Origin of the sequence: Burkholderia sp. Bp8963, from assembly GCF_003854275.1 — a bacterium.
GTDB lineage: Bacteria > Pseudomonadota > Gammaproteobacteria > Burkholderiales > Burkholderiaceae > Burkholderia.
Window position 1 is genome coordinate 1 of record NZ_QTQP01000056.1, and the last position, 47,373, is coordinate 47,373.

Here is a 47,373-nt window from a genome sequence, read left to right on the forward strand (position 1 = left end):
GCCATGCCAGCCACACCAGCACCGCGCACCTGCGCGAGCGCACCGAGCAGTTCGTCGGCGAGCACAATCAGGTCGCCCGCCCCTTCAAATGGAGTTTCCGGGGCTATCCGCTGCAAGGCGATGCTTCATAATCGAGAGACGCAGATGCCAGCTTTACCCGCCAAACACCACGCCGCTGAACTGCAGCGTCAACTGCGCAGCCTGCTCGGCCATGAGCAGATCGTCACGCAAGCCTACGGGCGCCACTTGCTGATCAAACGTCTGGACGACGATGAGTCAACTGTCGTGGCGCGGCTAACCGAACTCGGCCGCAATCGATATGGCGCCGCCTTTCGCAGCCACAGTGGGCGTTGGGAGCCGCTGCCGGGCATGGGTTCACTCGACGAAATGGCCGATGTGATCGTCACGCTCCTGCAGCCATATTTACAGCCCGATAATTATTAAACTTATTTGAGGGATGTTGTACTAGCTCGCGAACGGCATGACGCTCAATAGCGGACAGATCATCGATGCAACGGCATCGATCGGCAACGGTTTCAACAACTCTCCGTCGTCATCGCGCAGCCAGTTTGGTGCGGGCATCGGCCTGATCCATAACTTTTGATCATTGAGGCCGCGCCTTCGTGAGCCGTTCGACGTGAACGTCGCATCGCGCACAAAGGCGGATCAGTGCTCATCTGCCCGGTTCAAGAAAATCCGGATGTCGACCGTCTTCCAGATGCGTTCCGTGTTGAACGGGTCTTCCTGCACGAGTCGACGCACTGTCTCAATATCGTCAGCTTCATAGAGAAACAGGCTCCCGCCCACCGCCCCGTCTGGCTCGATGAGCGGCCCGGCAATCCGCGCCTTCAACGGCGAAGCCAACAACCGTGCCTTATGCGCCGCAAAGTGGGTTTGGCGACGCTCCGCCATACCCGGATGATCGACGCAGTAAACGACGAAAAACATGTTCTTTCCTTACGGTAGACGGGCCGCTGAGGGAAGCACCGCCGGTCAAAATGACGATATGCATCGCCGTCTGACGCGCAAGCGTCCAGTCAGACTGCGTCGCTCGATACAGCATGTTGAACAATGATTCACGCGCAACACCCCACACTCCCTTCAGCCTGCATGCGGCGTTCTGCTCCTCCGATGTTTGTCGAACGGTGCATCGGGTGAGTATCCAGATTTTCGTTGAATGAACTATACGGCTTGGATCGCAGGAGACCTTGACCAAAAGATGCGCCCGCTTACCGGAGCGTCCGCGTTTCGTCATCTGCGCTCGCCGCGTTTGCAATGCGAGATGTGAAGATGTCCCCGCGCGCCGCCAAGATACAGACCGAAATGCACGTCAGCCACGTACCAGAGGCGTGTCGCACGCAACGCACGACGATGCTCGCACATAACGCAAACAGCACAAACATCGGCAATGCCGCGGCGAGATACGGCTGATGCACTATCCTCGCCGTCTGGTCTCTTTTAGCCCGCCCGATCGGCAGATCGCGACGCGCTCAGCGTCCGTAGCGCAGCAAGAAATCCCTCAGCTTCGGATTGACATCGTAAGCGTGGGTCAGATTCGGCGTATGTCCGGCACCGGCTACGCTGACCATTCCTTTGGAGTTCGGCAGCCCTTCAGCAAGCGCCTCGCCGCAACGCAGCGGGATGGCAGCATCGGCATCACCGTGGAATACGATCGATGCGTGAGTGATCTCGCCGAGCCGCGGCGTAATATCGTCGCGCGACGTCAGCGCATCGACCGGGTATTCGAAATGGTCACGAGGCATTTTCAGCCACTTGTCGATCCATGCCGACGCGTGATAGTCCGCACCGAGCAAGAAGCCGGCAAGATGCGCCGCGACATTAGCCGCGCCGTTACGCGCCCACTCGGTCTTGAGCTCCTCGAACGACGCGGTTACCGATGCGTCGTCGAGATCGCTGCGCGTCGCGATAAGCGCGAGCGCGCGGAACCTGGCGGGCTCGAGCAGCGCGGCGCGCATCGACACGAAGCCACCCTGCGACATCCCGACCAGCGACGCCGACGCAATTTCAAGGTGATCGAGCAGCGCGATCAAGTCGCGGGCCGAGTCCCAGTAGCTGAACGTCCGGTCCATCGGCCCCGTCGAGCCGAAGCCGCGCTGATCCCAAACTATGCAACGGAACGAGTCGTTCAGCGCATCGACGTTCGCGAAAAACATTTCGCCATCCATCAGAAAGCCATGACTGAAAACAATCGCCGGCGCATCCAGCGGACCGGATTCCTCATAGGCGAAACGGATACCCTCGCGTTCAAACCATGCCTTCATCCTCAGCCTCTCTTCAACTCACTTCCATAGGGGCCGCGCCGCGCGGCCTGCTCATACCACACTCTATCGCGCGAACGGTCTGTGCGATGATCGATTGAAACGGCGACTTGCCCGATCGTCCGGATTTTTAGTGCGATGTGCGTTGAGCGTCGTGCAAGCAACGGATGCGATCTTTTCCGGATTGACGGGCTATCGCGCATTTGATTAAGTAGTCACCTTGTGCGGACGTTCAAGCGACGTCTCTTTATCGCGATGGTGAAAGCCGTTTGCAACAGAGCAGAACGAGCGAAATCGGCGACGGCGCTCCAGCCGCGGCGATATCGGAGAAGGTTGACATGGTGCTAGCAGCAATGGAATCAGAAAAGCCGGTCTGGATTCTGCAGGGAGAATTCGGCCGAGCCACGGTGAACTTCATCAGCCGGCCGCTTGTCGCTCACGCGCACTCGCAGTACCAGTTCCTGTTCAAACTCGGCGGCAGCGACTGCGATTTCCGGATGGGTGCCGACGCATGCACGCTGAGCGCCGACGCTGCGATCTGTCTGAACCCATGGGTCGAACACGCGAAGTGTGCGAACAAGGACACACCCTCGCTCATCCTGTCGCTCGTGATCGAAACGCCCTGGCTGCGCAAACGGCTCGGCCTGGCGGACGGCGGCCCGGCCGACATCTTCCCACGCAGGATTGTTGTCGTGACGCCAGAGGTACAGCATCACGTCGACCGTTTGGCGGCCGCAATCACGAATCATCTCGTGGCGCAGGACGCGGGCTGTATGCCGATCCTCGAGGATCTCGTCACTGCACTCGGGCGCGATTTTGCTGATCCGGAGCTGACGGCGCGCATCGCACCTTCGACGCGACCGGTAGATTTCAGGATTCGGAAGGCGCTCGACTTCATCAAGCGCGCGCCGTCCGCGAACATGACGGTCACGCAAGTCGCCGCTGAGGTCGGGCTGTCGCGGTCACGTTTTTTCGAGCAATTCCGCCGCTGCATGGGCATCTCCCCGCAGCACTTTATCGACTGGGTCCGGATGTCGCACGCGATCCGGTTGCTCGCGGAGAGTGACCGGCCGCTCGCCGACATCGCGGACGAACTCGGCTTCGAGGAGCATAGTCACTTCACCCGCTTCTTTGCACAGCATATGGGCGTGCCGCCGAGCGACTTTCGCCGGCATTCGGTCACACTCGATCTCGAGCGATTCGACTGACCGGCGCGGTCGGTCTGCCACAGGCGCGCGGATGCGCGCAGGTGGCGCAGGTCAGGCCAATAGTTCCGACGGATCGGCGATCACCGGATTTCGAAGCACGCCGAGTCCGTCGATCTCGATTTCGACCCAGTCGCCCGGACGCATGTGTACAAGGCCCGGCGTCGGAAACGGCCCGTACTGTCGCGAAAGGTCGTTCCCTTCGACATCATCCGGCGACGGCTTCAGCGCGCCCGGCGTCCCCATCGCGATCAGGTCGCCAGGTCGCAACCGGTAGCCGCGGCTCAGATAGCTGATCGTGCGCGCAACGTCGATCAGCATGTCGTCGAGGGGCGCACGCTGTCGGACGATGCCATTGATTCGCGTGAGCACCGTGTGCTTCGCCGGGTCGCCGAATTCGTCCGACGTCATGAGCCATGGGCCGTAGGACCCCGAGGCTTCGAAACATTTTCCGAGACCGAATTGCCGGTTGTGCACCTGATATTCGCGCACCGAGCCTTCATTCAGGCAGGTATAGCCGGCGACGTATTCGAGCGCGCGCTCGACGGGAACGTAGCGCCCTGACTTGCCGATGACGACGCCAAGCTCGCCCTCGTAATCGAATGCCCGTGCGACTGCTTCCGGCGGCGCGACGATCGGCTCGCCCGCACCGACGTAAGACGCGGCCGTGCGCAGGAACAGATGCGGATAGGCGGGATTCGTTTGCAGGCCTGTCTCGGCGATGTGGCTCTTGAAGTTCAGCGCGAGTGCCCACATCGCGTTTGGTCGGTCGAGGAACGGCTTCAGTGTCACGGACGAGAGCAGTCGATCGCCGGTCTTGCCGGCAGCCGATGCGCGCATCCGTTCCAGGCCATCGTCCATCTCGAGAATCTCGATCAGGCTCGTCGGTAGATCCGGTGCAATGTCCGCGACCGGGACAAAGTGCGTATCGCTGGTGATGACGCCGAGTGCTTGATTGCCCGCTTCCGTGTAAGCAATGATTTTCATGATTTCGCAGGTTTCGAAGAAGACGTGTCGAGAACGATTCAGTGCCCGGCCGGTGCGCCGCCGGCGGCGGAGTCGCGACTGACCGCGCGGCGGCCGATGATCGTCAGCACGCCGAGCGCCGCGATAGCGGCAATCGCCGGCACAGCCGCGACGAGTACGATATTGCGCGGGTCCCAACCCGTTGCGAGAAGCGCCCCGCCGATCGCAGGACCGACGAACGAACCGATCCGCCCGATTGCATGACCCCAGCCGACGCCAGTCGCGCGGATGCCCGGCGGATAAAACGCGACAGCCAGTGCCGTTTGGCCCATGATCCCGTTGACGAGCCCGGCGCCGATCACGCCGATCGACAGCAGCACGGTCGACGGCACCAATGCGGCCTGGCTCAGCGCCGCAATGCCGGCGATCACGCAGACGATCCCCACCGCCAGAGCCGACTTCACGCGCAACCGGCCCGATACCGTCATCGCTGTCACCGCAGCCGTCATCAGCAGATTGCCGCTCAACCCGCCGATACTGAACGCGGCCATGCCGGCCGGTGCCCGATCGAGCGAAAAGCCGAACGAGAGAAGCATGGTCGGAAGCCAGAACAACAGGGCATAGACGTCCATGAAAATCAGGAACGAGAACAGCCACAGCACACTTGTATAGCCCGCTCGACCGTCCGCGAACAGCGCGCGCACCGGACTCGCCACCGGCCGTTGAGGACTCCGCGCATCCGTTACCGCCGATGCGGCCGCAGGCAGGATCCGGAAGAACGCCGGCGCGACGACAAACGGCAATACGCCACCGATCAGGAACACCGACTGCCAGCCGAAACGGTGCATCAGCGGGCCGCCGATCAGGCCTCCGATCACGGCGCCGACCGACATTCCGGTCGTCACCAGCACCGACGCCGCAACCTTGTGCTTCGCGCCGATGATCGCGGCCGACGCAGTGATCGCGATCGGCAGCGCCGCACCCAGCCCGATTGCCGCCAGGACGCGCGTCGCGGACAGTAGCGCCACATTGCTCGCATATATCGTCAGCAGCGTACAGCCGCCGAACAGCGCGACGCTGGCAAGCCCGACGGCGCGATGCCCGAAACGATTGGCAAGCGAGCCCGTGATAATGAAACCGATTGCCGCGCCGACATTCGTCGCGACGAATACCGGTGTAAACGCAGCCGGCGCGAGATGCCAGTCCCGAGCCAGCGTCGGAACGACGAACGAAATCGACGTCGTGTTGAAACCGTCCAGAACGACGACGAGAAAGCAAACAAGTAGCGCAATCGCGCGGTTCATTCCTCCGACATCGGACGTGCCAACGTCGATTGCCGAATTCTTATCATTCAGTTTCACTACGCAACCTCCTGCGGCACGCGCGGTCCGGCTCGCCATGAAGCATGGCACCGCCCCGTTCGGCCGCTCGTTCCGAAGCCGTAAAGAACGTGCGCTTACGCGCGCGTGTAATCCGACAGGCGTCGCAGCATCTCGGCGGAGAAAATGTTCTTCGGCACCATGCAGTGCACACCCTTCGGCGGTTCCGTCTTGTAGACGGTACCGGTCTGGTGCGCATACTGCGTGATCCGAAAGCTCCCGGCGACGCTCAGGATGCCGTAGCAATCGACGGGCGCAATACCGGTTGCCGAGGCCATCCAGCCGATCGTTTGACGAATGCACGCGACGAGCGCGTCGTCGAGGCTATCGGCGAAACCGAAGCCGATCCAGTGCTCCGGGGTTTCGGCCATCGGGCCGTTCAGCGATGATCGCTTGTGGAGCTGGAACTGGATCCTCATCTCCTCGAACGCGGATTCGATCGACGTCTGGTCGATGTTGCCCTCGCCCGAAGCGCCCATGGAGCCGCCCGTCCAAACGCGCGCCCCCGCGACTTGTACGGGAAGAAATACCGACGTTCCGACGCCGAGAACGGCGCAGTCGAGGTTGCCGCCGTAGCTGCCGGCGAAGTTCGCACTGGTCACGTGATCACCGGGCGGCTGGGTGCCCAGATAGGCCTGGAACGGGTTCAGCGGAATCTGCACGCCCGGTACGTACGACGCGTAGGTACGCGCGTCGTCGAACTTCAGGTAGCGAAGGTATGGACCGAAATCGCCCGGCAGTGCACCGACGCCCGGCGGCGCAGAGTTCCAGCCCCAATCGATCGGTCGCATCTTCAACATGCGGCATTCGACAACATCGCCGGGTTCAGCGCCTTCGATCTCGACTGGCCCGATCAACGAGAATGCGCCGTTCGGATATTTCTTGCGGATAGGCTCGCGCTCCTTGAATCCCATCCCGTACTTCGCTTCGTTTCCCCAGTTGGTCCACGTGCCGTCGTACCAGACCGTGTCGCCCGAACGGATCGAAACCGCCGCCTCGGCGTCTGGTGTCATCTGGCCGACCTGCACCGTTTTCCACGACGGCACGAGCTTCACCGTCTTGCCGCCCGGCAACACTCGCATCGTGGCTGCACGCGCCTTCGGGGCTGCCGTTTGCGCACGTGCGACGCCTGCGAAACCTGCCGCGATCGCGCCGAAGCCAAGCTTCAGCATGGTGCGACGGCATTGCGCGGTCCCGTCCATCGTCACCGCGCCGCTCGCCTCCATCGCACCTTCCGAGGTGTCGCCCGAGTGTTCCATTTCCATGTTGTGTCTCATAAGTGTTCCGGACTTTGTTTCAAGGACAATGCGCGTTCAACGCGCGGATTGAGCGCCGAGCCCTGCGATCGCCTTCAGGACCACCTGATCATCGGTCTCGGATGGTGCGCCGGCGGCGCCGATCGCGCCGAGCAGATGGCCGTTCATGAACACGGGAAACGTGCCGCGGCCGGGCAGAAACGGCGCGTAGTAGCCGGCGCCGGACATGTTGCTGTACTCGGACGGATCGTCCCGATAGCGATGTTCGAGCGTGACGCCTGATTGGCCACCGAGCGCGACGGACGCGAACGCTTTACCGCGTGCGAAGTCGATACTCGAAAACGATGCGCCGTCCATTCGTACTGCGGCGAGCAGATGACCGCCGGGATCAACGACAGCGAAGCCCATCGCCAGGTGTCGCGCGTTCGCCTCGGCAACCGCAAGCGATAGCAATGTCTGCGACTGTGCGTAGCTCAAGACATACGTCGGTATCGCCACGTTGCTGCGTGTGTCTTCGGCGAACGAAGCCTGCATGGCGCCAGCGAAACCAACCCAAACGCCCGCCAGCTGCAGCAACCACCGAATCCTTAACCTGAATTTCATGTTCATTTCCCGACTCCACTTCACCCTGTACGCCCGAGTCCCAGCGTACGTCCGGCCAGACCGTATGACTTAACCATCCGGCCCCGCGAATTACCTTCGAGTCCGATATTCGGTTTCACGCAGCGATAGAGGTGATGCTCGAAAAAACCGCGGGAGCCCTTCTCCCGCGGAAAATCACCGCACTGGGGTCGTTATTCCGTCGCGAACACCGCGACACCGGTTCCCGGGAACTGCGCGGGGGAGCCGGCGCCGTACGGAACGAAAACGTGATGCGACGCGCCATCGACCGCAACCGAATGCGAGAACTTGCCGGTCGGCACGATCGCGACGAGGTTACGGGTGCTGGCGTCGATGATGCCGAGGGCCGAGTCGAACTTCGCGTCCTTCGCGCCGACCCGCGATACGTTGTCCGCCGAGTGGTGGCCCCCTGCGAGGAAGTAGCGATTCGAAACCGGGTCGTAGGTAGCCTGGTCGGTGCCCCCGAACGGGATTTGCGCAAGCGGCGTGCCGTTCGTCCTGTCGATGATCAACGTCGTCTGCTTGCCGCCTTCGTCGGGATCGCACGCGATCAGCGCATCGTTGCCAGGCCCAAGTGCGAGCCCGCTCGGGCCTTCGCAGCCCTTCAGCTTCAGCGCGGCCTGAATGACAGGCTTGCCCTCGAGCACCGATTTCACCGGAATCAGATCGACCTCGCCCTTCGGGTTCGCCTTCGTCCCGTCATTGTTCAGCAAGAAGTTGTCGTTCTTCGGGTCGAACTCGCATGCCTCGAGCCCGGTCGAATCCGCGAGCGGCATCTTCGCGATCACCGACTGCGTGTCCGTGCTGATGAAGGTCACGAACGGCGGCTGCTCGGCACCGCTCGAGAACATCGCGACATGATGCTTCGGGTCGAGGCAGCCCTCGTCTGCGCGGATGCCCGACGAGCTGACCTCGATGCGCTTGACGAGCTGCTTCGATGCGACGTCGATCACCTTGACCGCGTTCACGTCGCCCACATAGACCTGCGACGTGCCGGGAATCGGCAGCACACCTGACGGACCGGACTTGTCGTGCGTCGGACCGATACCTGCGAAGTCGGCCTTGATCCGATCGCGCAGCGTCATCGTGGTCGCGTCGAATACGTCCAGTGTCCCGTTCGCGCCGTCAGCGAGGTAATAGTTGCCATCCCCAGTCGCGCTGATATCGAAGCCGAACGGCTTTTCGCTCGTTACCGCAATGGTGGTAATCAGCTTCGGGCCACCACCCGCGGCGTCGGCGCCCCACGCAACGGCAGCGGCCGCCGTCAGGCTCATCATTGCGAATGCACAATAGACTCGTTTCATCGTTGACTCCTCCTGGTACCCATTGATTGACCCGGTAAGAACCGGAACGTGGAACTTTTGCGGCCCGCAGACACCCCGTCGACGGAACAGCGCGAAGTTCGGTCAGAACGTGTGTGCGAGGCCGACCCGGACATCCGCCTGATGGCCGGTCGGCGCCGGTGCAAAGCTTGCGCCGATCACCGCATCCACCCCCGCGGACGCCTTCAGGTAATCCGACGACAGGTAAACCGTCGTCCGCTTCGACAACGAATACAGCGCCGCGGCCGTTACCTGGTTCCACGCGTGCCCTTCAAAGCTCGTGTGCTGATAACCGCCGACGAGCTGGAACGCGGGTGTCACCTGCCACGTTGCACCGCCTTCGTAAACGTTCATGACCGACTTCGCGTCCTGGAACTTCAGGACGGTATTGGTGTAGTCCGCGTACAGCGTGACGTCGCCGATCGCATATGACCCGCCGACGCCAAGCGTGCCGAGCGAGCGGATCTGGAAGGACGGCGCGGTGTCGGTGACGCTGTCGCCCGACCCGGTCGCCACCGGCAGCCCGAAGAACGAATGCACACCGATCTGCGCATACGGATCGATCGTCGGCGTTGCGACGAACGTGTACATGGTTGCGAGCGTCAGCGGCCCGTTCGTGTACTGCAATCCGGCGCTCCAGCCGCTGCCGTCATGGAAGCTGCCGGGCGTGTTGCTGAATCCGTACATCGCGCCGAACTGGAATCCACCCCACGTCGGGCTCATGTACTTGATCGAATTCGTCAGCCGGTCGTTGTTCGTGCGGTCGAAGTCGCCGAGGTGAATCGCATAGCCGCTGCCGGCCGAACTGACGTTGAGCGGCGCCAGAAATTCGGCGGTGAAATCGAACTGTTTGCCCAGCGTGACAGTACCGTAAGGCGTCTGGACGCCGACATAGGCCTGTTGTCCAAACATCGTGCTGGGCTGATTCAGCTGCCCGTTGTTCAGGTTGTACAGCGACGACAGCTTGAACACCGCCCGGTTACCGCCGCCGAGATCTTCCGCGCCCGACATGATCCAGACGTTCGGGAACAGCACACCGCTGTCCATCTTGACGTTGTGATGCCCGCCTTCATTCGTCACATACGTCAAGCCGTTGTCGATCTTGCCGGAGAGCGTGATGCTGCTCTGCGCGAATGCCGATCCGCTCAATGCCATGCCGATCAGCGCTGCGATCGTTGTTTTCTTCATCTCCACCACTGTCTGCCCCTCCAATTCGGTCTTTTGATACCCAACACTTATAAATGGAACGCCTTTTTTAATACGCATAACTAAATACAATGCAATCTGCTTCGTCAGTGACAGGCTACGGGTGCCGATTTGATTTCCCGCTCGAACCAGTCTGCGTGATGCCGGTCACCTGGAATTCATGTTAAGGACACTTCGGTTGGAGACCGTCGCCGAAGAGTCCCGTCGCTTGTCAAATCGTCTCTTTGTTTTCGCCGTGCATGCCCGGCTTCAGAGGTTCAGCCCACCGTGTCGGCATGCCGGCGGCCGAGCGCGTCGGTAAGCACTGCCACCAGAAGAACCAAGCCGACGACAAGCGGCTGCAGGTTCGCATCGAGATTCAGGAGGTTCATCCCGTCGATCACGAGCGCCAGCGTCAAGCAGCCGAGCAGCGTGCCGAGCAAGGTGCCGGTTCCACCGAAAAGCGAAGCACCGCCGATTAGGATCGCCGCGATCGCGGGCAACAGAATCGGGTCTCCCATCGCCGAGTCGGCCGCGTTCACGCGAGCGAGATAGACGACCGCAGCGATCCCCGCCATCAGTCCGCTGATCGTGTAGACCGCGATCCGCCGTCGACGCACCGGAATCCCGGACAGGCGCGCGACCTCCGGATTGGCCCCGATCGCATAGATCTCGCGACCGATGTTGAGGCACGCGGTGATCACCGAACCGACGATCAACACGAGCAGCATCATGTACACGGGGATCGGCACGCCCCACCAAAAGCCGGTGCCGAGGGCGCGAAAGCCGGCCGGGAAGCCAAATATCTCGTTTCCGCCCATGTAGTGAAAAGCGATACCCTGCACGACCCAGAGCATCCCGTAGGTCGCGAGGAACGGCGGCAGCCGCAGAAGCGCGACCGCCAGGCCGTTCAGCAGTCCGATCAACGCCCCGCACGACATCGAGACCGCAATCGCCAGCCACGGCGAAACGCCAGCTTTCATCGCGCCGGCTGCCAGACAAGCGGAAAGGGTAAGATTCGCCGCAATCGACAGATCGAACCCGCCGGACAGGATCACGATCGTGAGACCTGACGCGAGCAGAAACATCAGACTGGCTTGCCGCAGCACGTTCAGCAGGTTGCCGGAGGTTGCGAAGCTATTCGATGCGAACGCGAGCGCGATTGCAATGACACAGACAAACACGGCGCGACCGATCAGCGCGTTCGCATCGTCGGAAAGCCGGCTGCGGCGACCGAGGCCCATGATGCGTATCACCTGGAACGACGATTGATTTCGGGTATTCATGCTTGCGCTCCTTCGACGCGAGATTTCCGGGCACTATCGATGACGACGACCGCGAGAACCAGCAAGCCGATCGTCACGACCTGCAGCGACGATTCGATTCCAACCAGGTTGAGTGCATTGCGGAGCACGCCGATCGTCAGCACGCCGATCGCGGTACCGGGCAACCAACCTTCCCCGCGCTCGAACGACGTGCCGCCGAGAACGACCGCCGCGATCGCATCGAACTCCATGCCGATCGCGGCATTCGGCTCTGCCGCGTTCATGCGTCCGACGAGCAATAGCGCCGCAAGGCCCGCAAACAGACCGCTCATCACGTAGATCGCGACGTGATAGAGACGGGCGCGGACCCCTGCCAACGTGAGCGCGTCACGGTTGCCGCCGATCGCGAAAACATAGGCGCCGAACCGGGTGTGGTACAGAAGCAGATGGGTGACTGCGTATGCCGCGAGCGCACAGGCAATCGGGAATGGAATGCCCATTACCGACGCCCCGTAAAGCGGGCCGACCGCAGGATTCGCCACGACAACCGCGTTGCCGTCGGTCATCACGAGCGCAACGCCGTGCGCGACGCCGAGCGTGCCGAGGGTCACGACGAACGGCGGCAGCCCCAGTCGCGCGACAAGCGTGCCATTCAGGAAGCCGATCGTGACACCGACCGCCGCGGCCGCGCCCAGCGCTGCACCGATGCCGGCGCCCGCGCCGAGCGACTGCGCGAACACGACACCGCAGAGGCTCAGCAATGCGCCGACCGACAGGTCGAGCCCCTCGCTCAGGATCACCAGGGTCATCGGCATCGCGATCATCACGAGGATCGCGATCTGGAGGCCGATGTCGACCAGATTCGCTGGCGATGCGAAACCCTTCACGCCGAAAGCCGCCGCAGCGACCAACGCGACACTTGCCCACACGATCGACGGCAGCGGCCGTTTGCGCCGCCCCGCCGTATTCCTGCCATTGCCTTTCGTTTCAATCGACATCGTCAACCTCCGTGCATTGCCAGACTCAGAATGCTTTGCTCGCTCAACTGTTCCCGTTGCAGCTCGCCCGAAATCGCGCCCTCGCGCATCACGTATGCGCGATCGCATACATGCACGATCTCCGACAGTTCCGAGCTGATCAGCAGGACCGCCGCGCCCTCCTCGACAAGCCGCTCGATCAGATTGAAGATCTCGGTCTTCGCACCGATATCGATCCCGCGCGTCGGTTCGTCAAAGATGTACAGGCGACAGTCGGCACTGAGCCACTTGCCGATCACGATCTTCTGCTGGTTGCCGCCACTCAGGTTGCGCGCGTGTTTTGCCGGATCGCCCGGTGCGATCCGCAGCATGTCGATCAGGCCGTGAGTCGCTCGCCGGGCGCGCGCCGGGCGATACCAGCCCTTCGGGAACAGGTGCCACAGGCTCGAAACGAGCAGGTTCTCGTGCACCGAGCGGCGCAGTGCGAGACCTTCCTGCTTGCGGTTTTCGGGAATCAGACCGACGCCGCGTTTGACGACCTCGTGCGGGCCACCCGACACCGATTTGCCGAAGATCTCGATGCGACCGCCCTGGATCGGGTCGGCACCGATTACCGCGCGTGCGACCTCCGTCCTCCCCGCGCCGACCAGGCCCGACAATCCAACGATCTCGCCGCAGCGCACCTGCATGTCGACCCCGTTCACGCCGGTCGACGTCGTCAAGCCGCGAACGTCGAGCGCGATCTCACCGGATGCGCCGAAATAGCGGCGCTCATAGACTGCACCGACCTTGCGCCCGACCATCAGCGCAATCAACTGATCGGGGCTCGCATCGCCGGCCGGCATCGAGGTGACAAGGCGGCCGTCGCGCAGCACGGTCACGCGATCGCCAAGATCGAACACCTCCTTCATCCGATGCGAGATGTAGACGATCGCAACGCCTGCGTCACGCAGGCGATGCACGACCGTGAACAGGGCGTCGGCTTCCCGGTCCGAGATGGCCGCGGTCGGCTCGTCCATCACGAGCACGCGCGCGTCGTGCGACAACGCTTTCGCAATCTCGACCATCTGCTGCTGTGCAACGCCAAGGTCCGCCGCATGGGTCCGCGTGTCGTACGCAAGCCCGAGTTGCGCCAATACGGCGGCAGCGTCCGAATGCATGCGCCGGTGATCGACGAGACCGAAGCGGTTGCGAGGCTCGCGGCCGAGATAGATGTTCTGCGCGATCGACAGATGCGGCACGAGCGAGAACTCCTGGAAAATCACCGCAATGCCCAGGCGCTTCGCGTCGGCGGGCGATTCGATCACGACCGGCATGCCGTCGTATCGGATCTCGCCACTATCGGCACGATAAGCGCCGAACAACACCTTCATCAGCGACGATTTCCCGGCGCCGTTCTCTCCGAGCAGCATGTGCACTTCGCCCGGATACAGCGTGAGGTCGACGTCAGTCAGCGCAGCCACGCCAGGAAAATGCTTGCAAATCTTGCGTAATTCGAGACGCGGGATGCGCGCGGTCGAGGTTTCCATGTTCATCTCCACGATGCTGTTCGGCGGACAGCCGTGCGTCATCTGACAGCCGGGGTGCCGTACCGCGATACGGCTTGCCCGGCCGCCCGCGTCACTGGCTGGCCACGTCGTTCCACGTCGGACATTGGCGTTGATCGCCCGGTAGCTCGAACGGTGCGTAGTTCGTCTTGTCGATCACGATGCCCTTGATCAGCACCGTACCGGGCACGGGTTCATTCCGCAGCGTGCGGACCGCCGCCATCGTCGCGATGCAACCCATTTTGAAACCGTTGAATTCAGCGGTCGCAAGCAGGCGCCCTTCCTTGATCGCCTTCACCGATTCAGGCACGCCGCCGATACCGACGACCTTCACCTGCTTCTGGCCCGCAGCCTCGAGTGCTTCGATCGCGCCCATCGCCATGACGTCGGCAGCCGCCAGCACGCCGTCGATCTTCGGATTCGACTGAATCAGGTTTTCCATCACCTGCAGCGCCTGCAGCCGCTGATAGTTCGCCGGCTGCGACGCAAGCAGGTGAATGTTCGGGAATTCCTGAAGGGCCTTCCTGAACCCGCGTTCGCGCTCGTCGCTCGTCGTCGAGCCTTTCACGCCTTCGAGGATCACGACATTGCCCTTGCCGCCGAGGCTCTTGAACAGGTATCGCGCGACGTCGAGACCGAGGTTGTAGTCGTCCGCGACGACGACCGACGAAAACTTCCCGCCCGCCACGCGATCGTTGTAGTTGACGACCGGAATGCCGATCGCGTTGATCTTCTGAATGGCGGGCACGACACCATGCGGGTTCACGCCCATGAACAGCACGGCGTTCGGCTTCTTCACGCCAACGTCCTCCAGCTCGCTCAGTTGCTCGCCGAGATCGTTCGGACGCGTCGGCGCGTAGTGCGTGACCGACACGCCGAGCAGTTTCGCCTCGGCATCGACACCGGCGTGAACGAGCGCGAAATGCGGATCAACCTGGTTCTTGTAGAAAGCGGCGATTGTCTCGCTTGCCGCAAGCGCGTTTGCGCCATGGAAGATGCCGATCGCCGCCGCGCACGCGGCTACGATGCCCATCGCGGCTCGCCTGGGCTCGGGCCGCTGCCCGGAATTATGGTTTGTCTCCATCCATTCGCTCCTGTACGTCGTTCACATGGGCCATGCCGCTTTCCGCCATGGCGTCTCGGGTAACTGAATGCAACCGTTTGCATAAATGCAGGCAAAAAGATGGCGATGTGACACAGTGGCGTCATGCGTCGATTCTTTCAATCGAGCACCGCTTTTAGCCGGTTTCTGGTTGCTGACCGTCAACGGCGTGCCCGTCTCTGGAAACGTTTCGATCCGCCTTATCGAATTCGCAATTTTCTTTATGCAAACGTATGCACATCCTACTCAAGGGAATCGCTCTGTCAATGAGGTTTAGCGCTGAAAACATTAGGGTTTCATCCGTAACATTGCCCGCAACCCATTGCATCGATACAATCGGATCCCACTTCACCAGCAGGTTCCATGAGCCCATCTCCCGAAACGCGCGGCACCGGCCGCGTCACGATTCGCGAAGTCGCCGCGGCGGCGTCCGTCAACGCGTCGACGGTGTCGCGCGTGCTCAACCCGGCCACCCGCCACCTGATCGGCGATGAGGTCGTGCGCCGCGTGCTCGCGGTGGCCAAGTCGCTCGGCTATCGGCAGAACCGGCTTGCCTCCGCGCTGCGCGGCGGGCAATCGAAGGTGATCGGCGTGTGCCTGCCCGACATCTCGAACCCGGTGTTCCCGCCGATGGTCTGCGGGATCGAGGAGGAGCTCGCGGCCGAAGGCTACGGCGTGCTGATCGCGAACATCGTCGGCAAGCCCAAGAATCAGGAACGGATGCTCGAGCAGATGCTCGAGCGTCAGGTGGACGGCCTGGTTCTCGCGACCGCCGCGCGGCACGACCCGCTCGTGCGGCGCTGCATCCTCGACGGCGTGCCGGTCGTGCTCGTCAATCGCGGCGAGGACGGCGGCCACGTACCCGAAGTCGTCAACGATGACTTCCTCTCGATGCGGCTCGCGGTCGAGCACCTGGTCGGGCTCGGGCATACGCGTATTGCGCATCTGTCCGGACCTGAACGGCTCGCGACCGGCCTGTCGCGGCTGCAGGGATTCCAGATCGCCGCCCAGCAGCACAATCTTGCGACAAACGTCGTCGTGGAAGCGTCCGAATTCACGAGGGAGGCCGGGCGCGCCGCATGCGCAAAATTGCTCGACACGCATCGTGGCGTGACCGCGATCATCGCGGCGAACGACCTGATCGCGCTCGGCTGCTATGACGTATTTGCGGAGCGGCGGATCGTGTGCCCGAAGGACATCTCGCTGATCGGGCACAACGATATGCCGCTGCTCGACATGCTGAGTCCGTCGCTCACGACGCTACGGATCCAGCATCGCGAGATGGGCCGGCAGGCCGCGCGCCTGTTGCTCGGCATGATCACGACGCCGGGCAAGGCGCCACTGCGCATTACGCTGGCGCCTGAACTCGTGGTACGCGGATCGACTGGCGCGCCTCGGACAGCCAGCAGCCGGATGCGTTCGAACTGAAACATCGCCCCGCTCCACCGGCCGCCGCAACGGTCATGGTGGATTCACCCGCACGGCGGGCGTGCGAACGGCATCGCGAGCAGGATCCTGGCGGGACGGTCAGAGCGATTGTGCAGCGAACGCCTCTCGTGCGGCGCCAGGCGACACGAATCGAACGCGTGCAATTCGACTTCGACGCCGTCTGCGTCCACGCATACATGGCCCTCCAGTACGACGTAATGCTTTTCGACTCCCGATCCCTCCATGGTCGTGTACCCACCAGGCTCAATCGTCGACACGCCAAGCCAAAGCGATTCGGCCGGGCCTGCCTCGCGTCCTTGCAGGCGCACGCATTGCATCCCGAAGTGATTGGGCGGGAAATACTCGGGCGCATCTCGAAAGCGCGTGACGTTCATGGCTTGAGCAGCACACGGTTCGAGGTGCCGCGGAATACCGTTTGATACGCGTGCGCGGCGTCCGCGAGATCGAACACGTAATCGGCATCCACCGGAAACGGCTTCAGCGTACCCTGCTCGAACGACGACAACAACGCTTCGAGGATGTCGGCGCAGTGCGGCGAGTCGAGTGCGAGCGTGTCGATCCCGACGTAGGTGTGCTGCCCGCGGTAGAACGCGAAGATGTCGAACGGCACCGCGCGCTCGACTGTCGAAATGAGGATTTGCGTGCCGCGCACGGCCATCGCACGATTCGCGCGCTCGAAGTACGGGCTTCCGACCGTGTTGTAGACGATGCTTGCGCCGCGCCCGGCTGTCATCTCGAGCACGAGCTCGTCGAATGGCTCAGCCGAGGCGTTGATCATCGTCACATCGCCCGTGGCGTGCCCGATGTATGACGCATCGTCGCGCACGACACCGATCACCTCCGCCCCCGCCATCGTCGCGAGCTGGACGGCGGCTTGCCCGACTTTGCCGTTGGCACCCAGCACGAGCACGACGTCGCCGCGCCGCACGCCGCCGGCGCGGTGCAAGCCCTCGAAAGCGGTGACGAACGGCACGCCGATCGATCCTGCCTCGTCCATCGTCAGGTTTGCCGGTTTCTCGCGCACGCTGAGTGCCGGCACGACGAGATGGCTGGCGTGGGTCCCGTCGCGACGAATCCCGAGCTCGCCGCTGCTACCCCAGACTTCCTTGCCAATCAGGTGCGGTGGACCGTCGATCACGCGCCCCGCGTAATCTCGACCCGGTGTGCGCGGCCACACCGCGTGCGGCATGAAGCCGAGCACGGCCTTAACATCGCTCGGGTTGACACCCGCGCTCTCGATCTCGACCAGGCAGTCGGTCGTATCGATCTTCGGGACGGGCTGCGTATCGACGCTCAGTGCGAGTGTGTCGATATCAGCGCTCTTTTGCTGGACGCGAATGCATTTCATTCTCGATTTTTTTCCTGGAAAAGGCGGAATTGGACGCATGACGCGACGACCGCCGGTCGCTTGCGCATCCATGCGCGGCCTTGATTCGTTCGTCGGGTTGTGCTCAGGATGCGAGGCCGAAGCACTCGCGCGCGTCGCGACTCGTCGCGATCTCGCCACCAAGCAGCGTGACGATTTCGCGTGCCCGCGTGACGAGCGCCGCGTTGCTCTCGGCGAGCACGCCTTTCTCGATATAAATGTTGTCCTCGAGGCCGACACGCACGTGTCCGCCTGCGAGCCACGCTTGCGCGACGATCGGGAACTCGAAACGCCCGATCCCGAAAGCGGACCATATCGCCCCCGGCGGCAACAGGTCGCGCGCATAGAGCAGCGTTTCCGGCGACGCGCCGAAGCCATACTTGACGCCGCTGACGAACGTCCAGAGTCCGGGGCCGTCGAGCACGCCGCTTGCAATGAGGTCTCGCGCCAGATGGATATCTCCGGAGTCGAAGATCTCGAGCTCGGGCTTGACGCCGGCCCGGCGTATCACCTCGGCCATTCGCGTGACGTTTTTCGGGGTATTGATGACGACCTCGGCCCCCGAATTCATCGTGTTCAGGTCGAGGCTGCAGATGTCGGGCTTGAGCGCGAGAATGTGTTCCACGCGCTTTTCGGGCGGCAGGAGCGTGGTACCCGGCGCAGCGACCTTGGGGTCGTCGTCACTCGGAATAAAGCGTCCGCCGGGACCGGTCGTCAGATTGATGATCAGTTCGCGATCGACCGCGCGAATCCGCTCGATTACGTCGCGATAGAGATCCAGGTCCATCGAGGGTCGGCCCGTGGCCGGATCCCGGACGTGGATGTGCACAACGGCGGCGCCAGCCTGCGCGGCTTCGAGCGAAGCGTCCGCGATCTGTTCAGGCGTGACCGGCAGGCCCGGATGCTGATCCGGGCGCGTGATGTTGCCGGTGACAGCGCACGTAATGATGGTCTTGCGAGCATGCATTGAAAAGGTCTCCAGACAATCAGTTCAGCCGGCGGCCGCCATCGACGACGATCGTTGCGCCGGTACTGAACGTCAGCGTTGTAGCGCAGGCGACGATGGCAGCAGCCACATCGTCCGGCTCGCCAATCCGGCGGAGCGGAGTCGTCGCGGCGACCTTCTCGTTGAAATCGTCACCGCGCCCGGGCACGAACTGCGTATCGACGACGCCCGGTGACACGTTCACGACGCGAACGCGCGGCGCAAGCGCGCGGCCGAGCGACAGTGCCATCACGTCGATTCCTGCCTTTGCGGCACAGTAGGCCACGTTGCTGCCATTGCCGGTCGTGCCCGCGATGGACGACACGTTGACGACGAGTCCGTCGCCCGACTCGTCGAGCAGCGCACGAAATGCCCGGATCGCGGCGAACTGGCCGCGCCAGTTGACTTTCATGATCTCGTCGATCAGGTCGTCCGTCAGCGCGTCGAGATCCGAGTGGCGAACCGGCTTCGTGAAGCCCGCGGCATTCACCAGGATGTCCGCTCGCCCGTAACGCACGCGTACGTCGTCAGCGAGCGCGGCGAGCGTCGCGCTCTCGGTGATCGTCGCGACCGCGGCCGAGTGCCCGACGCCGGGCAGCGCGTCGGCGATGTGTCGCGTTGCTTCCAGGTCGCTACGTCCGACAACGACAACGCGCGCGCCCGCTTCGGCAAAACCCGTTGCTGTCGCAACGCCTATCCCGCCGGTGCCGCCGAGAATGACAGCGACTTTATCGTTCAGATTGCGTGACATTGCCCCCTCCTGTTCAGTCGATGGGCGGCGTCGGGTACGTCGGCGTACCGTCGGCCATGACAAATTCGAAATCGAGCGTGTAGTACACCTCGCCGGTTTCCGCGTGCGGTCCCGTTCGTGGATCATGGCGTTCGAAATTACCAACGAGACGACGATTCACGCCGAACACGACGTCCGAATCGAGATGCTCCGAATCGTCGGCGAACACCTGCGATACCAACGTCGCGTGACCTTCGGCGACGATCACGAAGTGGATGTGTGCGGGGCGATACGGATGGCGATTCTGCGCCTCGAGCAGCATGCCGACGGGGCCATCCGTGGGTACTGGATAACCGGCGGGACGCACGGTACGAAACTCGAACCGCCCTTGCGCATCGGTATGAAAGCGGCCGCGCAGATTACGGTCGGGCTGGTTCTGGTCCTGGTTCTCGTAGAGACCGACAGGCGACGCTTGCCAGACATCGACTGCCGCGTTCCCGATCGGCCGGCCCGACACGTCGAGTACACGGCCGCGCATGAAGAGAGGCGAGCCGGGCGACCCCGGGCTTGCGATCGATTGGCCGTTTTCGTAAACCGGCGAACCACCGCGGTAGAACGGACCAAGCAACGCGCCCGGCGTACGTTCAGTGGAGTCGGAATTGTTCAGCAATGCGACGAGCGTCGAAAAGCCGAGGACGTCGGACAGAAGCACGACCTCGTTGTGCCGCTCGTTGCATGCGTGCCCTGCGGCACGGATAAACGCGAGACCGCGCTCGAACTCCTCGTCCGTCAGCTTCACTTGTTTCAGGAACGCGTGCCCGTGATCGATCAATGCATTGACGATCTCCTTCAGTCGAGCGTCCTGGGTTCCCGCCATCGCCGCCTTGACGATTGTGGTAACGGACGCGGGATCGTCGGTAATCGCACTCAAAACCGCATGTTCTGCCATGATACTCTCCATGCAACCGTTTGCATAACTTGATGCAATGGTACTCGTCGATTCAGTCCAATGGGTAGAGCGTTAACCCTATCTTTATTGGTGTCGCCGATGAATGTTGGTATCCTTCGACACGCAACCGTTTGCATAAAACCGACCCAGGGACGTGCTCATTTCCCCGCGGTTGCGTGATTCGGGCGCGCGAGGTGCGCGCCAGAACGTGCATGGGACGCCGCGACCTGACCCACCCCGCGGCGGAGCAGGTCACGGCGCCGGGTCGTCACTGCCCGGCCGCCGACGCGCCAGCGGCCGCTTTCTGTTCCGCGGCTTTGTGTTCTGCCTTTTGGAGGCTCTGAGGATAGTGTTCGTCCTTGTTCATGCGGTAGCCGTTCTTCTCAAGCGTACGGAGTTCCTGGTTCCGTTTCAGACGAGCCTCCTTGCGCTGCGCTTTGCGTTGCGCCTTCAACGCCTGCTTCGACATCGGGACGCTGGCGGCGGCCGGCGCAGCGTCCGAATCCTGTGCGTGCGCGACCGGTGCACCCAGCAGCACGACTCCCGTCAGTACCGCGAGTGCGAGTGGTGCCAGGCTGGACTTAGTCATGTTGATTCTCCTTTTTCTTCGATGATCGAATGTGATGGTTTTGCGCGCCCGCGCTGTCGCGACCAGCATCACCCGCTTTCATCCGGGGCCACGCTTCTACAAATTACCACACGGCAAGATGATATTTATTAGGATATCAAAATTATTTTTTGATGACGAAAACGAATAAGCGACAGTCGATTGAACGGATGGCAGGCCGATTGACCTGAACTGCGCGTGGAATGTCACTAGCAACGAAAGCATGTCGGGCATGCGTCTGTTATTGCACTGAGGAAAGCAGAAATGAAGCTGTCATTCGAAGCCCTCGAAGCGCTGGATGCGATCGACCGGACCAGCACGTTCGCCGATGCGGCCACCATGCTGCACCGCGTGCCGTCGACACTCAGTTATCTTGTGCAGAAGATCGAGAGCGACCTGGGGGTCACATTGTTCGATCGCAGCGGCCGCCGTGCGAAGCTGACGCGCGCGGGGCGCGTCGTCGTCGAGGAAGGCCGCCGGCTGCTCGCTGCGGCCGAGCAACTTGAAATGAAGGCACAGCGAATCCAGGATGGCTGGGAGACCGAGGTGCACGTTTGCGTCGACGAAGTTCTTCCGTTTGCGAGATTCTGGCCCTATGTGCGTGAATTCGACGCGCTCGAGATGGACACGCGTTTGCGCTTGTCGACCGAAGTGCTCGGCGGAACTTGGGATGCGCTGATCTCGCGGCGTGCGGATCTCGTCATCGGAGCGACGGGAGAACCGCCAGCGCTGACGGACATCGTCGCGCGCCCGATCGGCACGCTGCGTTACGTGTTTGCGGTCGCGCCGCATCACCCCCTCGCGAAAATTCCGGAACCGATTACGCTACAGGCCGTTACTCAATATCGTTGCGCCGTGGTCGGCGGTCCTTCACGTGAATCGCTTCTGCGCTCGGCGGCGTTCCATCCGTCTCAACCCTACCTCGCGGTACCAACCCTTGCGACAAAGCTCGCGGCACAGTGCGAAGGACTCGCCGTCGGCACACTACCAGTAAGCATTGCCGCCCGCGCGATCGACGAAGGCAGGCTCGTCACGCGCCGCGTCACTGGGATGCGCGAAACCGCGCAGTGCTACCTTGCATGGCGCGACGACGAAACCGGACGCGCGCTGCAATGGTGGCGCGACAAGTTCAATCACCCGGATCTGCTCGAGCAATTTATTGCGCTGCAGTAAAGCCGGGCGGGTCGTTGCAGATTGTCCGGCATGTTGCCTGCCGACGGCGAGCGCGGGCAGACGATGCCACGTAATTCTCCTTCTTCGGTGTGTCGAACTTTTCGAATTAAAAAATCGATTTTTTCGAAATAACGTTCGGATAAACAAAATTACGCTTTTAAGCAATAATGTTTTACCTGCACAGAAATGCGGCCTCGGCTACACTGTTATTATCGGTAGCGAACAATAAGGTTGGGAGCGCCGCACGTACCTGTGTCGGAGGTAAATCATTATGGAATCCTTTCTTAAGGCTTTTGCAATCGGCGTGATGATCGCAGTTCCCGCCGTGTCGTTCGCCCAGTCGGAGCAGCCGGCGACGACCCGTTCGGAGGTCCGCAAGGAGCTAATTCAGATCGAAAAGGCCGGTTATAAGCCGTCCATGGCCAGAAGGACGCAGTACCCGGAAAACCTGCAGGCTGCCCAGGCGCGCGTTGCGGCCTTAAACGGCCGGAACACGGGCGATGGGCGGGCAATCAATGGGTCGTCGCAGTCAGGCGGCACCACGTCGCCCAACATGCAATAGTTAGACGTTCGGCCTACGGGCTCTCCCCGCGGCGGCAGCCGCAAACGATCGAGTAGTGGCGGCAAGAGCCTTTCGCTTCGCTCGTGAACGGTCATCCGTCTGGAACGTACATCCGGTGCCTTGCTATATCGCTAACGTGCCTTATCGCAACCAGCGCTCACTGCTGCTCCATTGTCTCGACGTGCTGCCGTTGCGATCGAGCTCGCAGGACCGCGCGGTACTGGTCGCGCTCGCCTGGTTGCAAGGCTTCCGGAACGCGCACCGCGAATATCTGCTGTTGACGGAGAACGACCTCGCGAACCTGCCACTGGACTGGCTCCCAGAAAAATGGGAGCGTGCGGTGTTCCCCGCACGGCCGGGACAGCCGGATGCTGCACCGCCGGTTCTTCGAGCTGGGCGTCTTCAGCCAGATCATGCGGGAACTCAATTCCGGCGACCTCTACGTGGAGGGCAGCGACCGTTTCGACGATCAGGAACTCGTCATTCACAAGCCGGGCAAGGAGCCCGAGCCAGCGAACCGGACGCTGATCGATCAGGCCATCTGGGCGTCGATGCCGCAGGTCAGCATCCTGGATCTCCTCACCGAAACCGAGCAGTGGCTCGATCTGCATAAACTGGAACGACCCGGAGCTGCGTCGCACGATTCATGCGGCGACCAACAAGAGCGAACAGTTCAACGACTTCGCGCAATGGCTGATGTTCGGCGGCGAAGGTGTCATCGCGGAAAACGTCCGGCACGAGCAGCGCAAGGTGATCAAGTACAACCACCTCGTCGCGAACATAGTGATCCTGTACAACGTGCAGTGGATGTCGCGCAAACTGAAAGAGCTGCAGCAGAAGGGGCATCAGGTCGACGCCGAGGTACTCAAGGTGCTGTCACCGTACCGGCGGGAGCATATCAACCGGCTCGGGGACTATCTGCTGGATCTGCAACGCCCCGTTCCACCACTCGATCCGACCATCGATTTTTCATTCAAATCAGCAGCTTAGGCCAAGATGTGGCGGAATTTTAGCGAATCCCGGCCGGACCTCTGGAAATATCGACACCTTCGACATGCAGGAATCCGCCGCCGCGCCGGTAGGTGCGCGCGGCGGCATGCGTGCTGCAAACCGACCGTCAGACGACCATCAGACAGCCATCACCGTCACCGACTTCGTGACGAGGTACGGCTCGAGCGCTTCGGGTCCGCCTTCCGAGCCATAACCCGAATCCTTCACGCCGCCGAACGGCATTTCGGGCCACGGCGTCGCGGGCTGGTTGATCCACAGCATCCCGACTTCGAGACGCTGCGTGAGCAGGTGCACGTTCGCGAACGCGCGCGTGAACGCATAGCCGGCGAGACCGTACGGCAAGCGGTTCGCTTCGGCGATCGCGTCCTCGAGCCTGTCGAAGCCGCGGATCGCCGCGACCGGACCGAACGGTTCGTTGTTGAACACGTCCGCGTCGAGCGGCACGTTCGCGAGCACGGTCGGCGCGAAGAAGTTGCCTTCCGTACCGATCCGCGCGCCGCCCGTCTCGACGCTCGCCCCGGCCGCGCGCGCGTTCTCGACGACCGACGTCATCGCGGCGATCCGGCGCGTGTTCGCAAGCGCGCCGAGCGTCGTGCCTTCGTCGAGGCCGTTGCCGACCTTCAGCCCTTCCGCATGCTTGACCAGCGCGCGCGTGAATTCTTCGCGGATGCTGTTGTGCACGAGGAAGCGCGTCGGCGAGATGCACACCTGGCCCGCGTTGCGGAACTTCGCGCCGCCGGCGGCCTTCACCGCGAGCGCGACGTCCGCATCCTCGGCGACGATCACCGGCGCATGCCCGCCGAGCTCCATCGTCGCGCGCTTCATGTGCTGGCCAGCGAGTGCCGCGAGCTGCTTGCCGACCGGCGTCGAGCCCGTGAACGTCACCTTGCGGATCACCGGATGCGGGATCAGATACGACGAGATCTCGGCCGGATCGCCGTACACGAGGCCGATCACGCCGGCCGGCACGCCCGCATCGGCGAACGCGCGCAGCAGCGCGGCCGGCGACGCCGGCGTTTCCTCCGGCGCCTTCACGAGGAACGAGCAGCCCGTCGCGAGCGCCGCGCTCAGCTTGCGCACGACCTGGTTGACCGGGAAGTTCCACGGCGTGAACGCGGCGACCGCCCCGACCGGCTCCTTCACGACCGTCTGCTGCGCGCCGAGGTTGCGCGGCGGCACGATCCGGCCGTACACGCGCCGCCCTTCGTCGGCGAACCATTCGATGATGTCCGCGGCCGCCAGCACTTCGGCGCGCGCTTCGACGAGCGGCTTGCCCTGCTCCTGCGTCATCAGCTGCGCGATCGTGTCGGCACGTTCGCGCACGAGCGCTGCCGCCTTGCGCATCGTCGCCGCACGCTCGTGCGCGGGCACCCGGCGCCATTCCTCGAAGCCGCGCTGGGCGGCGGCGAGCGCGCGGTCGAGATCGGCAATCCCCGCATGGGCGACCTTGCCGATCACCTGGCCGGTCGCCGGGTTCACGACGTCGATCGTCTTGCCGCTCGCGGCATCGGTCCATTCGCCGTTGATCAGGAGTTGTGTATCCGTATAAGTCACGTTAGCCATCCAGACACCCCTACTTTGCGTCAAAAACGCGCGCGGTCTCGCGAACGAGTGCGCGCGGGTTACCGGAACCACCGCCGGCGCGCGGCGCGCCCGGCGGCTTCATGTGCGGGCAGCATACCCGCGTTTCGTCATCCACGTGCGGCAGCGCGCGTGCTCAACGCGCCGCCTGCGTCGCGTGGCGGAGCTTTGCGACGTCCGCCGCCTGCACGGCCGGCGCGCCGTTGTTCCAGCCGGCGCGCATGAACGTCAGCACGTCGGCGATCTGCCGGTCGTTCAGCACGTTCGAGAACGCCGGCATCGGATACGCGGACGGCACGCCATCGATCACCAGCGTGTCGCTGCCGTTGAGCGTCACGTTGATCAGCGATGCCGCGTCCTGTTGCAGCAGGTTCGGATTGCCCGCGAGCGGCGCGAGCAGCGGCGCGTAACCGCGCCCGTCCGCGCCGTGGCAATGCAGGCAGTAAGCGTTATACACCTTCGCGCCCGGATCGTTCGCGGGCCGGCCGAGCGCCGCCTGCGTCGCCTGCGGGTCGTAGCGGTAAGGCGGTGCGCCCGTGCCGCCCGCCGCCGGCAGCGATTTCAGGTAACGCGCGACCGCCGCCAGATCGTCATCGGTGAGCGCCTGCGTGCTGTGGTTGATCACGCTCACCATCGAGCCGAAAGCGGTCGCATGCCGGTTCGCGCCGGTCTTCAGGAACTGCGCGACGTCCGCGTCGCTCCAGCGGCCGAGCCCCGTGTTGTGCTCGCCGGTCAGGTTCGACGCGAACCAGTTGTCGATCGGCGCGCCGGACAGGAACGCCGCGCCGCTGTCATCAAGCGCCTTCTCCTGGAAGCCGACGCCGCGCGGCGTGTGGCACGACCCGCAGTGCCCGAGGCCCTGCACGAGATACGCGCCGCGATTCCACATCGCATCGTGGGCGGGCTTGTCCGCATAGGACGTCGTGTCGAGGAACACCGCGTTCCACAGCTTCAGCGGCCAGCGCAGGTTGAGCGGCCAGGCAATGTCCGACGCGCGGTTCGGCTGCTTCACGGGTTCGACGCCGTGCATGAAGTAAGCATAGAGCGCCTTCACGTCGTCGTCCCTGAGTTTCGCGTACGACGGGTACGGCATCGCCGGATACAGGTTGTGGCCGTCCTTCGCGACGCCCGCGCGCAATGCGCGCGCGAACTCGGCCTCGGTGTAGCGGCCGATGCCCGTGTCCGGGTCCGGCGTGATGTTGGTCGCGTAGATCGCACCGAGCGGCGTGTCCATCTTCAGGCCGCCCGCGAACGGCGTGCCGTGCGGCGCGGTGTGGCACGCGACGCAGTCGCCGGCCTTCGCGAGATACGCGCCGCGCGCGACGAGCGCTTCATCGGGCATGGCGGCAGGCACGGCGGCGCGTGCGGCCTGGGCAGCCGTGCCGGCCGCCAGCGCGACGATTGCCGCGCCGATCGCCGGCACCGCACGTGCCAGGGTGGTGATTCGATTCATCCGGCTCCTCGAGGTCAAACGGTTTTCAACTGGCTGCCGACCGGCAGCTTGCGCAGGCGCTTGCCGGTCGCGGCGAAGATCGCATTCGACAGCGCGGCCGCAAGCGCCGCGGTGCCGGGTTCGCCGATCCCGCCCGGTGCCTCGGCGCTCTTCACGATGTGCACGTCGATCGGCGGCGTCTCGTTGATCCGCAGCATCCGGTAGTCGGTGAAATTGCCCTGCATCACGCGGCCGTTCTCGATCGTGATCTCGCCGTACAGCGCGCCCGTGATCCCGAAGATGATGCCGCCCTGTACCTGCGCGTCGATCGTGTCCGGATTCACGACCATCCCGCAGTCGACCGCGCACACGACACGCGTGACCTGCACGTCGCCGTCATCGATCGCGACGTCGACGACCATCGAGAAGAAGCTGCCGAACGCATGCATCACCGACACGCCGCGCCCGTGCCCCTTCGGCAGCGGCGTGCCCCAGCCCGCCGCCTTCGACGCGACGTCGAGCACGTTGCGCGCGCGCGGCGTCTTGCCGAGCAGCGCGCGGCGGTATTGCACGGGGTCGGCTTTCGCCTGCGCGGCGAGCTCGTCGACGAAGCTCTCGACGACGAACGTGCTTCGCGTCGGCCCGACGCCGCGCCAGAACGCGGTCGGCACGTGGCGCGGCTCCTGCCGCACGTAGTCGACGAGCTGGTTCGGCAGGTCGTACGGCAACTCGGCCGCCACCTCGACCGCGTCCGGATCGACGCCGCCCTTGAACGCGGGTGGCGCGAAACGCGCGAGGATCGACGAGCCGACGATCCGGTGCCGCCACGCGACCGGCTTGCCGTTCGCGTCGAGGCCGGCCGAAATGCGGTCGTAGTAGTAAGGCCGGTACATGTCGTGCTGGATGTCTTCCTCGCGCGTCCACACGACCTTCACCGGCGCGTTCACCTGCCTGGCGACCTTGAGCGCCTGCGCGACCATGTCGGTTTCAAGACGCCGGCCGAAGCCGCCGCCGAGCAGATGGTTGTTGACGACGATCTTCTCGCGCGGGAAGCCCGTGATCCGCTGCGCGGTATCGACCACGCGCGTCGGCACCTGCGTGCCGACCCAGATCTCGCAGCCGTCGGGCCGCACGTGCACCGTGCAGTTGACGGGCTCCATCGTCGCGTGCGCGAGGAACGGCTGCTCGTACACGGCGTCGATGCGCGTCTTCGCGTTCGCGAACGCATGGTCGACGTCGCCGTCCTTGCGCGCGACCGCGCCCTTGCCGTCCGCGGCGCGCGCGAGGTCGGCAACGATGTCCTTCATCGACACCTTCGCGTCCGCGCCTTCGTTCCATTTCACGACGAGCGCCGACGCGCCGCGTTTGGCCGCCCACGTGTGATCGCCGACCACCGCGACCGCGTTGTCGGCCCGCACGATCTGCCGCACGCCGCGGATCTGCTTCGCGGCCGTGTCGTCCACGCTCGCGACCGTGCCGCCGAACACGGGGCTGTTGACGATCACCGCGTACAGCATGCCCGGCAGCCGCACGTCGAGACCGAACTGCGCGGTGCCGTCGACCTTCTCGGGCGAATCGAGACGCTTGACCGGCTTGCCGATCAGCTTGAATTCGTCGGGCTTCTTCAGCGCGACGTCCTTCGGCACCGGCAGTTTCGCGGCGGCGCTCGCGAGCTGGCCGTACGACGCACGGCGCCCGCTCGGCGGATGCTGCACCTCGCCGTTTTGTGCGCGGCATGCGGCCGGATCGACGCCCCACTGCTTCGCGGCCGCCGTGACGAGCAGCGTGCGCGCCGTCGCGCCGGCACGGCGCAGCGGCTCCCACGCATAGCGGATCGACGTCGAGCCGCCCGTGAGCTGGCCGCCGAGCAGCGGGTCAAGAAACAGTTTCTCGTCGGGCGGCGCGTGGTCGAGCGTCACGCTCGACAGCGGCACTTCGATTTCCTCCGCGATCAGCATCGGAATCGACGTGTAGGTCCCCTGGCCCATCTCGACCTTCGGCATCACGAGCGTGACCTGCCCGTTGCGGTCGATCTGCACGAACGCATTCGGCGCGAAGACGCCCGCCTGCGGCGCTTCGTCCGCGTTGCCGCCGATCACCGAGCGCCGCGCGTCGCCGCCTGCCGCCGGCACGCTGAAGCCGAGCAGCAAGCCGCCGCCCGCGGCCGCGCCGAGCGACATGCCGAACTTGAGGAACGTGCGGCGCGACACGCTTGCGGCGGTCTTGCCTGCTTCGATCAGTCCGCGCGACATCTCAAGCCTCCTTCGCAGCTTGCTTGATTGCCGCGCGCACCCGGTTGTACGTGCCGCAGCGGCAGATGTTGCCGGCCATCGCGGCATCGATGTCGGCATCGCCCGGATGCGGGTTCGACGCGATCAGCGCGCTCGCTGCCATCACCTGGCCCGACTGGCAGTAACCGCACTGGACCACGTCGAGTTCGCGCCAGGCCTGCTGCACCTTGCGTCCGGCCGGCGTCGCGCCGACGGCCTCGATCGTCGTGATCTTCCTGTTGCCGACCGCGGCGACCGGCAGCACGCACGAACGCGCCGCGACGCCGTCGAGGTGCACCGTGCACGCGCCGCACTGCGCGATGCCGCAGCCGAATTTCGTACCGGTCAGGCCGACGAGATCGCGCAGCACCCACAGGAGCGGCATGTCGTCAGGGGCGTCGACCGTGTGGGTCGCGCCGTTGATGTTGAGCGTGATCATTTCAGCCTCCGTGGCCGGGGTATCGTGGGAAGCGGCGCGCACCCGGCGCGCCGTATCAAGTCAGGCGTCGTGCGACGCGTATGGCGCGGTTACGGCTCGACCGCGTCGACAGCCGTCAGGATCTTGATGACCGGCGGTTGCGCGAGCCATTCGGCGGCCTTCTCCCGAAACGCGACGAAGTGCGGGCTCGCGAGATGCGCATCGAACGCGGCCTGGTCGTCATAGGCCTCGAACACATGAAAACCGGGCGAACCGTCGCTTTCGTGAAACAGGTCGTAGCGCTGGTTGCCCGGTTCGGCGCGCGTCGCAGCAACCATGCCGCGCAGCTCCGCTTCGACGGTCTGCACGTGCTCGGATTTCGGAATCACAGTCGCAAATACGTAAAAAGGCATGTCGTTACTCCATCGAGAAAGAAACGGGAATGCCACACGCCGTCGCCGTGCGACGCCGACGTGCGACACGACTTCACTGCATCAGGCCAGTTGCTCCGGACCCACGCGCACGACGACCTTGCCGAAGTTCTTGCCGGCGAGCAGCCCGATCAGCGCTTGCGGCGCATCGGCCAGATCGTCGACGACATCTTCGCGCGCCTTCACCTTGCCCTGCGCGACCCATTCGCCCATCTCCTTCGCGAACGCGGCATAGGTGTCCGCATAGTGGTCGCTGATGATGAAACCCTGCATCCGGACACGCTTGCGGAGCAGCACCGACGTCAGCAGCGGCAGGCGGTTGGGGCCGGCCGGCAGCGCGCTGTCGTTGTAATGCGCGATCAGCCCGCACACCGGCACGCGCGCGCCGACGTTCAGCAGCGGCAACACCGCGTCGAACACCGCGCCACCGACGCTTTCGAAATAGACGTCGATGCCGTTCGGGCACGCGTCCGCCAGTTTGCCCGCAAACGCCGGATCGCGGTGGTCGACGCATGCGTCGAAGCCGAGCGTGCCGGTCACGAATGCGCACTTGTCCGCGCCGCCGGCCACGCCGACCACGCGGCAGCCCTTCAGCTTCGCGATCTGCCCGACGACCGCGCCGACCGCGCCGCTCGCCGCCGCGACGACCACGGTCTCGCCGGCCTTCGGCTCGCCGATCTTCAACAGCCCGAAGTACGCGGTGAAGCCCGGCATGCCGAGCACGCCAAGCGCATACGACGGATGCGCAACATCGCGGCCGAGCGGAATCAGGCCGGTGCCGTCCGACAGCGCATAGTCCTGCCAGCCGCCACCCGCGACCACCAGATCGCCTTCCCGGTACGCGGGCAGGTTCGACGACACGACCTGGCTGATCGTCCCGCCGACCATCACTTCGCCGAGCGCTACCGGCGCCGCATAGGACGGCGCATCGCTCATCCGGCCGCGCATGTACGGGTCGAGCGACAGCCAGACCGTGCGCAGCAGCACCTGCCCCGGCGCGGGCACCGGCACCGCGCCGGTCACGGTGCGGAAGTTGTCCGGCGTCGGTGCGCCCGCCGGGCGCGAATTCAGGACGATCCTGCGGTTTGCTGTGTTGCTTTGCGGCATGTGGTGAACCTCTCCGTCAACATGGATACGTGCGTGCGCACGCTCAGGGGTGAATCGGGTACGCGGCCGTCGACGCGATGCGCGCCGTCATGACAACGGCGCGCGGCATCGGAACCGCGCGAGCCGTCGAACATCGAACCGCGTCAGATCCGCTATTGCAGATCCTTCTGCACATTCCTCATTAGTAGACCAGTCGTCTAGTCACAGGCGCAAAATAAGGCGCGCCGATGCGCGCCCTGGTTACGACCGCTCTCCGGCCGCGTCCGGCTGCGGCAGATTCAGCATCCGCAGCGTCGCGGCCATCGCCGTTTCGAGCGGCCGGCGGTTGCGGTGGATCTTCTCCAGCAGCGTCGCGCCGAGCCACAGCTCGTACAGCATCGACGCCGTGTGCTGCGGATCGTCGATCCCGTGCAGCGACCCGTCGGCGAGCCCTGCTTCGATACCGGCCGCGAGCCGGTCGATAATCTGGCCGGTGCCGCGCCGCAGGACCGCGCGCATCGCCTCGGACAGATCGGACACCTCGGCGCCGAGCTTCACCGCGAGACACTTGCCTTCCGGATCGTCGTTGCACTGCGTGTGCAGCCAGTTGCCCCAGTAGCTCATCAGGCGCGCGGCGCCCGTTCCCGGCTGCCGGACCAGTAGATTGTCGAGATGCTCGAGATAGCCGTCGAAATACGATTCGAGCAGCGCTTCCCCGAACGCCTCCTTCGAGCCGAAGTAATGATAAAACGAGCCCTTCGGGATGCCCGCCGCAGCGAGAATCTCGTTCAGACCGACCGCCGAGAACCCCTTGTGGAGCATGATCGGCTTCGCGATATTCAGGATGTGATGGCGAACTTCCGCGCCTGAAGATGCATTCATGGTGGCGTATGGTAGCAAACGATTAGACCGGTCGTCTAGTAGCAAGCAACCGGCATTTTGTGTCGCACTTTACCCCAGTCGTGGCTGCGGACAGAAGCGCCGCGCGACAAGTCATCCTCCCTGCGACGGCCGCCGCTTGATGCCCGGCTTCGCCGCACGGCCGCTTCCGCTCGCCGCCCGCGCCGGCGCACGACGGGCAGGCACCCTTGCCGCACGCGCGTTGCGCAGCGCCTCGAGCTCGCCGGCATACGTCGCGTTTGCCGCTTGCACGCCGTCGAGCTGCCCCTGGAGCACCCCGCACCGGTGCAGCGCGTCGCCGAGTTGCGCCTGCAGCGCGGCGACTTCGCCGCGATGCAGCGTATCGCGCTGTTCGGTGCGGGCGGCCATCGCGTCGAGCTCCTTCTGCAGCCGCGCAGCCGCGGTGCGCTCGCGATCAATTTCCTGAAGCGCGCGTTTTTCCGATGCGCGCAGCCGGTCTTCGGCGCGACTCGCGTCGTCGCGCAGCCGATCGAGCTGCGCCGAGAAATCCGCGCGTGCCTGTGCAAGCGCGCGATCGCCGTCCGCGTTGTCGGCCTGCAGGCGCTCGACCTCGGCCGCCAGCGCCTGGCGGGACGCGCCATCGGCCGCACGCGCCTGCTCGAGTTCATGAATTCGCACCTGCGCCGTCAGCAGCGCGGCCGTGCGCTGCTCAAGCGCTGTCTCGGTGCGCGCCAGCTCGGCCTGCAGCGCGGCAACTTCGGCACGCGCGGCCGCCCTTTCAGCCTCCACCTCCGCGCGCAACGCGTCGAGCGCGGCTTCAGCCGCAGCCGTCGATCGACGCCACAACGTCGCGACCAGCTCGCCCGCGGCCGCCTGCAGATCGGACGGCAGATCCGGATGCTCGATCCGCACCCGGCTCTTTTCGCGGAGCTCGGCCCAGAACTCGCCGAGCACCGCGGTCGGCGTGCTCATGCTGCCTTTGCGGACGAGCTGGTAGAGGCGATTCGCGGTCGGCGTAATGCCGAACCGGAAAAACAGCAGCGCGCAGGCCTCGCGGTACAGCTCGCGGGTTTTCGGGAATTCGGCCTTGAGGCGCTCGATCTCGACGGCGAGGCGGGTTTCGTCGGCAGCGATGTCGGACATGGGTGAGGTTCGGAGGAATTTGAGTAAATAATATAACGTAAACCGTCATATATCCAATCCTTCTGCCGCCGTTATTTGACATTATTTCTATAATGTTGAAATTGTGCTCTGGCGACAGTTGCCGAACGCGCCGCCCGTCCGGTTGCAGAATTTTGTGACCGCCTCCAATCGATACTTCGCGCATCACTGAAATCTACCTTCCACATTCAACAAAAACTTGAATTTAGCTGACTTTGCAGATAAGGTTCAGTCAAACATCTGGCGCTCATGATGAAGGGCCGGACAACCCTCATCGAGAACCTTGCAGCGCCTGCCTCCGAAACTTTCGTCGCATCCATTTTTTAACCATTTATCTGACATGTCAGATAAAACAATCGGACCCCGGCCCCGCACCCCCGATCCGAAAGGAAACACGATGAACCCTTCAGCTCACGCTCCCGCCCCTGCCCCGCTCAGCGGCGCCCGTTTTGCGCTCGGCACGTTTGCGGTAGCGCTCGCCACTTTCATGAACGTGCTGGATTCGTCGATCGCGAACGTCGCGATTCCGACGATCTCCGGCAACCTTGGCGTCTCGATCGACGAAGGCACCTGGGTCATTACGCTGTTCTCCGCGGCCAACGCGATCTCGATTCCACTGACCGGCTGGTTGACCCAGCGCGTCGGGCAGGTGAAGCTGTTCGTCGCGTCGATCCTGCTGTTCGTCATGTCGTCGTGGGCCTGCGGCCTGGCGCCCAACCTGACCTTGCTGCTGGCCGCGCGCATCGTGCAGGGCCTCGTGGCGGGACCGCTCGTCCCGTTGTCGCAAGCGCTGCTGCTCGCTTCGTTTCCGAAGGAGAAAAGTTCGAATGCGCTCGCGCTCTGGGCGATGACGGCCACGGTCGGGCCGATCGCCGGCCCTGCACTGGGCGGCTGGATCACCGACAGCTACAGCTGGTCATGGATCTTCTACATCAACGTGCCGGTGGGGCTCTTCGCGGCGGCGACCGTCTGGGCGCTCTACCGCGACCGCGAGACGGAAGCGCGCAAGCTGCCCATCGACAAGGTCGGCCTGCTGTCGCTGATCGCCTGGGTCGCGTCGCTGCAGATCATGCTGGACAAGGGCAAGGATCTCGACTGGTTCAATTCGCCGGTGATCTGGGTGCTGGCCATCGTCGCGCTCGTCAGTTTCGTGTTCTTCGTGATCTGGGAGCTGACCGACGAGCGACCGATCATCGACCTGCGCCTGTTCCGCGGCCTCAATTTCTTCGGCGGCACGCTCGCGATTTCCGTCGGCTTCGCGGTGTTCTTCGCGAACCTGGTCATCCTTCCGCAATGGATCCAGGGGGCGCTCGGCTACCCGCCCCTCAACGCGGGGCTCGTTACCGCGCCGCTCGGCGTGTTTGCCGTGCTGCTCGCGCCGGTCGTCGGCAAGCTCATGCCGAAATCGGACTTGCGCGTGCTGGCCACGCTTGCATTCGCCGGGTTCGCCGCGGTGTTCTTCATGCGCTCTCAATTCACGACGAGCATCGATCCCCGCACGCTGATCCTGCCAACGCTGCTGCAAGGCATTCCGACCGCACTGTTTCTTACGCCGCTGACGGCCATCATCCTGTCAGGCCTGCCGGCGGACAAGATTCCGGCCGCCGCCGGCCTGTCGAACTTCGCACGGACGTTCGCGGGCGCGGCAGGCACGTCGATCGTCAGCAATCTCTGGAACAGCAGGACGGTGCTGCATCATGCGCAACTGGCCGAACAGTCGAGCATCGACAATCCGGCCTTCGCGCTGGCCATCGACCACCTCCGGCAGACACTCGGCGGCAGCCCGTCGCAGGCGCTCACGCAGTTCGAGGCGGCACTGAACGCGCAGGCCACGATGCTCGGCCTGAACGACATCTTCTGGCTCTCGTGCATCCTGTTTCTCGTTATCGTCCCGCTGATCTGGATCACAAAGCCGGACAGTCGTGCGGCAGCAGCGGCGGCTGGCGCCGGCGGTCATTGATGGCAGCAACCGACACGCAACTTGCACGCAGCCGACATCGCCAACTTTCCTTTTGACAATATCTGACTTTGCAGATATATTGACCATCAATCAATTCAGGATCTGGCCATGGAACACTACACGCCGCGGAATTTCTTCCTGACCGAGTCGGTCGGGTTTCTGCTCAACAAGGCGCGCAACGTCATCACGGCGGAAATGGACACGGCGCTCAAGGAGTTCGGCATCACGAGCCAGCAGATGGGCATCCTGCTGGCGATCCACGGTCGCTGGGCGAGTACGCCGTTCGAACTGTCCAAGTTGCTGGCCGTCGACACGGGTTTGATGACCCGCATGCTCGACAAGCTCGAGACGAAGGAACTGCTGGCGCGCTCGCGCAGCGAAGAGGACCGCCGCGTGGTCAACCTGGCCCTGACCGCGAAGGGAATCGATGTCGCCGCCCGGCTCCCTGCGAATGCGCGGAAAGTACTGAACGCACGGCTCGGCACCTTCAGTCCGGAAGAATTCGAGCAACTGCTGGCCCTTCTGCGCAAGTTCATCGGCGATTGAATGCAGGCGGGGGTTCCCCCCCTTTTTTCGACATTTATCTGACAGGTCTGACAATGAATTTGCAGATATTTAAGCGAAACGTCATCGTTCGCGCCATTCGGGCCGTCGTGGCGGTGGTCGCGGCAGCCGCACTCTCCGCTTGCGCCAACTACGCCGGCATTCATGACGACAACCAGCCGGCACGACCTGGCCAGTTCCAGGCCGCGCAAAGTCTGCCGGCCGAGCGCGGTCACTGGCCGGCAGCAGACTGGGTCGACCAGTTCGGCGACGCGCAGCTGAAGGCGCTGGTTGCCGAAGCGCTCAACGGCAACCCGAGCGTCGCGCAGGCTCGCGCACGCGTCGCAGCGGCGCAGGCGTACGGCGAATCGGCGAAGGCCGGCACGATGCCGCGCGTCGATGCGAGCTATTCGCTCACGCGCGAACAGTACAGCGGCAATGCGCTCGCGCCGAAGCCCATCGGTGGCTCCTGGCAAACGGAAAACGAAGCGTTGCTGACCGCGTCGTTCGACCTCGATATCTGGGGCAAGAAACGCGAAACCTGGAAGGCGTCGGTGTCGCAGGTGCAAGCGAGCGAAGCCGACGCGCAAGCCGTCAGGCTGACGCTGACCACCGCCGTCGCGCGCAGCTACAACGAACTCGCGCACCTCTACGCGTTGCGTGACATCGCGGAGCAGGAAGTGTCGCAACGCGGGCAGATCGAACGCATTGCGGCGGGCCGCGTCGCGACCGGTCTCGACACGGAAGTCGAGCACGAGATCGCGCAATCCGGTCTCGCCACGAGCCGTGCCGCGCTCAACGCGCTCGACGGCAGCATTCTCACGACACGCTATCAGCTCGCCGCGCTGCTCGGCGCCGGTCCGGATCGCGGCCTCGCGATCCGGCGGCCGGCGCTCAGTGCCGGCGACGAGGTGCGCCTGCCCGACGATCTGCCGGCCGATCTGGTCAGCCGCCGGCCGGATATCGTGGCCGCCCGCTGGCGTGTCGATGCGATCACGCATCAGGTCAAGGAAGCGAAGGCCGAGTTCTATCCCGACATCAACCTCGCGGCCGCGATCGGCCTCGACGCCTTCGGCTTCGGCCGCTTCCTGACGGCCGGCAGCCGGATGGCGTCGGCGGGCCCCGCGCTTCACCTGCCCGTTTTCGACGCCGGGCAGTTGCGTGCGCAGTTGAAAGGGCGTTACGCCGACTTCGACTACGCGGTCGCCAGCTACAACCAGACGCTGATCGATGCGCTGTCGAGCGTCGCGACGTCGCTTTCGCAGATCCGTTCGACGGATGCGCAACTGGTTGACGCCGAAGCGGCCCGTCAGGCTGCGCACGACGCCGACCGGCTTGCGCTCACGCAATACCGGGCCGGGCTGACCAACCAGCTGACGGTGCTCAATGCGGATACGAACGCGCTCGCCGCGGATCAGGCCGTGACCAACCTCAGGATGGCCCGCCGCGACCGCCAGATCGCGCTGGCGTCGGCGCTCGGCGGCGGCTACGTCGACCCGTCGGCTGCAGCCGCACCCGCTTCTTCTCCTGTTTCCGCTCCCGTTGTTGCCGTGCGTTGACGCGGCGGGATTGCCTACCTGTATGGAGAATGCAATGAACACCCAAACGCCCGATCAGCAGCAGGACGATACGCTGGCCCGTTCCGACTCGGCCGTCGAACGCGACAACGCCGCACCTGCCGCTGCAACGGAACAGCCCGCGGCACAGCCTGCAGCACGACCCGGCAAGCGCAAGTTGCTGATGACATTGCTGGCCGCAACCGTCCTCGTGAGCGGCATCGGCTACGGCGCGTACTACGCGACGTTCGGCCAGTATCACGAAAGCACCGACGACGCCTATGTACGCGGCAACCTCGTCCAGCTCACGCCGCAGGTCACGGGCACGGTCGTCGCCGTGAATGCCGACGACACGCAGATCGTCAAGGCCGGCGACGCCGTCGTGACGCTCGATGCCGTCGATGCGCGCGTGGCACTCGCCAATGCCGAGGCGACGCTCGGCAAGACGGTTCGCCAGGTGAGCACGCTGTACGTCAACAACGACTTTTACGCGGCCAACATTGCGGAGCGCCAGGCCGACCTCGCGCGCGCGGTCGACGATCTCGCCCGGCGGCAGGCGGTCGCGAATACGGGCGCGGTGTCGACCGAGGACATCGCACACGCGCGAGACGCGGTGAAGGCCGCGCAAGCGACGCTCGATGCGGCCCGCCAGCAGGCGCAGGCAAATCACGCGTTGACGGACCGCACGTCGGTCGAGCAGCATCCGGACGTGCAGGCGGCCGCCGCGAAGGTGCGCGACGCATGGCTGACCTATGCCCGCACCACGCTGCCGGCGCCGGTGACGGGCTACGTCGCCCAGCGTTCGGTTCAGGTCGGGCAGCGCGTGCAGCCCGGCTCGCCGCTGATGGCGATCGTGCCGCTCGATGGCGTGTGGGTCGACGCGAATTTCAAGGAGGTGCAGCTCGCCCGCATGCGCATCGGTCAGCCGGTGACGTTGACAGCCGACGTGTACGGTTCGAGCGTCGAGTATCACGGCCGCGTGACGGGATTCTCGGCCGGCACAGGCAGCGCATTTGCCGTGCTCCCCGCGCAGAACGCGACCGGCAACTGGATCAAGGTGGTCCAGCGCCTGCCGGTGCGCGTCCAGCTCGATCCGCGCGAGCTCGAAGCGCATCCGCTGCGCATCGGCCTGTCGATGCAGGCGAGCGTCGACACGCACGACGTGTCGGGCACGCAGCTCGGCGCCGCGACGAACACGCGTTACCGCACCGATGTCTTCGCCGGCTATGAACGCGAGGCCGACGGGGAAATTGCGAAGATCATCGCGGAGAACGAGATCGGCGCGTGCGCGACGCCTGTGAAGCAGCATGAGCGCGGCCTTGCGGCCAACCCGCCGTTGCGCACGGCAGGCTGATGCGCGGCAGTGCGAAAGGCGACCGGAGACTGGCTGGCCAGCGCCACGTGGGCGTCGCCGGGATCGACTCCGGGATCGACGCCGAGCACGGGGCCATCCAGGGTCCGGGCCGCCTGCACGACGGCCCGTTCGATATCACGCCCGTTCCGTGACCCGCACGTCGACTTCGGCATCGAGACGCGCAGCGTTCGCTTCGGCCTCGGACTCCGACATCAGCTCGCCTTCCCACTTCGCGACCACCGCGCTGGCGATCGAGTTGCCGACCGCGTTCGTCGCCGAACGCCCCATGTCGAGGAACGTGTCGACGCCGAGAATGAGCAGCAGCCCCGCTTCCGGGATGTCGAACTGATGGAGGGTCGCCGCGATCACGACGAGCGACGCGCGCGGCACGCCGGCCATCCCTTTCGACGTCAGCATCAGGATCAGCAGCATCGTGATCTGCGTGCCCAGCGACAGATGAATGTTGTACGCCTGCGCGATGAACAGCGACGCAAACGTGCAGTACATCATCGAGCCGTCGAGGTTGAACGAATAGCCCATCGGCATCACGAAGCTCGAGATCTTGCGGCGCACGCCGAAACGGTCGAGCGCATCGAGGATCTTCGGGTACGCGGCTTCGGAGCTCGCCGTCGCGAACGACAGCATGAACGCTTCCTTGATCAGCGCCAGCAGCTTGAACACGCGGCGGCCGAGGAACAGCAGCCCGGCAGCGACGAGCGTGCCCCACAGCAGGAACAGGCTCACGTAGAAATCGCCCATGAAGACCGCGAACTTCAACAGGATCGACAGACCGTTGACTGCAACGGTCGACGCCATCGCCGCCAGGACGGCAAACGGTGCGAACTTCATCACGTAGCCGGTGATCTTCAGCATCACGTGCGACAACTGGTCGATCGCCGCGACGAGAATTTTCGCGCGCTCGCCCAGCGCCGCGAGCGCGACGCCGAAGAACATTGAGAACACGACGATCTGCAGGATCTCGTTATTGGCCATCGCCTCGGCGAACGACTTCGGCACCATGTGGCCGACGAAGTCCTTCAGCGTGAACTTGGACGTCGCGAGATGCGCCGACGCGCCAATGTCCGGCAGCGGCAGGCCGAGATTCTCGCCCGGCCTCAGCAGGTTGGCCATCAGCAGCCCGAGCAACAGCGAGATCAACGAAGCCGTGACGAACCAGCCGAGCGCCTTCACGAACACGCGCCCCACGGACGACGCATCGCCCATGTGCGCGATGCCGACGACCAGCGTCGAGAACACCAGCGGACCGATCACCATCTTGATCAGGCGCAGGAACACGTCGGACACGAGCGAGATGTAACCCGCGATTTCAACGGCGGATTGCTTGTCCGGAAGCTGCGTGTAAATCATGTAGCCGATGACGATACCGACCACCATCGCGATCAGAATCCATACTGCCGCGGAAATTCTTTTGTTCATACGGAGATTCAGCGCACGGTGACTGTGCAAGAAAGGATGAAACATGCGCTCCCGTGCCGTGCCACGGGAGCGCGTCGCAAACATGTCGTACTGCTATCGATGCAAAGTGTCGGACGCTCTGCCGCCAGGATCTGCTCCGCAAGGTCGCGAACGCCTGATCCTGGCGATGCAGCGTCGAACGGTCAGTAACCGATTGCCGATCCGGCCGGGCGGCGCGGATCATTGAAGCCGTAGACGAAACCGACCCGTACATTGCCCGACACCGACGAGTCGTTCCCCGAACTCTTCCGGCTCGCTGCCTCGGTGCCCGGCAAACCGACCAGAATCAGCTCTGCCGCGCCCCACGGGGTTTCCTCGACCATCTTGTAGCCCATGTTGCGAAGCATCGCGAGCGTGTCGGGCGACAGGCCGTAGGTCTCGTAATAGACCTCGTCGGGCAGCCATTGCTGGTGGATGCGCGGCGCGTCGACCGCATCTTGCGGCGCCATCCCGTAGTCGATCACGTTCAGCACCGTTTGCAGCGTGATCGTGATGATGCGCGAGCCGCCCGGCGACCCGACCACCATGAACACCTTGCCGTCCTTCTTCACGATGGTCGGCGCCATCGACGACAACGGACGCTTGCCCGGCGCGATCGCGTTGCGCGTTCCCTGCACGAGGCCGAACAGGTTCTGCGCGCCGACCTTCACGGTGAAGTCGTCCATCTCATCGTTCAGGAAAAAGCCCGTCCCCGGCGGAATGACCACCGCGCCGAAGCGACCGTTGACCGTATAGGTGGTCGAGACCGCGTTGCCGGAACGATCGATGATCGAGTAGTGCGTCGTCTCAGGCTTCTCGTGCACGCCGAGACCAGGTTGCACGTCGACCGACGCCGTCGCCATATCGCCGCTGATGCGCTTGCGGATTTCCGCTGCGTATTCCTTGCTCGTCAGCTTGCTGACCGGATTGCTGATGAAGTTCGGATCGCCGAGCAGCGTGTTGCGGTCCTCGTAAGCGTGCCGCATCGCTTCGCTCATGTAGTGGATCGCCGACGCGGAATGGTAGCCAAGCTTGCGCATGTCATACCCTTCCAGAATGTTCAGCGTCTCGCACATCGTCACGCCACCGGAACTCGGAGGCGGGGCCGAGATGAACTCGTAGCCGCGATACGTGCATTTCAGCGGCTCCATGTCCTCTGCCCGATAGGACGCGAAGTCGGCGGCCGTGATCACGCCACCCGACTGCTTCGAAGCGGCCTCGACGATCTTCGGAATATCGCCCCGATAAAACGCCTCGGGGCCCTGCGCCGCGATTCGCTCCAGCGTACGCGCCAGATCCTTCTGGACCAGACGGTCGCCCGGCTGGAGCGGCGTGCCGTCGGCCCGCAGGAAGATGCGTGCCGCCTCCGGGTCCGACTTGAAACGCTGAATCGTCGTGTCGAGGATGTCCGTATCGGCGCGCGTCAGCACGAATCCGTCACGTGCAAGGCGAATCGCCGGCGCCATGACCTGCTTGCGCGTCAGGTTGCCGTATTTGCGCTGGGCGAGATCAAGGCCCGCGACGGTTCCCGGCACGCCGACCGCGCGATAGCCATAAAGACTGTCGTCCGGCCGGACATTGCCCGACGTATCGAGATACATGTTGGCCGACGCTGCAGCCGGCGCGGTCTCGCGGAAGTTGATGAATCGATCCCGGCCATCGGCCAGGTGAATGGTCATGAAGCCGCCGCCGCCGATGTTGCCGCAGCACGGATTGGTCACGGCCTGCGCATAACCGACCGCAACGGCAGCATCCACTGCGTTGCCCCCCTGCCTCAGGATCTCGACGCCGATTTCCGACGCGAGGTGCTGCGACGAAACGACCATGCCGTTCTTCGCTTCAACCGCGGGTTCCGACGCGGCAAACGCGCTCAAATGTATTGCCGACAACAGGGTGAGTACAACGAGCCGCCTCATGACGGAATCCTCCAAACGAAAACAGGGTCATGCCGAGATGCGCAGCGATCCTGTGGCCTGCCCGCGCCACGAATTTGCAATGTAATAAACAATACATCCCGACGAGGCCGCGATCATATCACGCAGGTTTTTACATAAAAAACCTAGGGTTAGCCCTGACGTATCCGACAAAAAAGCGAACATCACCCGACTGAAATGTTTATTTCATTACGCGCGCGATGAACGATCTGTATGCGACGGTGATTCGTCCCTTCTTTTTTTGCCGTCGCGGGGAACGCTGCCCGCCAATGGGCTAACATGCGGGCAGTCGCGAGCAGACGCGTGTCTGCGAGTCGTCATTCAAAAGTGAGAGTCGGAGTGCCCGATGGGGACAAGCATCAGGGCGTTGCTGCTATCCCAGATGGATAGCTTCACGCCGTCGGAACAGAAGGTCGCGCAGGCGTTGCTGGATCGATACCCCAGTCTCGGGCTCGGTCCGATTGCGGGCTTTGCGAAGCAGGCGGATGTCAGTGACCCGACGGTGTTTCGCTTCGTCGTCAGAATCGGCTTTCCGAATTACTCGTCGTTCCAGCAAGCGCTGCACAACGAGATCGATGCCGCGATGAATTCCCCGCTCGCCCGGATGGATGCCTTTCATTCCGAATCGGGCATGCGCGACAGTCACTCGGCGATATTCCAGCGGCTCTCCGAATCACTGGCAACGATGACGGAAGGGCTCGACGCAGCAGCCTTCGACGAAGCCGTGACGCTGCTGGCCACGCCGGACGTCCGCATCTTCTGTGGTGGCGGACGCTACACGGCGCCACTCGCGGCGTTGTTCTCCTTTACGCTGGCCTATGCACGGCCACATGTGCAGTACCTGGAACCGAACCTGAATCAGGCTTCGATTGCGCTGGCGGACATGGGCCCCAACGATGTTCTCGTGATCTTCGATTTTCGTCGCTATCAGAAGGACAGCATTCGATTCGCGAAATCCGCCCATCAGCTCGGCGTCAGGATCGTGCTGATCACCGACGAATGGATGTCGCCGGCCAACGAGTTTGCCGAGATCGTGCTCCGCATCCAGGGGCGTCCGTTCGCGATGCTGCAGACCAACGTTCCTGTGCTCGCACTCGCTGAAGCGCTGGTGATCGGCGTGACGAACCGGCAACCCGAGCAGGCAAGGCAGCGCATGGAAAAGATCGAACTTCTGAACGCCGGGGGGATCGAGCAGGACGTCAACCAGCGGGAACTGCCGGAGTGATCGGCACTCGAGCCTGGTGCGACGCTTGTGACGCGACGAAACCTCGGCAGCGCACACCGCGCATGAGCTGAACCGGATCGACGGCGGCGCGCACACACTGTTTCGCGAACGCTCAGTGCCCGCGGTACAGCTTTGCAACGTCGATGTGGTTTGACGGCGACCGCTGCAGGGCCGCGCCGTGCGTGCTTGAGTTGCGTACCGCACGCTCATGACGCGTCTGCTCATGCGTGCGCTGCAGTTCGGCGACGCGTATCGCGCCGCCATGCGGCCGCACGCAGCCCGGGGCCGAACGGTTCGCGCATGGACGCGTGGCAAGCGCGTCCACAGGCTTGCTCAGCCCCGTCACGCGAGGCGCGTCCGCCGGTTTGTTCAGCGCCATCACACGCGGCGCGTCCGCCGGCTTGTTCTGCACCGTCACGCGAGGTACGTCCGCCGGCCTGCTCAGCGCCGTCGCGCGACGCGTATTCACCGTTTCCTTCGGTTCGCCCGCGCGATCCATGTCCGGATCCACGCTCGGGTCGCCGTCCCCGGGCGCCGCAAGAAGATCGTAATCCGGCAAGCGAAATGGAACGGCGAGCGGCAAAAGCGTCGACGGATCGCCCACCATCGCAGCCAGATCCGCCGACGACGGCATGTCGACGATCACCATCTGCGGACCGGAGACCTGCTTTGCACGGCAGACGGGATCGGCCTTGCAGACCTTGTCGAGCGTGACGTAGCCGCCGAACACCAGCACGAGCGTCACGAGGCTCAGCGCGGGCGCCGTCCCCGGGCGAGGCTGACGAACTGCCGCATCATGCAGCAAACGCGCAATGCGCATGCGCCAGCTATCGACCGATCGCACCGCGTTGACGCGATGCGCATCGCCGGAGCCAGCGAGACGCGAAACGAATGGCCAGTTCCGCCGGCCGCAAACGGGACAATGCTCGAGCGCGCGGAACGCCTCGAAGCCGCACTGCCTGCAACGCCAGCAGACGCCCGGCCGCACCCTGACGCGAGCGTTCATCACACTCTCGACCGTGTCGCGCTCGCTGACTTTCCGCTTGGACAGGACTTGCATCGTTTGACCAGGACTGACGTGATCGATTGCGTAAGTGGAGTCCGCGCGAATCCGCTCAGGGATCGCGCTCCATCGTCGCGTCGTATTGACCGCGGCATGCCGCACCGTTCAGGCGCGCGCGCTTGAGCAACGCGGCCTGCGCGGCACGCACATTGGCCGCCTGCCCGCTCCACGCGGCAAGCGGCGGCTCCTGCAGCGCGCGTCCGTAGGAAAAGCTCAACAGCCACGGCCGCCCGGCGATGCGGTTCATCGCATCGAGATTGGCCGTCGCTTCCTCGGGTGTTTGCCCGCCGGACAGGAAGAAGATGCCGGGCACTTCGGCAGGAACGATGCTGCGCAACAGCCGAACCGTTGCATCGGCAACCACCGCGGATGCCGGCTGCGTCGCGTGCGCTTTCCCGGGAACGACCATGCTGGGCTTGAGCAACATATGTGCAAGCTCGACCCGATAGCGATGCAGTGCGTCGAACACCTCGTGCAGCACCGCATCGGATACTTCGGCGCAACGCTCGATCGAATGATCGCCGTCCATCAGGACTTCCGGCTCGACGATCGGCACGATGCCGGCTTCCTGACAGATCGACGCATAGCGCGCGAGCGCGTCGGCGTTCGCTTCGATCGCGAGGCGGCTCGGCAGCGTCGCGGACACGTTGTACACCGCGCGCCATTTCGCAAATCGCGCGCCCTGCTCGCTGTAGCCATCGAGACGCTTCGCGAGCCCGTCGAGCCCTTGCGTGATTTCGTCGCCGGGCGCATGCGCGAGCGGAATCTTGCCGGCGTCGACCTTGATGCCGGGCACGATATGCTGACGCGCGGCAACTTCGGGCAACGGCGTACCGTCGTCTGCACATTGCCCCAACGTCTCTTCATACAGGATCACGCCGCTGATGAATTCACCGAGGCCCGGCGTCGTCAGCAACAGGCTGCGCCACGCACGACGGTTCTCGTCAGTCGATTCGACGCCGATCGTCCTGAAGCGCTTCGCGATGGTCGGCCCGCTTTCGTCAGCGGCGAGCAAGCCTTTGCCATCCTGTACGAGTGCCCGAACCGTCGCCTGCAGATCGTTCCCGGTGCTCATGTCCGCTCCCATGAATGCCGCTCGGAAGGACGCGCATCGCAACGTCCCTTTTCACATTTTTGGTCGCCGTACAGCCAGAAAGCAAGGCATGCGTCGCGCATTGAAACGCCCTGCATTTACCGTGCTAGCGTGCGTGTTTCTGCCGTGCCGCGAGCGCACCGATGGTCTGCATCGCGTTCTCCACGGCAGCCGTCCATGGACGGCCATAGTTGAGCCGGACGTAGCGACGAAATCCTCCCGTCCTGCAAAAGATCGGCCCGGGCGCAATGCTGATGCCGTGTTCCAGCGCGGCCCCGAACAGGCGCAGCGCGTCCACGCGCGGCGGCAACTCGACCCACAGGAAGTAGCCGCCACGCGGCGCGAGCACTTCCGTGCCTTGCGGAAAATACGCGTGGACGGCTGCCAGCATCTGCGCCTGGTGTGCGGCAAGATTGCGCCGCAGCTTGCGCAGAAAGCGGTCGTAACCACCGTCCTGCAGATAGTTCGAAATGGCCAGTTGCGCAGGCACGTCGGCCGCCGGCGCGGCGACGCATTTCGCCTGCCGGATCTGATGCACGTAACGCCCCGCGGCGACCCAGCCGATCCTGAAACCCGGCGCCAGGCATTTCGAAAACGATCCGCAATGCAGAACGAGCCCGCTATCGTCGTACAGTTTCGCAGGACGAACGGGTGTGGTCCCGAAGTACAGCTCGCCATACACATCGTCTTCGATCAGCGGCACCCGATGCGCGGCGAGCAGATCGATCAGCGCACGCTTGCGCTCGTCGGTCAGTGTGGTGCCGGTCGGGTTGTGGAACGACGTCATGAACCAGCATGCGCGGATCGGATGCCGGTCGAGCGCTTCGGCGAGTGCGTCGAGGTCGAGGCCCGTGTGCGGATCGACCGGAATCTCCACGGCCTTCAGATGCAGGCGTTGCACCGCCTGCAGCACCTCATGGAACGCCGGACGTTCGATCGCGACCATGTCGCCCGGGCGCGCAAGCGCCTGCAGGCTCAGCGTCAACGCCTCGAGCGCGCCGGTCGTGATGACGATTTCGTCCATCGGCAACGCGGCGCCCGCGATCAGATAGCGCAGCGCAATCTGCCGGCGCAGCCCTTCATCTCCGGGCGGGAATCCGGACAGCAGCTTCGTGCGGTCCATCGTGCGTGCCACCGACGTCACGCATCGCCACAAGCTGCTCATCGGGAACAGCGAATAGCTCGCGAACGGCGAGCCCAGTGCCACGAAATCTTCACACCTGATCGAATCGATGAGCCGGTGCAGCGCGTCGTCCACGACACTCGGCGCAGCCGGCGCCTTGCGAGGCGGGCCGTGGCCCGGTCGCACGCGCTTGCCGCCGAGTTCGGAAACGAAATAACCGGAACGCGGGCGCGCGACGATCAAGCCCTCACTCTCGAGCAGGTAGTACGCGCGGAAGACAGTCGCCGGACTCACCTGATAAGCCTGGCTCGCGGCGCGAACGGTCGGAATGCGCGCGCCGGGCATCAGGTCGCCGCGCCGGATCGCATCGGCTATCGTCTTCGCCAGCACCGCGTAACGCTTCATGCCTGTCCCCGGTTCCTCCGTGGATTGCTGCAAAAAGAGTAGCACGCTCCCCGCCCCGCAGAACCCGTCTTCCGCGCTGATCCGCTCGTTTTTAACGGGCTCTGATCCTTTTCATCCGGCCCGTTCGCGGGCATCCTCTCGCCTTCTGCTTACCGACGACCACTCGATACGGAATTCATGCTGCCCGACGGCTGATCCGTGGTCCTGCGCGTTCGCGCCGGACCTTGTCTGCCGGCGTCCCTCTTTCCCAGGATCACTCAGCGTGAAAACGAAGACCCTCATCGCGGGCCTAGTGGCCGGCTTCGCCCTCAACCTGGTCGGCAACGCCGCCGACGCAGCCTGCATCTCCAACCCTCCGTCCCAGTCCAACGCGTCGTTTCCGAGCGCGCTGACGGGCAAGCTCGTCTATCACAGCTATGTGTCCTACGGTGACGGCACGAGCCAGCTGTTCCTGTACGACTTCTCGGCGCGCACGCTGACCCAGTT

Annotated in this window: 44 protein-coding genes and 3 pseudogenes; 14 read left to right on the forward strand and 33 right to left on the reverse strand. The window is 64.0% G+C overall.

What is annotated here, in order from left to right:
* Positions 1-144: 144 nt before the first annotated feature.
* Positions 145-444: a hypothetical protein gene (locus tag DID96_RS31265; protein WP_124602775.1), complete on the forward strand. Its 300-nt coding sequence runs from the start codon at positions 145-147 to the stop codon at positions 442-444.
* A 28-nt stretch (positions 445-472) separates the two neighbouring features.
* Positions 473-604 (forward strand): annotated as a pseudogene (locus tag DID96_RS31270) (porin); the annotation flags it as partial.
* A gap of 62 nt (positions 605-666) precedes the next feature.
* Here the strand turns inward: DID96_RS31270 and DID96_RS31275 are convergent.
* From DID96_RS31275 to DID96_RS38505, 3 genes are all read right to left on the reverse strand, one after another.
* Positions 667-948 (reverse strand): YciI family protein, encoded by a 282-nt coding sequence (locus DID96_RS31275; RefSeq protein WP_124603087.1) that lies wholly within the window; start codon positions 946-948, stop codon positions 667-669.
* A gap of 542 nt (positions 949-1,490) precedes the next feature.
* Complete coding sequence (locus DID96_RS31280) at positions 1,491-2,282, reverse strand: alpha/beta fold hydrolase (RefSeq protein ID WP_124603088.1); 792 nt, start codon at positions 2,280-2,282, stop codon at positions 1,491-1,493.
* A gap of 356 nt (positions 2,283-2,638) precedes the next feature.
* Entirely contained in the window at positions 2,639-2,842 is a 204-nt protein-coding gene (locus tag DID96_RS38505; protein WP_185732426.1) for a hypothetical protein, read from the reverse strand.
* Positions 2,843-2,887: 45 nt separating this feature from the next.
* Between DID96_RS38505 and DID96_RS31285 the strand changes: the two genes are divergently transcribed.
* Complete coding sequence (locus DID96_RS31285; protein ID WP_185732427.1) at positions 2,888-3,487, forward strand: AraC family transcriptional regulator; 600 nt, start codon at positions 2,888-2,890, stop codon at positions 3,485-3,487.
* Positions 3,488-3,538: 51 nt separating this feature from the next.
* On the opposite strand, the gene DID96_RS31290 is transcribed toward DID96_RS31285, so the two are convergent.
* From DID96_RS31290 to DID96_RS31335, 10 genes are all read right to left on the reverse strand, one after another.
* Positions 3,539-4,471, reverse strand: a complete 933-nt coding sequence (locus DID96_RS31290) for a fumarylacetoacetate hydrolase family protein (protein WP_124603090.1) — start codon at positions 4,469-4,471, stop codon at positions 3,539-3,541.
* A 38-nt stretch (positions 4,472-4,509) separates the two neighbouring features.
* Positions 4,510-5,850: an MFS transporter gene (locus DID96_RS39155; protein WP_311767777.1), complete on the reverse strand. Its 1,341-nt coding sequence runs from the start codon at positions 5,848-5,850 to the stop codon at positions 4,510-4,512.
* Positions 5,851-5,906: 56 nt separating this feature from the next.
* Positions 5,907-7,094, reverse strand: a complete 1,188-nt coding sequence (locus DID96_RS31300; RefSeq protein WP_260464066.1) for an acetamidase/formamidase family protein — start codon at positions 7,092-7,094, stop codon at positions 5,907-5,909.
* Positions 7,095-7,142: 48 nt separating this feature from the next.
* Positions 7,143-7,694, reverse strand: coding sequence for a heme-binding protein (locus DID96_RS31305; protein WP_124603093.1), 552 nt, complete (start codon positions 7,692-7,694; stop codon positions 7,143-7,145).
* Positions 7,695-7,879: 185 nt separating this feature from the next.
* Positions 7,880-9,010 carry a YncE family protein gene (locus DID96_RS31310; protein WP_124603094.1) on the reverse strand — a complete coding sequence of 377 codons (1,131 nt, stop codon included), beginning with the start codon at positions 9,008-9,010 and terminating at the stop codon, positions 7,880-7,882.
* A 102-nt stretch (positions 9,011-9,112) separates the two neighbouring features.
* Entirely contained in the window at positions 9,113-10,216 is a 1,104-nt protein-coding gene (locus DID96_RS31315; RefSeq protein ID WP_124603095.1) for a porin, read from the reverse strand.
* 275 nt (positions 10,217-10,491) lie between these two features.
* Positions 10,492-11,499: an ABC transporter permease gene (locus DID96_RS31320; RefSeq protein WP_260464068.1), complete on the reverse strand. Its 1,008-nt coding sequence runs from the start codon at positions 11,497-11,499 to the stop codon at positions 10,492-10,494.
* Positions 11,496-12,476: an ABC transporter permease gene (locus DID96_RS31325; protein WP_124603096.1), complete on the reverse strand. Its 981-nt coding sequence runs from the start codon at positions 12,474-12,476 to the stop codon at positions 11,496-11,498. Before DID96_RS31325 ends, DID96_RS31320 begins: the two co-directional genes overlap by 4 nt.
* A gap of 2 nt (positions 12,477-12,478) precedes the next feature.
* Positions 12,479-13,984, reverse strand: coding sequence for a sugar ABC transporter ATP-binding protein (locus DID96_RS31330; RefSeq protein ID WP_311767775.1), 1,506 nt, complete (start codon positions 13,982-13,984; stop codon positions 12,479-12,481).
* Positions 13,985-14,075: 91 nt separating this feature from the next.
* Positions 14,076-15,035: a sugar ABC transporter substrate-binding protein gene (locus DID96_RS31335; RefSeq protein ID WP_260464069.1), complete on the reverse strand. Its 960-nt coding sequence runs from the start codon at positions 15,033-15,035 to the stop codon at positions 14,076-14,078.
* Positions 15,036-15,467: 432 nt separating this feature from the next.
* Here DID96_RS31335 and DID96_RS31340 point away from each other — a divergent pair, with 432 nt between their 5' ends.
* On the forward strand, positions 15,468-16,532 hold the full coding sequence (locus DID96_RS31340) for a LacI family DNA-binding transcriptional regulator (RefSeq protein WP_124603099.1): 1,065 nt from the start codon (positions 15,468-15,470) through the stop codon (positions 16,530-16,532).
* 44 nt (positions 16,533-16,576) lie between these two features.
* On the opposite strand, the gene DID96_RS31345 is transcribed toward DID96_RS31340, so the two are convergent.
* The 6 genes from DID96_RS31345 to DID96_RS31370 all read right to left on the reverse strand — a co-directional run bounded on the left by DID96_RS31345 (position 16,577) and on the right by DID96_RS31370 (position 21,172).
* Positions 16,577-16,927: a cupin domain-containing protein gene (locus DID96_RS31345; protein ID WP_124603100.1), complete on the reverse strand. Its 351-nt coding sequence runs from the start codon at positions 16,925-16,927 to the stop codon at positions 16,577-16,579.
* Positions 16,924-17,901, reverse strand: a complete 978-nt coding sequence (locus DID96_RS31350) for a zinc-binding alcohol dehydrogenase family protein (RefSeq protein WP_124603101.1) — start codon at positions 17,899-17,901, stop codon at positions 16,924-16,926. Before DID96_RS31350 ends, DID96_RS31345 begins: the two co-directional genes overlap by 4 nt.
* A gap of 103 nt (positions 17,902-18,004) precedes the next feature.
* Positions 18,005-18,886 carry a 3-keto-5-aminohexanoate cleavage protein gene (locus DID96_RS31355; protein ID WP_124603102.1) on the reverse strand — a complete coding sequence of 294 codons (882 nt, stop codon included), beginning with the start codon at positions 18,884-18,886 and terminating at the stop codon, positions 18,005-18,007.
* Positions 18,887-18,905: 19 nt separating this feature from the next.
* The gene (locus tag DID96_RS31360) at positions 18,906-19,655 is read right to left on the reverse strand and encodes an SDR family NAD(P)-dependent oxidoreductase (protein ID WP_124603103.1); all 750 of its coding nucleotides are present in this window, start codon (positions 19,653-19,655) and stop codon (positions 18,906-18,908) included.
* A gap of 13 nt (positions 19,656-19,668) precedes the next feature.
* On the reverse strand, positions 19,669-20,583 hold the full coding sequence (locus DID96_RS31365) for a dioxygenase (protein ID WP_260464070.1): 915 nt from the start codon (positions 20,581-20,583) through the stop codon (positions 19,669-19,671).
* Positions 20,584-20,851: 268 nt separating this feature from the next.
* Positions 20,852-21,172: a hypothetical protein gene (locus DID96_RS31370; RefSeq protein WP_124603105.1), complete on the reverse strand. Its 321-nt coding sequence runs from the start codon at positions 21,170-21,172 to the stop codon at positions 20,852-20,854.
* Between the two features lie 282 nt (positions 21,173-21,454).
* On the opposite strand from DID96_RS31370, the gene DID96_RS31375 reads away from it, so the two are divergent.
* Positions 21,455-22,363 (forward strand): LysR family transcriptional regulator, encoded by a 909-nt coding sequence (locus tag DID96_RS31375; protein ID WP_124603106.1) that lies wholly within the window; start codon positions 21,455-21,457, stop codon positions 22,361-22,363.
* A gap of 271 nt (positions 22,364-22,634) precedes the next feature.
* A complete protein-coding gene (locus tag DID96_RS31380; protein WP_124603107.1) occupies positions 22,635-22,925 on the forward strand; it encodes a DUF4148 domain-containing protein in 291 nt (96 codons plus the stop codon).
* A gap of 157 nt (positions 22,926-23,082) precedes the next feature.
* On the opposite strand, the gene DID96_RS39160 is transcribed toward DID96_RS31380, so the two are convergent.
* Positions 23,083-23,340, reverse strand: coding sequence for a hypothetical protein (locus DID96_RS39160; protein WP_260464071.1), 258 nt, complete (start codon positions 23,338-23,340; stop codon positions 23,083-23,085).
* A gap of 203 nt (positions 23,341-23,543) precedes the next feature.
* Between DID96_RS39160 and DID96_RS39165 the strand changes: the two are divergent.
* A pseudogene (locus DID96_RS39165) lies at positions 23,544-23,915 on the forward strand (Tn3 family transposase); the annotation flags it as partial.
* Positions 23,916-24,053: 138 nt separating this feature from the next.
* Here the strand turns inward: DID96_RS39165 and DID96_RS31390 are convergent.
* The 8 genes from DID96_RS31390 to DID96_RS31425 form a co-directional block, all read right to left on the reverse strand.
* Entirely contained in the window at positions 24,054-25,499 is a 1,446-nt protein-coding gene (locus DID96_RS31390; RefSeq protein WP_124603108.1) for an NAD-dependent succinate-semialdehyde dehydrogenase, read from the reverse strand.
* A 154-nt stretch (positions 25,500-25,653) separates the two neighbouring features.
* Positions 25,654-26,970 (reverse strand): cytochrome c, encoded by a 1,317-nt coding sequence (locus DID96_RS31395; protein ID WP_124603109.1) that lies wholly within the window; start codon positions 26,968-26,970, stop codon positions 25,654-25,656.
* 14 nt (positions 26,971-26,984) lie between these two features.
* Positions 26,985-29,201: a xanthine dehydrogenase family protein molybdopterin-binding subunit gene (locus DID96_RS31400; RefSeq protein WP_124603110.1), complete on the reverse strand. Its 2,217-nt coding sequence runs from the start codon at positions 29,199-29,201 to the stop codon at positions 26,985-26,987.
* Between the two features lies 1 nt (position 29,202).
* Positions 29,203-29,658: a (2Fe-2S)-binding protein gene (locus DID96_RS31405; RefSeq protein WP_124603111.1), complete on the reverse strand. Its 456-nt coding sequence runs from the start codon at positions 29,656-29,658 to the stop codon at positions 29,203-29,205.
* Positions 29,659-29,747: 89 nt separating this feature from the next.
* Positions 29,748-30,050: a putative quinol monooxygenase gene (locus DID96_RS31410; RefSeq protein WP_124603112.1), complete on the reverse strand. Its 303-nt coding sequence runs from the start codon at positions 30,048-30,050 to the stop codon at positions 29,748-29,750.
* A gap of 81 nt (positions 30,051-30,131) precedes the next feature.
* Positions 30,132-31,175: an NADP-dependent oxidoreductase gene (locus DID96_RS31415; protein ID WP_124603113.1), complete on the reverse strand. Its 1,044-nt coding sequence runs from the start codon at positions 31,173-31,175 to the stop codon at positions 30,132-30,134.
* Between the two features lie 240 nt (positions 31,176-31,415).
* On the reverse strand, positions 31,416-32,036 hold the full coding sequence (locus tag DID96_RS31420) for a TetR/AcrR family transcriptional regulator (protein WP_124603114.1): 621 nt from the start codon (positions 32,034-32,036) through the stop codon (positions 31,416-31,418).
* A gap of 111 nt (positions 32,037-32,147) precedes the next feature.
* Positions 32,148-33,158, reverse strand: coding sequence for a DNA-binding protein (locus tag DID96_RS31425; protein ID WP_124603115.1), 1,011 nt, complete (start codon positions 33,156-33,158; stop codon positions 32,148-32,150).
* Positions 33,159-33,573: 415 nt separating this feature from the next.
* Here DID96_RS31425 and DID96_RS31430 point away from each other — a divergent pair, with 415 nt between their 5' ends.
* From DID96_RS31430 to DID96_RS31445, 4 genes are all read left to right on the forward strand, one after another.
* Positions 33,574-35,136, forward strand: a complete 1,563-nt coding sequence (locus DID96_RS31430; protein ID WP_124603116.1) for a DHA2 family efflux MFS transporter permease subunit — start codon at positions 33,574-33,576, stop codon at positions 35,134-35,136.
* Between the two features lie 108 nt (positions 35,137-35,244).
* Positions 35,245-35,682: a MarR family winged helix-turn-helix transcriptional regulator gene (locus tag DID96_RS31435; RefSeq protein WP_124603117.1), complete on the forward strand. Its 438-nt coding sequence runs from the start codon at positions 35,245-35,247 to the stop codon at positions 35,680-35,682.
* 53 nt (positions 35,683-35,735) lie between these two features.
* Complete coding sequence (locus DID96_RS31440; RefSeq protein WP_124603118.1) at positions 35,736-37,238, forward strand: efflux transporter outer membrane subunit; 1,503 nt, start codon at positions 35,736-35,738, stop codon at positions 37,236-37,238.
* A 34-nt stretch (positions 37,239-37,272) separates the two neighbouring features.
* Positions 37,273-38,589, forward strand: a complete 1,317-nt coding sequence (locus DID96_RS31445) for an HlyD family efflux transporter periplasmic adaptor subunit (protein WP_124603119.1) — start codon at positions 37,273-37,275, stop codon at positions 38,587-38,589.
* Between the two features lie 135 nt (positions 38,590-38,724).
* Here the strand turns inward: DID96_RS31445 and DID96_RS31450 are convergent, their stop codons facing one another.
* Positions 38,725-40,026, reverse strand: coding sequence for a dicarboxylate/amino acid:cation symporter (locus DID96_RS31450; protein WP_124603120.1), 1,302 nt, complete (start codon positions 40,024-40,026; stop codon positions 38,725-38,727).
* 182 nt (positions 40,027-40,208) lie between these two features.
* Positions 40,209-41,870, reverse strand: coding sequence for a gamma-glutamyltransferase (gene ggt / locus DID96_RS31455; protein WP_311767776.1), 1,662 nt, complete (start codon positions 41,868-41,870; stop codon positions 40,209-40,211).
* Between ggt and DID96_RS39170 the strand changes: the two genes are divergently transcribed.
* Both DID96_RS39170 and DID96_RS31460 read left to right on the forward strand, forming a co-directional pair.
* Positions 41,869-42,045: a hypothetical protein gene (locus DID96_RS39170; RefSeq protein ID WP_260464075.1), complete on the forward strand. Its 177-nt coding sequence runs from the start codon at positions 41,869-41,871 to the stop codon at positions 42,043-42,045. The two genes, ggt and DID96_RS39170, sit on opposite strands and share 2 nt — an antisense overlap.
* A gap of 279 nt (positions 42,046-42,324) precedes the next feature.
* Positions 42,325-43,203, forward strand: coding sequence for a MurR/RpiR family transcriptional regulator (locus DID96_RS31460; protein WP_124603122.1), 879 nt, complete (start codon positions 42,325-42,327; stop codon positions 43,201-43,203).
* A gap of 112 nt (positions 43,204-43,315) precedes the next feature.
* Here DID96_RS31460 and DID96_RS31465 read toward each other — a convergent pair whose 3' ends face one another.
* The 3 genes from DID96_RS31465 to DID96_RS31475 form a co-directional block, all read right to left on the reverse strand.
* Positions 43,316-44,023, reverse strand: coding sequence for a hypothetical protein (locus DID96_RS31465; protein WP_124603123.1), 708 nt, complete (start codon positions 44,021-44,023; stop codon positions 43,316-43,318).
* 295 nt (positions 44,024-44,318) lie between these two features.
* Positions 44,319-45,341, reverse strand: a complete 1,023-nt coding sequence (locus DID96_RS31470; protein WP_124603124.1) for a class I fructose-bisphosphate aldolase — start codon at positions 45,339-45,341, stop codon at positions 44,319-44,321.
* A gap of 124 nt (positions 45,342-45,465) precedes the next feature.
* Positions 45,466-46,887 carry a PLP-dependent aminotransferase family protein gene (locus tag DID96_RS31475; RefSeq protein WP_124603125.1) on the reverse strand — a complete coding sequence of 474 codons (1,422 nt, stop codon included), beginning with the start codon at positions 46,885-46,887 and terminating at the stop codon, positions 45,466-45,468.
* A 262-nt stretch (positions 46,888-47,149) separates the two neighbouring features.
* Between DID96_RS31475 and DID96_RS31480 the strand changes: the two are divergent.
* Positions 47,150-47,373 (forward strand): annotated as a pseudogene (locus DID96_RS31480) (hypothetical protein); the annotation flags it as partial.

Bases quoted from the DNA above. Each gene is read 5' to 3' on its own strand.
- DID96_RS31405 (WP_124603111.1), bottom strand. From the start codon at position 29,658: ATGATCACGCTCAACATCAACGGCGCGACCCACACGGTCGACGCCCCT.
- DID96_RS31310 (WP_124603094.1), bottom strand. From the start codon at position 9,010: ATGAAACGAGTCTATTGTGCATTCGCAATGATGAGCCTGACGGCGGCC.
- DID96_RS31300 (WP_260464066.1), bottom strand. From the start codon at position 7,094: ATGGAAATGGAACACTCGGGCGACACCTCGGAAGGTGCGATGGAGGCG.
- ggt (WP_311767776.1), bottom strand. From the start codon at position 41,870: ATGGTCGTTTCGTCGCAGCACCTCGCGTCGGAAATCGGCGTCGAGATC.
- DID96_RS31290 (WP_124603090.1), bottom strand. From the start codon at position 4,471: ATGAAAATCATTGCTTACACGGAAGCGGGCAATCAAGCACTCGGCGTC.
- DID96_RS31475 (WP_124603125.1), bottom strand. From the start codon at position 46,887: ATGAAGCGTTACGCGGTGCTGGCGAAGACGATAGCCGATGCGATCCGG.
- DID96_RS31305 (WP_124603093.1), bottom strand. From the start codon at position 7,694: ATGAACATGAAATTCAGGTTAAGGATTCGGTGGTTGCTGCAGCTGGCG.
- DID96_RS31330 (WP_311767775.1), bottom strand. From the start codon at position 13,984: ATGGAAACCTCGACCGCGCGCATCCCGCGTCTCGAATTACGCAAGATT.
- DID96_RS31275 (WP_124603087.1), bottom strand. From the start codon at position 948: ATGTTTTTCGTCGTTTACTGCGTCGATCATCCGGGTATGGCGGAGCGT.
- DID96_RS31370 (WP_124603105.1), bottom strand. From the start codon at position 21,172: ATGACTAAGTCCAGCCTGGCACCACTCGCACTCGCGGTACTGACGGGA.
- DID96_RS31345 (WP_124603100.1), bottom strand. From the start codon at position 16,927: ATGAACGTCACGCGCTTTCGAGATGCGCCCGAGTATTTCCCGCCCAAT.
- DID96_RS31460 (WP_124603122.1), top strand. From the start codon at position 42,325: ATGGGGACAAGCATCAGGGCGTTGCTGCTATCCCAGATGGATAGCTTC.
- DID96_RS31435 (WP_124603117.1), top strand. From the start codon at position 35,245: ATGGAACACTACACGCCGCGGAATTTCTTCCTGACCGAGTCGGTCGGG.
- DID96_RS31375 (WP_124603106.1), top strand. From the start codon at position 21,455: ATGAAGCTGTCATTCGAAGCCCTCGAAGCGCTGGATGCGATCGACCGG.
- DID96_RS39160 (WP_260464071.1), bottom strand. From the start codon at position 23,340: ATGATCTGGCTGAAGACGCCCAGCTCGAAGAACCGGCGGTGCAGCATC.
- DID96_RS31430 (WP_124603116.1), top strand. From the start codon at position 33,574: ATGAACCCTTCAGCTCACGCTCCCGCCCCTGCCCCGCTCAGCGGCGCC.
- DID96_RS39170 (WP_260464075.1), top strand. From the start codon at position 41,869: ATGCCGTTCTTCGCTTCAACCGCGGGTTCCGACGCGGCAAACGCGCTC.
- DID96_RS31395 (WP_124603109.1), bottom strand. From the start codon at position 26,970: ATGAATCGAATCACCACCCTGGCACGTGCGGTGCCGGCGATCGGCGCG.
- DID96_RS31315 (WP_124603095.1), bottom strand. From the start codon at position 10,216: ATGAAGAAAACAACGATCGCAGCGCTGATCGGCATGGCATTGAGCGGA.
- DID96_RS31450 (WP_124603120.1), bottom strand. From the start codon at position 40,026: ATGAACAAAAGAATTTCCGCGGCAGTATGGATTCTGATCGCGATGGTG.
- DID96_RS31400 (WP_124603110.1), bottom strand. From the start codon at position 29,201: ATGTCGCGCGGACTGATCGAAGCAGGCAAGACCGCCGCAAGCGTGTCG.
- DID96_RS31425 (WP_124603115.1), bottom strand. From the start codon at position 33,158: ATGTCCGACATCGCTGCCGACGAAACCCGCCTCGCCGTCGAGATCGAG.
- DID96_RS31440 (WP_124603118.1), top strand. From the start codon at position 35,736: ATGAATTTGCAGATATTTAAGCGAAACGTCATCGTTCGCGCCATTCGG.
- DID96_RS31470 (WP_124603124.1), bottom strand. From the start codon at position 45,341: ATGAGCACCGGGAACGATCTGCAGGCGACGGTTCGGGCACTCGTACAG.
- DID96_RS31280 (WP_124603088.1), bottom strand. From the start codon at position 2,282: ATGAAGGCATGGTTTGAACGCGAGGGTATCCGTTTCGCCTATGAGGAA.
- DID96_RS31390 (WP_124603108.1), bottom strand. From the start codon at position 25,499: ATGGCTAACGTGACTTATACGGATACACAACTCCTGATCAACGGCGAA.
- DID96_RS31420 (WP_124603114.1), bottom strand. From the start codon at position 32,036: ATGAATGCATCTTCAGGCGCGGAAGTTCGCCATCACATCCTGAATATC.
- DID96_RS31265 (WP_124602775.1), top strand. From the start codon at position 145: ATGCCAGCTTTACCCGCCAAACACCACGCCGCTGAACTGCAGCGTCAA.
- DID96_RS31320 (WP_260464068.1), bottom strand. From the start codon at position 11,499: ATGAATACCCGAAATCAATCGTCGTTCCAGGTGATACGCATCATGGGC.
- DID96_RS31415 (WP_124603113.1), bottom strand. From the start codon at position 31,175: ATGCCGCAAAGCAACACAGCAAACCGCAGGATCGTCCTGAATTCGCGC.
- DID96_RS31380 (WP_124603107.1), top strand. From the start codon at position 22,635: ATGGAATCCTTTCTTAAGGCTTTTGCAATCGGCGTGATGATCGCAGTT.
- DID96_RS31340 (WP_124603099.1), top strand. From the start codon at position 15,468: ATGAGCCCATCTCCCGAAACGCGCGGCACCGGCCGCGTCACGATTCGC.
- DID96_RS31445 (WP_124603119.1), top strand. From the start codon at position 37,273: ATGAACACCCAAACGCCCGATCAGCAGCAGGACGATACGCTGGCCCGT.
- DID96_RS31465 (WP_124603123.1), bottom strand. From the start codon at position 44,023: ATGCGCATTGCGCGTTTGCTGCATGATGCGGCAGTTCGTCAGCCTCGC.
- DID96_RS39155 (WP_311767777.1), bottom strand. From the start codon at position 5,850: ATGGCGAGCCGGACCGCGCGTGCCGCAGGAGGTTGCGTAGTGAAACTG.
- DID96_RS31355 (WP_124603102.1), bottom strand. From the start codon at position 18,886: ATGCATGCTCGCAAGACCATCATTACGTGCGCTGTCACCGGCAACATC.
- DID96_RS31365 (WP_260464070.1), bottom strand. From the start codon at position 20,583: ATGGCAGAACATGCGGTTTTGAGTGCGATTACCGACGATCCCGCGTCC.
- DID96_RS31350 (WP_124603101.1), bottom strand. From the start codon at position 17,901: ATGAAATGCATTCGCGTCCAGCAAAAGAGCGCTGATATCGACACACTC.
- DID96_RS31335 (WP_260464069.1), bottom strand. From the start codon at position 15,035: ATGGGCATCGTAGCCGCGTGCGCGGCGGCGATCGGCATCTTCCATGGC.
- DID96_RS31410 (WP_124603112.1), bottom strand. From the start codon at position 30,050: ATGCCTTTTTACGTATTTGCGACTGTGATTCCGAAATCCGAGCACGTG.
- DID96_RS31360 (WP_124603103.1), bottom strand. From the start codon at position 19,655: ATGTCACGCAATCTGAACGATAAAGTCGCTGTCATTCTCGGCGGCACC.
- DID96_RS31325 (WP_124603096.1), bottom strand. From the start codon at position 12,476: ATGTCGATTGAAACGAAAGGCAATGGCAGGAATACGGCGGGGCGGCGC.